The sequence below is a fragment of the Intrasporangium sp. Soil_C_50 genome (genome assembly GCF_057656595.1).
In genome coordinates, this window is the sequence record NZ_JBDGKB010000009.1 from 1 (window position 1) to 57,671 (window position 57,671).

Annotated in this window: 44 protein-coding genes and 1 riboswitch (1 of these 45 running past the window's edge); of the genes, 27 read left to right on the top strand and 17 right to left on the bottom strand. The window is 73.1% G+C overall.

Translation table 11 applies throughout. The features are described from left to right. Nucleotides 1-171: 171 nt before the first annotated feature. The 4 genes from AC3A5R_RS16585 to AC3A5R_RS16600 form a co-directional block, all read right to left on the bottom strand. Entirely contained in the window at nucleotides 172-1,497 is a 1,326-nt protein-coding gene (locus AC3A5R_RS16585) for a nuclease-related domain-containing protein (RefSeq protein WP_487621865.1), read from the bottom strand. 325 nt (nucleotides 1,498-1,822) lie between these two features. Beyond that, nucleotides 1,823-2,905 carry an IS110 family RNA-guided transposase gene (locus AC3A5R_RS16590; RefSeq protein WP_487621866.1) on the bottom strand — a complete coding sequence of 361 codons (1,083 nt, stop codon included), beginning with the start codon at nucleotides 2,903-2,905 and terminating at the stop codon, nucleotides 1,823-1,825. A 240-nt stretch (nucleotides 2,906-3,145) separates the two neighbouring features. Then, nucleotides 3,146-3,397 carry a DUF4242 domain-containing protein gene (locus tag AC3A5R_RS16595; RefSeq protein WP_487621867.1) on the bottom strand — a complete coding sequence of 84 codons (252 nt, stop codon included), beginning with the start codon at nucleotides 3,395-3,397 and terminating at the stop codon, nucleotides 3,146-3,148. A 99-nt stretch (nucleotides 3,398-3,496) separates the two neighbouring features. Next, nucleotides 3,497-6,151 carry an ATP-binding protein gene (locus AC3A5R_RS16600; protein WP_487621868.1) on the bottom strand — a complete coding sequence of 885 codons (2,655 nt, stop codon included), beginning with the start codon at nucleotides 6,149-6,151 and terminating at the stop codon, nucleotides 3,497-3,499. A gap of 138 nt (nucleotides 6,152-6,289) precedes the next feature. On the opposite strand from AC3A5R_RS16600, the gene AC3A5R_RS16605 reads away from it, so the two are divergent. Further along, on the top strand, nucleotides 6,290-7,282 hold the full coding sequence (locus AC3A5R_RS16605) for a universal stress protein (protein WP_487621869.1): 993 nt from the start codon (nucleotides 6,290-6,292) through the stop codon (nucleotides 7,280-7,282). Between the two features lie 76 nt (nucleotides 7,283-7,358). On the opposite strand, the gene AC3A5R_RS16610 is transcribed toward AC3A5R_RS16605, so the two are convergent. Beyond that, nucleotides 7,359-7,934: a universal stress protein gene (locus AC3A5R_RS16610; protein WP_487621870.1), complete on the bottom strand. Its 576-nt coding sequence runs from the start codon at nucleotides 7,932-7,934 to the stop codon at nucleotides 7,359-7,361. Further along, nucleotides 7,931-9,400, bottom strand: a complete 1,470-nt coding sequence (locus AC3A5R_RS16615; protein ID WP_487621871.1) for an MFS transporter — start codon at nucleotides 9,398-9,400, stop codon at nucleotides 7,931-7,933. Before AC3A5R_RS16615 ends, AC3A5R_RS16610 begins: the two co-directional genes overlap by 4 nt. Nucleotides 9,401-9,657: 257 nt before the next feature. Between AC3A5R_RS16615 and AC3A5R_RS16620 the strand changes: the two genes are divergently transcribed. Then, the gene (locus AC3A5R_RS16620; RefSeq protein WP_487621872.1) at nucleotides 9,658-11,187 is read left to right on the top strand and encodes a S8 family serine peptidase; all 1,530 of its coding nucleotides are present in this window, start codon (nucleotides 9,658-9,660) and stop codon (nucleotides 11,185-11,187) included. Between the two features lie 61 nt (nucleotides 11,188-11,248). On the opposite strand, the gene AC3A5R_RS16625 is transcribed toward AC3A5R_RS16620, so the two are convergent. After that, a complete protein-coding gene (locus tag AC3A5R_RS16625) occupies nucleotides 11,249-11,539 on the bottom strand; it encodes a hypothetical protein (RefSeq protein WP_487621873.1) in 291 nt (96 codons plus the stop codon). A gap of 4 nt (nucleotides 11,540-11,543) precedes the next feature. Between AC3A5R_RS16625 and AC3A5R_RS16630 the strand changes: the two genes are divergently transcribed. Further along, nucleotides 11,544-11,966: a ChaB family protein gene (locus AC3A5R_RS16630; protein WP_487621970.1), complete on the top strand. Its 423-nt coding sequence runs from the start codon at nucleotides 11,544-11,546 to the stop codon at nucleotides 11,964-11,966. Between the two features lie 132 nt (nucleotides 11,967-12,098). Continuing rightward, nucleotides 12,099-13,025: a universal stress protein gene (locus AC3A5R_RS16635; protein WP_487621874.1), complete on the top strand. Its 927-nt coding sequence runs from the start codon at nucleotides 12,099-12,101 to the stop codon at nucleotides 13,023-13,025. An 8-nt stretch (nucleotides 13,026-13,033) separates the two neighbouring features. On the opposite strand, the gene AC3A5R_RS16640 is transcribed toward AC3A5R_RS16635, so the two are convergent. The 3 genes from AC3A5R_RS16640 to AC3A5R_RS16650 form a co-directional block, all read right to left on the bottom strand. Continuing rightward, a complete protein-coding gene (locus AC3A5R_RS16640; RefSeq protein WP_487621875.1) occupies nucleotides 13,034-13,468 on the bottom strand; it encodes an SRPBCC family protein in 435 nt (144 codons plus the stop codon). A gap of 155 nt (nucleotides 13,469-13,623) precedes the next feature. Next, entirely contained in the window at nucleotides 13,624-16,008 is a 2,385-nt protein-coding gene (locus AC3A5R_RS16645) for a Tex family protein (protein ID WP_487621876.1), read from the bottom strand. Nucleotides 16,009-16,185: 177 nt separating this feature from the next. Beyond that, on the bottom strand, nucleotides 16,186-17,646 hold the full coding sequence (locus tag AC3A5R_RS16650) for an amidase (RefSeq protein ID WP_487621877.1): 1,461 nt from the start codon (nucleotides 17,644-17,646) through the stop codon (nucleotides 16,186-16,188). A gap of 243 nt (nucleotides 17,647-17,889) precedes the next feature. Between AC3A5R_RS16650 and AC3A5R_RS16655 the strand changes: the two genes are divergently transcribed. The 6 genes from AC3A5R_RS16655 to AC3A5R_RS16680 all read left to right on the top strand — a co-directional run bounded on the left by AC3A5R_RS16655 (nucleotide 17,890) and on the right by AC3A5R_RS16680 (nucleotide 24,045). Further along, nucleotides 17,890-18,306, top strand: a complete 417-nt coding sequence (locus tag AC3A5R_RS16655) for a hypothetical protein (RefSeq protein WP_487621878.1) — start codon at nucleotides 17,890-17,892, stop codon at nucleotides 18,304-18,306. A gap of 79 nt (nucleotides 18,307-18,385) precedes the next feature. Further along, nucleotides 18,386-18,682, top strand: coding sequence for a channel accessory protein ArfB (arfB, locus tag AC3A5R_RS16660; RefSeq protein WP_487621879.1), 297 nt, complete (start codon nucleotides 18,386-18,388; stop codon nucleotides 18,680-18,682). Beyond that, nucleotides 18,679-18,987, top strand: a complete 309-nt coding sequence (locus AC3A5R_RS16665; protein ID WP_487621880.1) for a hypothetical protein — start codon at nucleotides 18,679-18,681, stop codon at nucleotides 18,985-18,987. Before arfB ends, AC3A5R_RS16665 begins: the two co-directional genes overlap by 4 nt. Nucleotides 18,988-19,172: 185 nt before the next feature. Then, nucleotides 19,173-21,986 carry an AAA family ATPase gene (locus AC3A5R_RS16670; RefSeq protein WP_487621881.1) on the top strand — a complete coding sequence of 938 codons (2,814 nt, stop codon included), beginning with the start codon at nucleotides 19,173-19,175 and terminating at the stop codon, nucleotides 21,984-21,986. Between the two features lie 25 nt (nucleotides 21,987-22,011). Next, the gene (locus tag AC3A5R_RS16675; protein WP_487621882.1) at nucleotides 22,012-23,244 is read left to right on the top strand and encodes an McrC family protein; all 1,233 of its coding nucleotides are present in this window, start codon (nucleotides 22,012-22,014) and stop codon (nucleotides 23,242-23,244) included. A 207-nt stretch (nucleotides 23,245-23,451) separates the two neighbouring features. Continuing rightward, nucleotides 23,452-24,045, top strand: coding sequence for a DoxX family protein (locus AC3A5R_RS16680; protein ID WP_076258907.1), 594 nt, complete (start codon nucleotides 23,452-23,454; stop codon nucleotides 24,043-24,045). A gap of 140 nt (nucleotides 24,046-24,185) precedes the next feature. On the opposite strand, the gene AC3A5R_RS16685 is transcribed toward AC3A5R_RS16680, so the two are convergent. Next, nucleotides 24,186-28,157 carry a S8 family serine peptidase gene (locus tag AC3A5R_RS16685; RefSeq protein WP_487621883.1) on the bottom strand — a complete coding sequence of 1,324 codons (3,972 nt, stop codon included), beginning with the start codon at nucleotides 28,155-28,157 and terminating at the stop codon, nucleotides 24,186-24,188. A gap of 268 nt (nucleotides 28,158-28,425) precedes the next feature. On the opposite strand from AC3A5R_RS16685, the gene AC3A5R_RS16690 reads away from it, so the two are divergent. Beyond that, nucleotides 28,426-31,785, top strand: a complete 3,360-nt coding sequence (locus AC3A5R_RS16690; protein ID WP_487621884.1) for a TM0106 family RecB-like putative nuclease — start codon at nucleotides 28,426-28,428, stop codon at nucleotides 31,783-31,785. A gap of 25 nt (nucleotides 31,786-31,810) precedes the next feature. Here AC3A5R_RS16690 and AC3A5R_RS16695 read toward each other — a convergent pair whose 3' ends face one another. Both AC3A5R_RS16695 and AC3A5R_RS16700 read right to left on the bottom strand, forming a co-directional pair. Beyond that, on the bottom strand, nucleotides 31,811-32,266 hold the full coding sequence (locus AC3A5R_RS16695; protein ID WP_487621885.1) for a hypothetical protein: 456 nt from the start codon (nucleotides 32,264-32,266) through the stop codon (nucleotides 31,811-31,813). 9 nt (nucleotides 32,267-32,275) lie between these two features. Then, entirely contained in the window at nucleotides 32,276-33,721 is a 1,446-nt protein-coding gene (locus AC3A5R_RS16700; protein ID WP_487621886.1) for an ADP-ribosylglycohydrolase family protein, read from the bottom strand. A 126-nt stretch (nucleotides 33,722-33,847) separates the two neighbouring features. Here AC3A5R_RS16700 and AC3A5R_RS16705 point away from each other — a divergent pair, with 126 nt between their 5' ends. Genes AC3A5R_RS16705 through AC3A5R_RS16715 form a run of 3 tightly spaced genes read left to right on the top strand, consistent with a single transcriptional unit; the run spans nucleotide 33,848 to nucleotide 35,916 of the window. Beyond that, nucleotides 33,848-34,213: a hypothetical protein gene (locus AC3A5R_RS16705; protein WP_487621887.1), complete on the top strand. Its 366-nt coding sequence runs from the start codon at nucleotides 33,848-33,850 to the stop codon at nucleotides 34,211-34,213. Then, nucleotides 34,203-34,676 (top strand): hypothetical protein, encoded by a 474-nt coding sequence (locus tag AC3A5R_RS16710; protein WP_487621888.1) that lies wholly within the window; start codon nucleotides 34,203-34,205, stop codon nucleotides 34,674-34,676. The genes AC3A5R_RS16705 and AC3A5R_RS16710 overlap by 11 nt, the downstream gene beginning before the upstream one ends. 10 nt (nucleotides 34,677-34,686) lie before the next feature. Next, nucleotides 34,687-35,916, top strand: coding sequence for a lipid II:glycine glycyltransferase FemX (locus AC3A5R_RS16715; RefSeq protein ID WP_487621889.1), 1,230 nt, complete (start codon nucleotides 34,687-34,689; stop codon nucleotides 35,914-35,916). Between the two features lie 27 nt (nucleotides 35,917-35,943). On the opposite strand, the gene AC3A5R_RS16720 is transcribed toward AC3A5R_RS16715, so the two are convergent. Both AC3A5R_RS16720 and AC3A5R_RS16725 read right to left on the bottom strand, forming a co-directional pair. Next, the gene (locus AC3A5R_RS16720) at nucleotides 35,944-36,750 is read right to left on the bottom strand and encodes a hypothetical protein (RefSeq protein WP_487621890.1); all 807 of its coding nucleotides are present in this window, start codon (nucleotides 36,748-36,750) and stop codon (nucleotides 35,944-35,946) included. After that, a complete protein-coding gene (locus AC3A5R_RS16725; RefSeq protein WP_487621891.1) occupies nucleotides 36,747-37,085 on the bottom strand; it encodes a hypothetical protein in 339 nt (112 codons plus the stop codon). Before AC3A5R_RS16725 ends, AC3A5R_RS16720 begins: the two co-directional genes overlap by 4 nt. Nucleotides 37,086-37,361: 276 nt before the next feature. On the opposite strand from AC3A5R_RS16725, the gene hrpA reads away from it, so the two are divergent. From hrpA to AC3A5R_RS16745, 4 genes are all read left to right on the top strand, one after another. Then, nucleotides 37,362-41,321 (top strand): ATP-dependent RNA helicase HrpA, encoded by a 3,960-nt coding sequence (gene hrpA, locus AC3A5R_RS16730; RefSeq protein ID WP_487621892.1) that lies wholly within the window; start codon nucleotides 37,362-37,364, stop codon nucleotides 41,319-41,321. A 26-nt stretch (nucleotides 41,322-41,347) separates the two neighbouring features. Next, the gene (locus AC3A5R_RS16735) at nucleotides 41,348-41,947 is read left to right on the top strand and encodes an alpha/beta fold hydrolase (RefSeq protein ID WP_487621893.1); all 600 of its coding nucleotides are present in this window, start codon (nucleotides 41,348-41,350) and stop codon (nucleotides 41,945-41,947) included. After that, a complete protein-coding gene (locus AC3A5R_RS16740) occupies nucleotides 41,944-43,422 on the top strand; it encodes an FAD-binding oxidoreductase (RefSeq protein ID WP_487621894.1) in 1,479 nt (492 codons plus the stop codon). Before AC3A5R_RS16735 ends, AC3A5R_RS16740 begins: the two co-directional genes overlap by 4 nt. A gap of 615 nt (nucleotides 43,423-44,037) precedes the next feature. Beyond that, nucleotides 44,038-44,967 (top strand): PAC2 family protein, encoded by a 930-nt coding sequence (locus tag AC3A5R_RS16745; protein ID WP_487621895.1) that lies wholly within the window; start codon nucleotides 44,038-44,040, stop codon nucleotides 44,965-44,967. A gap of 35 nt (nucleotides 44,968-45,002) precedes the next feature. Here AC3A5R_RS16745 and AC3A5R_RS16750 read toward each other — a convergent pair whose 3' ends face one another. Further along, complete coding sequence (locus AC3A5R_RS16750) at nucleotides 45,003-46,748, bottom strand: DNA polymerase (RefSeq protein WP_487621896.1); 1,746 nt, start codon at nucleotides 46,746-46,748, stop codon at nucleotides 45,003-45,005. Continuing rightward, nucleotides 46,741-47,889 carry a MalY/PatB family protein gene (locus AC3A5R_RS16755; protein WP_487621897.1) on the bottom strand — a complete coding sequence of 383 codons (1,149 nt, stop codon included), beginning with the start codon at nucleotides 47,887-47,889 and terminating at the stop codon, nucleotides 46,741-46,743. The genes AC3A5R_RS16750 and AC3A5R_RS16755 overlap by 8 nt, the downstream gene beginning before the upstream one ends. A gap of 182 nt (nucleotides 47,890-48,071) precedes the next feature. Here AC3A5R_RS16755 and AC3A5R_RS16760 point away from each other — a divergent pair, with 182 nt between their 5' ends. The 9 genes from AC3A5R_RS16760 to AC3A5R_RS16800 form a co-directional block, all read left to right on the top strand. Beyond that, entirely contained in the window at nucleotides 48,072-48,794 is a 723-nt protein-coding gene (locus AC3A5R_RS16760) for an EcsC family protein (RefSeq protein WP_487621898.1), read from the top strand. 85 nt (nucleotides 48,795-48,879) lie between these two features. Beyond that, the gene (locus tag AC3A5R_RS16765; protein WP_487621899.1) at nucleotides 48,880-49,587 is read left to right on the top strand and encodes a YkvA family protein; all 708 of its coding nucleotides are present in this window, start codon (nucleotides 48,880-48,882) and stop codon (nucleotides 49,585-49,587) included. Between the two features lie 98 nt (nucleotides 49,588-49,685). Further along, nucleotides 49,686-50,762 (top strand): DUF4192 domain-containing protein, encoded by a 1,077-nt coding sequence (locus AC3A5R_RS16770; RefSeq protein ID WP_487621900.1) that lies wholly within the window; start codon nucleotides 49,686-49,688, stop codon nucleotides 50,760-50,762. A 76-nt stretch (nucleotides 50,763-50,838) separates the two neighbouring features. After that, a riboswitch (SAM riboswitch) is annotated at nucleotides 50,839-50,952 on the top strand. A gap of 17 nt (nucleotides 50,953-50,969) precedes the next feature. Next, nucleotides 50,970-52,199: a homoserine O-acetyltransferase MetX gene (gene metX / locus AC3A5R_RS16775; RefSeq protein WP_487621901.1), complete on the top strand. Its 1,230-nt coding sequence runs from the start codon at nucleotides 50,970-50,972 to the stop codon at nucleotides 52,197-52,199. Between the two features lie 119 nt (nucleotides 52,200-52,318). Beyond that, complete coding sequence (locus AC3A5R_RS16780; protein ID WP_487621902.1) at nucleotides 52,319-52,717, top strand: universal stress protein; 399 nt, start codon at nucleotides 52,319-52,321, stop codon at nucleotides 52,715-52,717. A gap of 316 nt (nucleotides 52,718-53,033) precedes the next feature. Beyond that, a complete protein-coding gene (locus tag AC3A5R_RS16785) occupies nucleotides 53,034-54,707 on the top strand; it encodes an RNA polymerase sigma factor (protein WP_487621971.1) in 1,674 nt (557 codons plus the stop codon). Between the two features lie 117 nt (nucleotides 54,708-54,824). After that, nucleotides 54,825-55,763: a tyrosine-type recombinase/integrase gene (locus AC3A5R_RS16790; protein WP_487621903.1), complete on the top strand. Its 939-nt coding sequence runs from the start codon at nucleotides 54,825-54,827 to the stop codon at nucleotides 55,761-55,763. Nucleotides 55,764-56,052: 289 nt separating this feature from the next. Further along, complete coding sequence (locus AC3A5R_RS16795; RefSeq protein WP_487621904.1) at nucleotides 56,053-56,442, top strand: hypothetical protein; 390 nt, start codon at nucleotides 56,053-56,055, stop codon at nucleotides 56,440-56,442. Further along, nucleotides 56,442-57,671, top strand: partial view of a DUF3631 domain-containing protein gene (locus AC3A5R_RS16800; RefSeq protein ID WP_487621905.1) — the 5' portion only. 816 nt of this gene lie beyond the right edge of the window; the window shows 1,230 of its 2,046 coding nt (coding positions 1-1,230); its start codon is at nucleotides 56,442-56,444; its stop codon lies off the right edge, out of view. The genes AC3A5R_RS16795 and AC3A5R_RS16800 overlap by 1 nt, the downstream gene beginning before the upstream one ends.

Here is a 57,671-nt window from a genome sequence, read left to right on the forward strand (position 1 = left end):
GGACTCGTGGTGCCGGGGCGGGTACAGCACGGCCAGCGACGACACGTCGCCGGCCGCGTCGTGCTCCTCACCTACCCGTGTCCCCATCTCCCGATCGAACACCAGTTCGAATTGTTTGTCAATGGGTCTACTGCTCAATCCCTCTGCCGTGCACCGATTGTCGGCAACTGTTCATCCGCCGTTGTGCATCCATCGCGCGAAGTCCTCGGACAGTCGTGCCACGCTGGCAAGCGCCGCCGCGTCAGCCCTGCGGCGTTGCGACTGGGTGGCGTGTTCCGGGTACCGATAGTCGAGGCGAACGACCAGGGCATCATCGGCGACAAGCGTCTTGTCGGCCCACTGCCGCAAGTGCTGGCCCGCCCCCACCCGCGCAATGGCCGAGCCGCTCTGTGCGGTCGCCAGTGCTCTTCCTGAGTTGTAGACACTCGCCTCGACGCGTATGTCGCGGCCGAACGCGATGCCCAGCTCCGGGGTCGCTGAATCGCTGCTGCCCAGGAACCAGGAGCAGCGATCGTCGGTGTTCGACGTGCTCGCGCTCACGGCAACCGTGACCACGGTCCTGAGGCGCTTCGCGGGGTAGTCCTGGCAGGACAGCTGACGCGGAGCAGGCTGCGCACCGGTCTGGAACCCCGGGACCACCGAGCCTGACTGGACTGCAACTCGACTCACTACGTGGGAGAGGAATGCCAGCACCGGGCTGCACAGCAAGGCGAGCAGCCCCAGACCTACGAGGCCCCGAAGCACCCGGGCGCCGCGCGCGGACCCCCTACGTGGTCGGTTCGTCGAGGATCCGCGAGTGCGTCTCGAGCGGGTCGCAACCGCGCGCGCGGGTATGACTTGCCTGGCGCCGGTGGTGAGGACGTCATCGACCTCGAATCCGTTCGGGTCCTGACCCGGCGGGTCGACCGAAGCAGACGCCGGGGGAAAGGTGTGGTCGATGTGTCGCCGCGTCAGCTCGATCCGGTCGGAGGACTGGTCGCCCGGCTGAGCGACCAACCAGGCCCGCACACGGTGCTGGGGTACGACGTCGATGCCTCCGACGCGGCGCGGTTCGAACGACGCCGTGGACGGGCCCGCGAGCGCGATGACCGGGACGACTGGCGTCCCCAGGATCCGCTCCATCTCCCCGGCAGCCCGCCCGACCTGCTCGAGCGATGCGCGCTGCGAGCGGCTGGAGGCCGCGTGCTGCCAGAGAGTTCCATCGTGCTCCGACACCCGGCCGGACCAGTTCTTGGTGTCGATAAGGAAGACGCCGGCGGGTCCTATCGCCACGTGGTCGAGATTGACTCGCGAGCTGCCGGGTCGCAGCAGCCGGTCGTGCAGGCAGCTCCAGGGGTCCGGAAGTCGGCCGAGCTCCGCCGCGACGAGCCGCTCCCCGCTGGCGCCGACATCCCATCGCCGCGCCCGCTCTTCGAGGGACTCCGCCTTCTGTCGTGCCGCTGCTGCTCGTGCGCGTAGCTGCGCAGCCTGTTCCTGCGCCGATCCACCCTCGGCCATGCCGCTCCCGTCCCCTGTTCTGGGACAACCTGATATGTAGGAGCTTCCTGTCAAGGGGCAGGGTGAGGCGCCGTCTGGACCATGAGTCCTGACGGCGCCTCTGCTTCGTCGCGGCAGTAGGGCGGGTGAGCGTGTCGTTGGCGACGCGCGGTCAGACTGATATGCGCGGGTTGGTTACCGCAGGACGGTGGTTCGGCAGGAACGGGACCGCGTGTCTAGGGTCGAGCGTCGCGGTATCCCCAGGGGATCGGCTGCTCATAGTTGCGTCGCGGGTCGTTCCTCGCGCTGCCACCAGCCACCTGCATCGACGAAGCGATCAGTGGGGTCAGTCGACCATGACGGCCAACGACCAGCACCAGCCGGCCAGCTCGCGGGCGATCGCCACGTTGGCCACGGTGTGCCGCTTGCCCCGCTCGTTGAAGACAACCCACCGGTGGTGCAGCCGCCGGTTGCCCTCGTCGCCACGGGCCCGGGCCGCGGGTGAGGCGAGCTCCCACCGGTCGCGCATCGTCTTGCCCGCGACGTACCGGGCCCGGTGGTGCCAGGCCGCCTCGACCAGCAGCCGGCGGGCGTGGCCGTTGCCGGTCTTGGTCACTGCCCCCTGCACCCGGGAGCTGCCGGAGGAGTGTTCGCTGGGCACCAGCCCGACGAACGAGCCGATGGTGTTGCCGGTGAACCGGTGCCAGTCGCCGATCTCGACGGCAAGGGCGAACGCCGTCAAGGTGCTGACCCCGCGCAGGCATCCGAGCCGGTGCACCACCGGGGTGAGCTCGCTGTCCCTGGCCAGCGCCGTGATCGCGGCGTCGAGGCGGTCCCGGCGCGCCTGGACCATGAGGACCGCCTCGTAGTCGGACTCGAACGCGGCTCGAGTCGCCGGCGCCTGGAACGACTGCTGGCCCAGCCACGCGTCGTGCGCACCCGTCCACGCCTGACCTCCCGAGTACACGATGCCCTGACGCAGCAGCAGCTTCGACAGCCGGTTCCGCGCCCGCATCAAGTCCCCGCGACAGTCCTCGCGCGCCCGGACCAGGTCCCGGGCAGCCTCGACCGCAGGTGTCGGGACGGTTACCGACACCACCTCGTCCAGGCGCAGCAGCCGCGCCAGGTGGACCGCGTCCCTGGCGTCAGTCTTGACCCGGTCACCGGCCGGGCGTTGCAGCTTCGACGGGGCCGCGACCACGCACCGGATCCCAGCCGCGGTCAACGCCCGCGCCAGTCCGAATCCCGTCGGGCCGGCCTCGTAGGTCACCGCCACCGGACCCGGCAAGGCCTCCAGCCACCCTCGAATCTGATCGTGCGACGGGCTCAAACGGGCCTGCACCAGCTCGCCAGTAGCGCCATCGATCGCTGCTGCCGCAATCGATCGCGCGTGCACATCGAGTCCCACGCTCGTACGCTCGGAAAACACCGGGGCCTCCCACAACTGTTGGATAGGCCGAGCAGGCAGCCCCTACTCGGTAACCCACGAACATGTGTGAGTGAGGCCCCGGCCCGCAACCCCTCAGCCACTCCCGAGCGGTCACTTCATACCGCCTAGGTCGATCGTGCGCCGTTCGTGGCCCGAACGGGGGATCTTCGGGCACGTCGACGCCGGGTGCCGTCGACCTGTGGTCGACGGCACCCGGCGTCCGATCCATGACCCGACGGTTCAGACGCCTTCCTGCACCCGGTAGATCGAGTCGGCGACGAGGCCGTGCGCCTCGCGGTGCACGGTGTTCGCGGCCTCGGCGTCGGGAGCCTCGACGAGGCAGAAGATCTGCCCACGGTCCTCGTCGACCCAGTAGCGCAGGTAGCTGACGCCGTGCGGGGCCTGGGTGGCGAGGTCGGCCTCGTGGGCCTTGGCGACGTCCGACATCGTGACGCCGTCGCCGAGGGTGTGGATGTCCATGAAGAGCGGCATCGCTCGTCCTTTCGGGGAGTGGCCGCCGTGGTGGGGAGGCCGTGGAGTTCCTGATGACTCCAGCGTCGCCGTGCGCTGTCCCACGGTCATGGGTGGCGGCTACCCATTCGCGGCGACGGCACCACCCACGTTGGCTAGCTCGCGCCTGCTGCCGACCCCGAGCTTGGCGAGGATCGAGGCCACGTGGTGCTCCGCGGTGCGCCGGGAGATGACGAGTCGCTCGGCGATCGCGGCGTCGGTGAGCCCCTCGGCGAGCAGGGCGAGCACCTCGCTCTCGCGCGCGGTCAGGCCGGCGGGGTGGCGACGCGTGCTCTGGCGGGCCGCGCGTGGGGCGGGCCATCCGCGGGCGCGCAGGTCGGTGCGGACGCGGGACGCCGCGGCGTCGGCGCCGATGCCCTCGAAGACGCCGACGGCCGCCGTCATGAGGTCGCGGTCGCCGCTGCGGGCCAGGGCCAGGCCCTGGTCGAAGGGGGAGTGCAGCCTCGCCCAGAGGTCGGCCGCCTCGCGCCAGCGCCCTGCGTGCTCCGCCGCGTAGGGCGGCGCCGCGACCGGCTCGGGGCCGGCCCCCTCGCTGCCGCCACCTGCGCCGGCGACGTCGGCGGGTGTCAGCCACCGTGCGACCGCACCGCGGTTCCACGCACAGTCCGCGTCGCGCGCCAACGGCCAAGCCGCGAGAGCCACCTGACGGGCGCGCTCGGGTTCGCCTGCAAGCCAAGCGAACTCGGTCTGGGCCGCGACGACCGGAGCCACGCGCTGGATCTCGCGCATCCCGTCAGCGAGGCCGGCCGCGCGGGCGAGGAGCGGCTCCCACCCGGGCTCGCCGCGACGCGCCCGCAGCTGCGCCAGCGTCAGGAGCGGCTCCAGGGCACCCACCGCGGCCACCTCGCCGCGACCGACCGCGTCGGCGTCGCGACGCGCAGCCACGTGCTCGCCGCGGTCGAGCCCGAGCCGCGCCCGCCAGCCGAGCAGGTAGAGCGTCCACGAGTCGAGGTCGCGGTCGGCGCAGTAGTCGATGCCCTCGTCGAGCCACCGCCGCGCGTCGTCGTGCCGACGCTGCAGGACCGCCGATGACGCCAGGTTGCAGTACGCGCGCGCCGCGTGCTCGTGCAGGTCGGCAGCGCGGGCGCCGTCGAGGCTCGCCGTCAGCAGCTGGGTGCCGGCCTCGATCGCGCCGACGGTGACCTCGATGGTGCCGAGGTTGTTGAGCGCGTGCACCCGCACCTCCGTGCGCTTCGGGCCGTCGGGCAGCCGCTCGACGAGGTCGAGGGTGCGGGCACCCCACTCCCGCGTGCCCGCGACGTCGCTCGAGAGCATCCGCAGCTGCGTCGTGTTGCTGTAGGCCAGTGCGAGCTCGACGCCGGGGTGACCGGCGAGCACGTCGACGGCGGTGCGTGCCTGCGACTCCGCGTCGTCGTTGCGGCCGGCGAACCACGACAGCCGCGACAGGCAGCGCCACGCGTCGCCGACACGGACGTCGTCGCCGCGCGCGTCCCAGATGGCCCGGGCCGCGTCGACAGCGGCGATCGCGGCCTCGATGTGGTCGGTGAGGTAGAGCTCGTAACCGAGCGCCCACAGCAGGTCCGCGCGCATGGCGTCGCTGACGCGTCCGGCCGGGAGGGCGTCGGCGTGGGCGAGGGCGCGCCGGTACTGCTCGACCGCCTCGCGGTGGGCCCCGAGAGCACCGGCCCGCTCGGCCGCAACCGGCGCGAACTCGAGGACGCGCTCGCTGTCGCCGCACGCATCGGCGTGGTGCGCGAGCACCTCCGGCTCGGCGCCACGACGCACGAGCACGTCGAGGAGCCGGCGGTGCACGTGGATCCGCCGCCCGGCGGGCACGCCGCCGGCGACGGCGAGCCGCCCGAGCTCGTGACGAAAGGTCAGCTCGCTGCCCGACAGCACGAGCAGCCCGCGCGACAGGGGCTCGTCGAGGGTGGTGAGCCCGTCGCGGACGAGCTCCTCGACGAGGTCGGTGCCGACGCGCGCACCGGCCAGGGCGACGAGCTCGAGGGCTCGTCGGGCGTCCTCGTCGAGCCGCGCCACCCGGGCGAGCACCGCGTCACGGACGGTCGGCGGCAGGGAGTCCGCGCCGCCGGAGAGCACCTCGGTGACGAAGAAGGCGTTGCCGCCCGTGACGTCATGGAGCCGACGCGCGTCGGGGTGGGCCCCGGGCGGGTGCTCGCTCGCGTACGCCCGCGCGAGCGCCTCGACGCCCTCGACGGTGAGCGGGGGAAGGTCGACGCGACGCGTGCCGTCGGCCGACGCGGTGTCACCGAGGACGACCCGCAACCCCGAGGTGGTGCCGACGTCCTCCGGCCGGTACGTCACGAGCACCAGAGCCCGGCAGGAGTGCACCCGACGCGCCAGGTGACGCAGCAGGTCGAGCGTGGCCTCGTCCGCCCAGTGGGCGTCCTCGACGACGAGCAGGTACGGCTCGGCGTGCGGGGGAGTGCGGAGCACGTCGACGAGGCGGGTGAACACCTCGTGGCGGGAGGCGTCCGCCGGCCACGTGTCCGGCGGCAGCCCCGGAACCATCTCCGCCAGCGGGCCGAGCGGCGCCGGCGTCGCGGCGCCGTCGCACTGGCCGACGAGCGCGCGGGCGCGGTCGCCCGACTGCGCCACGACGTGCCCGACGAAGGTCGACTTTCCGATGCCCGCCTCGCCCGCGACGTAGACGAGCCGGCCGTGCCCGCCGGATGCGTCGTCGAGCCAGCCCGCGACCGCGCGCAGCTGCTCGTCACGCTCGAGGAGCGCCATGCCCCGATGCTACGAGCCACGTGACCCACACCGCACTGTTCCGGGGCTCACAGGTGGCCGCCGCCCATCCGCGGCCGCAGGACGATGGAGGTGGCCGGGAGCGAACGGCCCCGGCCACGTCCGTGGGAGGGGACCGCGATGAGCAGCACCAGTGACCGCACCGACCGTGACCGAACCGACCGTGAGCGCACCGACCCCGGGCGCACCGACCGTGACGCGTCGACCCCGACCGGCGTCGTCGTCGGCTACGACGGCTCACCCGGCGCCCGCCTCGCCCTCGACTGGGCCGTCGAGACGGCCCGGCGGGACGACCGTGACCTGACGATCGTTCACGCCATCGGGCTCAGCGCCGGCGCCACCGCCGGTGCCTACGACGCCGGGCCGACGGCGCAGCTCTACGAGGAGATGACCGAGGGACTCGTCCACGAGGCCGTCGAACGCGCCGCCAAGGAGCTGGATCGCTCCCGGGTGCACGCCGTCTCGCTCGTCGGCAGCCCCTCCGCCGAGCTCGTCGAGGCCTCGCGCCACGTCGACCTCGTCGTCACCGGCTCCCGGGGTCGGGGCGATGCCCGCTCCGGCCTGCTCGGTTCGACGGCGTACGCGGTCACCGCGCACGCGCACTGCCCGGTCGTCGTCGTGCGCGGCGACGAGACGGTCCACGCCGGACCCGCGCACCCGGTCGTCGTGGGGGTCGACGAGTCAGACGCCGCCGCCCGGGCGCTCGACGCCGCAGCCACCCTCGCGGCCGCCGCCGAGGCGTCCCTGCACGTCGTCGTCGCCGACGACCTGCCGTCCGCTGCGATCTGGGCCGCCGACCCGGCGCCCGGGGCAGCCTTCCCGGTGCCGGCGACGTGGGTCCGCGACGTCACCGAGGAGACGCACGCGGCCGGCGCCGGCGTCGCCCGGGCGCTCGCGGACCGCGTCCGGACCGCCCACCCGGGCCTGACCGTCGTCGAGTCCGTCCTCGACGGGCCTCCCGGGGCGACGATCGCCGAGCACGCCCGACGCGTCGCGGCCGGCCTCGTCGTCGTCGGCTCGCGCGGGCGGGGCGGCTTCAGGGGGATGCTGCTCGGCTCGGTCAGCCACCGCGTCGTCCACGACGCGCCCTGCCCCGTCATGGTCATCCGCTGAACGGCGGTGGCCCGGACGTGAAGGTGCCCGGATGCGACGCTCCTCGCATCCGGGCACCCCACTGTTGCAGTGGAGCTCAGCCCCCGTCGCGACCACCCGGGGGACGCTGGAACCCGGGGCGCCCGGCGGTGCCGGCCGCCCGCTCGACCGAACGGGCGAACGAGCCCGCTGCCGTGCCGAAGGCGCTCGGTCCGCGACCGCTCAACGACGGCGGCACCACGACGACCGGACACAACGCCGAGCGCACCAGCCGGCTGCCGAGCCAGCGCGCACCGACCTCCGCCGACCTGCCGGCGTCGATGACGACGAGGTCGGCCTCACGGCTCTCCTCGACGAGCACCGAACGGCGCTTGCCGGCCACGACCCGCGTCTCGACGACGTGGTCGCGCCCGAGCACCGAGTCGACGTCGTGGGCCAGCCGTGCGGCCTCGTCGTCACGGGCGCTGTCGTCGGCGATCACCGACGGGAGTCGGCCGCCCGTCGCGGTCTCGGGGGCGTGCGGGCGCCAGGCCCGGATCGCGACGACGCGTCCGCGTCGGGCCGCGGCCTCCTCCACGGCCCACCGGAGCGCGCCCGGCGAGCCGCTCGTCGGGCTCACCCCGACGACGATCGTGAACGGACGCCCGAGGCGGGCGAGGTCGGAGACGTTCACGCCGTCGCCTCCGTCGCCTCCGACGCGTCGACCTTGGTGAGCGGGTCGGCGACGTCCTCGAGGGACTTGCGCTCGGCGTCGATGCCGATGACCTTGGCGACGATGCCACCGATGATCATGATGACGGCTCCGGCGACGTAGCCCCACGTCAGCGGGCCGCGGTCCTTGCCCTCACCGATGAGGGCGCCGTAGAGCACCGGGGCGATCGCGCCCGCGCACTGGGCCACGACGAAGAAGTATGAGATCGCCTGGCCGCGCACCTCGAGCGGGAAGATCTCGCTCACCGTGAGGTAGGCCGCCGACGCACCCGCCGAGGCGAAGAAGAACGACACGCACCAGAAGATCGTGTGCGTCGTCGCCGTCAGCGCGTTCGCGTGGAAGAGCCACGCCGACACGAGGAGCACGACGCCGGCGATCGAGTACGTCGTGAAGATCATCGTGCGACGCCCGATGGTGTCGAAGAGGTGCCCGAGCAGCAGCGGCCCGAGGAGGTTGCCGAGCGCGAAGGGCAGGAAGTAGATCGAGGTCCCGGCCTTGTCGATGTGGTAGAAGTTCGTCAGGACGAGCGCGTAGGTGAAGAAGATCGCGTTGTAGAGGAAGCTCTGCGTCACCATCATCGTCAGGCCCAGGACGGTGCGGCGTCCGTAGCGGTGGACGAAGACGTCCCAGAGCACCTTGGCTCCCATGCGCTCCTCCGCCTTGACGACGATGGCCTTGCTCTCGTCGACCTCGGAGATCTGACCGCCCTCGCGGCGCACCCGCTCCTCGATCTCGTCGACGGTCTTCTCGGCCTGCTCGGCGTAGCCGTGCGTGAGCAGCCAACGCGGGCTCTCCGGGATGTGGCGCCGCAGGTAGATGATCGAGAGGCCCAGGATCGGGCCGATGAAGAACGCGAGACGCCAGCCGATGTTCTCGGCGACGTTGTCGGGGTTGAGCAGGTAGAGGTTGGCGAGGGCGCCGAAGAAGGCGCCGAACCAGTACGTGCCGTTGATGGCGATGTCGACGCGGCCGCGGAAGCGCGACGGGATGAGCTCGTCGATGGCCGAGTTGATCGCCGTGTACTCGCCGCCGATGCCCATGCCGGCGACGAACCGGCACACCCAGAGGAACCACATGTTCGGCGAGAGACCGGCCAGGCCCGAGCCGACGAGGTAGATGACGAGCGTCAGGATGAACAGCTTGCGCCGCCCGAGCCGGTCGGTGAGGCGCCCGAACGTCAGCGCGCCGACGACCTGCCCCACGAGGTAGACCGTGCCGGTGAGGCCGACCTGCGCCGAGGACATCGCCAGCGACTTCTGGAACCCCGACTCGGACACGATCTGGATCTCGAGGCCGTCGAGGATCCAGGAGACCCCGAGACCGACGACCACCGACCAGTGGAACTTCGTCCAGGGCAACCGGTCCAACCGGGCCGGCACCAGGCTGCGCACCGCCTCTGTGCTGCGTGCCGCTACGGCCTCACTCATCACGTCTCCTTTGCTCGTGGCTGAAACCCGTGAGTGCTGGCGTGCGGCGCCACGTCTGCACCGCTTCCCGACGTACCCACGCAATAGCGACGAGCAACGTGACCGGGCAAATGGGGACGATGGCCGCGAGCCGGCCCGTGTTGCGGTGAACCCACGAACGGTGGAGGACCGCAGGTCTAGCGTCGGCAGAGGGCCGTCGACGGGGACGGCTCCGTGACGGAGCGCGCCGTGCGTGACCGTCGTGGAAGTGAGGACCCATGTCCGGAACCACTTCTCGGGGACGTTCTCGACTGCTCACCGCCGCCGTCGCGGCCGGAGCACTCGCCCTCACGGGCCTCTCCTCGCTCATCGCGTCCGGCGCCTCCGCCGCCGGCACGTCGACGACCGGGGCCACCACCTACCTCGTCGTCCTGTCGCAGGGATCCTCGGTGTCGGCGGCCACGAAGGCCGTCAGCGCCGCCGGCGGCCGGGTCGTGTCGTCGTGGTCGCCGATCTCGGTCGTCGTCGCATCGTCGACGTCGTCGTCGTTCGCGCAGACCATGCGTTCGACCAAGGGAGTCGACGGAGTCTCTGCGACAGCGAAGTTCGCAACACGCCTCGACGACGGCTCAGATGCCGGCGCCGCGCAGACGCCCACCGGCGCCGCACCGACGGCGCCCACCGGAGACACCCTGTCGGGCCTCCAGTGGGACATGAACCAGATCAACGCACCAGCCGCGCACGCGGTCTCGACCGGATCTCGCTCCGTCCTCGTCGGCGACATCGACACCGGGCTCGACTACACCCACCCGGACCTCGCGCCGAACGTCGACGACGCCGCCAGCGCCAGCTGCATCGGTGGCGTCCCGGTCCAGGGAAAGGTGGCCGCGATGGACGACAACGGCCATGGCACGCACACGGCGGGCACCATCGCCGCTGCGGCCAACGGCATCGGCATCGTCGGGGTCGCCCCGAGCGTGCGGATCGCCGGGATCAAGGCCGGCGACGCCGCGGGGTTCTTCTTCCCTGAGGCGGTCGTGTGCGCCTTCATGTGGGCCGGTGACCACGGCGTCGCCGTGACGAACAACAGCTACTTCGCCGACCCGTGGCTCTTCAACTGCAAGAACGACCCCGACCAGCGCGCGATCTGGACGGCCGAGCGGCGCGCCTTGAAGTACGCCCAGGACAAGGGCGTCCTCGTCGTGGCGGCCGAGGGCAACCAGTTCGAGGACCTCTCGCACCCGACGCTCGACCAGACCAGCCCTGACGACACGACCCCGGTGATCCGGACCGTGACGAACGCGTGCGCGGTCTTCCCGACCGAGGCGCCCGGCGTGATCGGGGTCAGCGCGACGGGCAACCTGCACGCGAAGTCGTTCTACTCCTCGTTCGGAATCTCGACGGTCGACGTCGCGGCTCCCGGCGGAGACGGGACCCTGCAGAAGACGGCCGCCGCACCCAACGGACGCGTCCTGTCGACGTACCCCGCATCGCTGATAGGCGCCTGCCTCCGCCCGGTCGTCGACGCGAGCGGCGCGACCTACTGCTACCTGCAGGGCACGTCGATGGCCGCGCCGCACGTGGCCGGCGTCGCAGCCCTCGCGGCGTCGGTGACCGGCAAGCGCACCGGCGCGCTGTCAGCCGCCGTGCAGAACGCCGTCAACCCGATCGCGTGCCCGGCCGACGTGTCGGCGTACGCGCCCTTCCCGGGGCTCGACTCCGGCGCGCCGCAGACGTGCCAGGGCGGGTTGGGCCACAACAGCTGGTACGGCGCGGGGGAGGTGGACGCCGCCAAGGCCGTCGGCTGACCGCCGGCCCCTGACAGGCCCCGACGGCTTTGGCCGGTGGGGGTGGGAGTCGGGTCCGGCGTCAGGCGCGGTCCTCCTCGGACGTGTCCGGGGTGTCGTCGTCGTCGAACCCGACCTCCTGCTCCTGCTCGAGCAGGTCGGCCTCCGCCGCGCGCGCCGTGGCGTCGTCGCCGTGGCCGCCGACGGGCGCGTACTCCTCCTCGGGCTCGGGGTCCTGGGGCTCGAACTCGTCCTCGCGCGGCTCCGGTTCGCTGCTCATCCCTCCGTGATACCCGATGTGGGCGCCGTCGCGCAGGTGGTTGCGCAGGTCGTTGTGAATGCCGTTGCGCCGGTCCTTCGGCGGGTACGTCATGACCGTGCCGACCGACGACGACCTCCCCTCGACGCTGCAGCGCTCCCCGAAGAAGGCCCGGGACACGTGGCGGGCCACTCACGACTCCGCCGTCGAGCAGTACGGCGAGGGCGAGCGCGCCCACCGGACCGCGTTCGCGGCGCTCAAGCACACCTTCGAGAAGGTCGGGGACCACTGGGAGGAGAAGCCCGAGAAGGGCCCCTCCGACCCCCAGGCGGCCCGTCGCGGCGCGCAGGCGCGGGCCCATCGCGACGACGGGGACAGCGCCGGCGGCGTCGACCTCAACGCGAGCAAGGCCCACCTCTACGCCCTCGCCCGACGCCTGGGCGTCGAGGGTCGCTCGACGATGACCAAGGCGCAGCTGGCCGAGGCACTGCAGCGGGCCAACGACCGTGCGACCGCGGCCGCCCGCGACGACGACTCCTGACGCGTCCCGCCGCTGTTCCGCACCTCACACTGTCCGTCGCGCCACAAGGGGCTGCCGCGATCCACCCGGCGGAGAGACGATGAAGGTGGCCGGAGCGGCCCGCCCGGCCCAGGCCCAGGGAGGGGTGCTCTCATGAACGACCAGGTCAACGAGGTCCAGGGCGTCGTCGTCGGCTACGACGGTTCGCCCAGCGCGCGGCTCGCCCTGGAGTGGGCGGCCGAGACGGCGCGCCAGCTCGGCACGCGGCTGACCATCGTGCACAGCGTCAACCTGTCGATGGTGCCGGCGTTCCCGGCGGTCGACCTCTCGCACGTCGAACCGATGCTCGAGCAGGCCGCCAAGTCGCTCGTCGACGAGGGGGCCGAGCACGCGTCGAAGAGCATCGGGGCCTCCCTCATCAGCACCCAGTACTGGCTCGGCAGCCCGGCCGGCCAGCTCGTCGACGCCTCCGAGGACGCCGACCTGCTCGTCGTCGGCAGCCGGGGTCGCGGGCGGCTGCGTTCGGGCATCCTCGGCTCGACGTCGTACGCGGTCACGGCCCACGCGCACTGCCCTGTCGTCGTGGTCCGTGGACACGGAGAGGCCGAGGAGGGCGCCGAGGCCCCGCCCGTGGCGCGTCCGGGCCCCGGGCGCCCGGTCGTCGTCGGGATCGACGACTCCGAGGCCGCGCAGCGTGCCCTCGACGCCGCGGCCGCGTGGGCCGAGCGCGAGGACGCCATGCTGCACGTCGTGCGGGTGGCCCACTCCGCGTCCATGGAGGCGTGGACCTACGCCGAGACGGCCCGGGCCGGGACCGAGGACACGCACGAGCTGCGCGACCACGCCGAGCAGAGCGTCGCGCGCATGGCCGAGCGGGCCCGCGCCGACCACCCGTCGCTCGAGGTGACGACCGCGGTGCTCTACGGCGACCCGGGACGGACGCTCGCCGAGCTGGCCCGGACCGCCGGGCTCGTCGTCGTCGGCTCGCGCGGGCACGGCGGCTTCACCGGCATGCTCCTGGGCTCGGTGAGCCATCGGCTGCTGCACGACGCCGAGTGCCCCGTGCTCGTCGTGCGCTGAACGGCGGCTCAGCCCTGGAGCGAGGAGCCGAACCGGCCGAGCGCGTCGTCCCAGCGCTGCTTGTCGCCGGCGCCGTCCTCGGCGATGCCCTCACCCTCGTGGAACAGGTCGAGACGGGTGCCTGATCCCTCGGGATGCAACTGGAAGTCGACGACGCTGAGGGGGCCGTCGGCGTGCGGGTGCCACGACACGCGGATCTGCTCCATCGGGTGCCAGCTGCGGACGACCCCGTGCGGGCCGTCGTCGCTGTGCCACGACTCGCCCTTGCTGCCGAGCGTCACGCCGGGTCCGAGGAGGGCCTCGGTACCGCGTCCGCTGACGAGGTGGCGCCACACCTGCTCGACCGGGTGGTCGAACGTCGCACTGGTGTGGACGCCCGCCAGGGACTGGTCGGGCTCTTCGTCCTCGGTGGGCGCGGGGACTGACTGGGCTGCACTGCTCATGGGCACCTCCGTTGTGCCGCGGCTGCCGTCGACGGCTCGCGGCGCTGCAGGACCCGGCCCCTGATGGGCCGGACCCATCGTTGGTCCAGTCGACCAGAGGTCGGCGCCGACGACAAGGCCCCGCGGCGCGTCGAGTCGTGCCCGACGCGTCGTAACTAGCCGTTCCAGCCGGCGCGCCGGAGCGCATCGGCCATGGCGCCGTTCGCGGGGGCCTCGCGCCGGTCACCCTGGCGCTGGCCACCGCCCTGACGCTGGCCGGCGCCCTGACGCTGGCCACCGCCCTGGCCGCCTTGACGGGGCGCACCTTGGGGTCGGCCGCCCGTCGGCTTCTCACCGGGGCGTGGCACCTCGTCGTCGAGACGCAGCGTCAGCGAGATCCGCTTGCGCGGCACGTCGACGTCGAGCACCTTGACCATGACGACGTCGCCGGGCTTGACCACCTCGCGCGGGTCGCGGACGAACTGCTTCGACAGGGCCGACACGTGGGCCAGGCCGTCCTGGTGCACGCCGACGTCGATGAAGGCGCCGAAGGCCGCGACGTTGGTGACGACCCCCTCGAGGGTCATGCCTGGGCGCAGGTCCTTGACCTCCTCGACGCCCTCCTTGAAGGTGGCGGTCTTGAACGACGGACGCGGGTCGCGGCCGGGCTTGTCCAGCTCGCCGATGATGTCGGTGACGGTCGGCAGGCCGAAGGTGTCGTCGACGAAGTCCTGCGGCCGGATCGCCTTGAGCGCAGCGGAGTTGCCGATGAGCGCGGTCAGCTCGGTACCGGCGGCCTCGAGCATCCGGCGCACCACCGGGTAGGCCTCCGGGTGCACGGCTGACGCGTCGAGCGGGTCGTCACCGCCCGGGATCCGGAGGAACCCGGCGGCCTGCTCGAAGGCCTTGGGACCGAGGCGTGCGACGTCCTTGAGGGCCTTGCGCGTGCGGAACGGCCCGTGGGCGTCGCGGTGGGCGACGATGCCCTCGGCGAGCGTGCCGGTGATCCCGGACACGCGCGTCAGCAGGGGAGCGGAGGCCGTGTTGACGTCGACACCGACGGCGTTGACGCAGTCCTCGACGACGGCGTCGAGCGAGCGCGACAGGGCCACCTGCGACACGTCGTGCTGGTACTGGCCGACGCCGATCGACTTCGGGTCGATCTTGACGAGCTCGGCGAGCGGGTCCTGCAGGCGTCGGGCGATCGACACCGCACCGCGCAGGGAGACGTCCATGCCGGGCAGCTCGGCCGAGGCGAACGCCGACGCGGAGTACACCGACGCACCGGCCTCCGACACGACGGCGGTCGTGAGGCGCAGGTCGGGGTGGCGCTTGAGCAGGTCCGCGGCGAGGCGGTCGGTCTCCCGCGAGGCGGTGCCGTTGCCGATGGCGATGAGCTCGACGCCGTGCGCCTTGGCGAGCCGGGCGAGGGTCTCGACCGACTGGTCCCATCGGTTCTGCGGCACGTGCGGGTGGATGACGTCGGTGGCCACGACGCGCCCCGTGGCGTCGACGACGGCCACCTTGACACCGGTGCGGAAGCCCGGGTCGAGGCCCATCGTGGCGCGGGCGCCGGCCGGGGCCGCGAGCAGCAGGTCGCGCAGGTTGGCGGCGAAGACGCGCACCGCCTCCTCCTCGGCGGCCCGGCGCAGCTGCATCCGGGCATCGACGCCGAGGTGCACGACGATCTTGGTGCGCCAGGCCCATCGCACCGTGTCGGCGAGCCAGCGGTCGGCAGGCCGGCCCCGGTCGGCGATGTGGAAGCGGTGGGCGATGGCGCGCTCGAACTCCGTCGGCCCCGGCTCTGCCTCGGCAGCGGGGTCGGTGGGGCTGACCTCGATCGAGAGCACGTCCTCCTTCTCGCCGCGGAACATCGCGAGGATGCGGTGCGAGGGGAGCTTGTGCAGCGGCTCGTCGAACTCGAAGTAGTCGGCGAACTTCGCGCCGTCCTGCTCCTTGCCGGTCCGCACGCGGGCGACGAGGTGGCCCTTGGCCCAGACGCGCTGGCGCAGGTCACCGATGAGGTCGGCGTCCTCGGCGAAGCGCTCGACGAGGATGGCCCGGGCGCCGTCGAGGGCGGCCGCGGCATCGGCCACCTCCTTGTCGGCGTCGACGAACCCGGTTGCCGCAGAGGCAGGGTCGGTGTCGGGAGAGCCGAGCAGCAGGTCGGCGAGCGGCTCGAGGCCGGCCTCGCGGGCGACCTGCGCCTTGGTGCGTCGCTTCGGCTTGAACGGCAGGTAGATGTCCTCGAGCCGGGCCTTGGTCTCGGCGGCGAGGATGCGAGCGCGGAGGTCGTCGTCGAGCTTGCCCTGCTCCTCGACGGAGGCGAGCACGGCGGCGCGCCGGTCCTCGAGGTCGCGCAGGTAGGTGAGCCGCTCCTCGAGGTCGCGCAGCTGCGCGTCGTCGAGGCCGTCGGTGGCCTCCTTGCGGTAGCGGGCCACGAACGGCACCGTCGACCCACCGTCGAGCAGCCCCACGGCAGCGGTCACCTGGGCCTCGCGGACGCCGAGCTCCTCGGCGATCCGCCGCTCGATCGAGGCCACCTTCACCTGCACACTCACCGGTAACACACTCCTGGTCGACGACGCGTGGAGCCACGCATTCTGCCCGGTGCCGCCCCGCGACCCGACGCCGCCCCGCCGTCGCGCCGCGATCGGCGTCAGTCGTCGAGGAGGGCGCGCAGCGTCGCCCGCTCCGGGGCCCGGACGGAGCGACGCACGACGCGAGCCGGCGCCTACTCAGCCATCGGAGCGCCCCGCGGCGGAGGTGCTCGGGACCGCCTCGGGGATGGGCCAGACCGGTGTCGCGTCGGGCCCGCGGTGCTGCTCGAACCACGCCGCGGCGCGCAGTACCCCGGCGTCGTCCCAGCGTCGGCCGGACACCTGCAGGCCCACCGTTCGGCCGTCTGCGGTGAAGCCGCAGTTGACGGTGGCCGCCGGCTGACCGGACAGGTTGTACGGGGCCGTGAAGCCGATGTGGGCCATCCCCTCGTCGGCGTCGCCCCAGGGCATCGGCCACTCGGCCGGGAAGGCGGCCATCGGGGCGACGGGGGACAGGACGAGGTCGAAGCGCTCGGTGGCGGCGACGGTGGCCTGCTGCATCGCCATGATGCTCGTGTAGTCGCGGATGACGGCCTGCCCGTCGATGCCGGCGACGGCACCGACCCAGCGCCGGATGAAGGGCAGCACACGCTCGCGGGCCTCGGGGGACAGCGCCTCGTGGTCGACGAGGGAGCGCACCCTCCAGAACTGGTCGAGGTCGGCGAGCAGCCGAGGTGAGAGGAACGGCTCCACCGGCTCGAGGCGCGCCCCGGCGTCGGCGAAGAGGCCGGCTGCTCGCTGGACGCACGCCCGCACCTCGGGGTCGAGGGGGAGCCCGCAGCCGGCGTCGAGGTGCAGTCCGACGCGCAGGCCCGTGACGTCGAGCGCCGTGGCCGGCAGGTCGAGGTCGAGCTCGGCCGGCGGCAGGGCGGTCCAGTCGCGGGGGTCGTACCGCCCGATCACCGACAGGAGGAGGGCGACGTCGTCGACCGAGCGCGCCATCGGTCCGGCGACGCGGCCGAGGTAGGGGTTGTCGAGGGGCACGCGGCCGGCGCTCGGCTTGAGGGTCGCCAGCCCCAGCCACGTGCCGGGCAGCCGGATCGACCCGCCGATGTCGGTGCCGACGTGGAGCGGGCCGTAGCCACCGGCCGCGGCGGCACCCGCCCCCGAGCTGGACCCACCCGTCGTCAGCGACGGGTCCCACGGGGAGCGGGTGATGCCGTGCAGGCTCGAGACGCCCGAGCTGAGCATGCCCCAGTCGGGCATGACGGTGGAGCCGAGGACAACCCCGCCGGAATCCTCGACGCGCTCGACGACCGGGCAGCTGCGCTCGGGTTCCAACGGAGTGACGCCGGCATTGCCCAGCTGCATCGGCACGCCGGCTCGGGCGAGGTTCTCCTTGACGGTGAGGGGGACGCCGTCGATCGGGCCGGCCGGCTCGCCGGCACGCCAGCGGGCCTCGCTGGCCGACGCGGCACGCTCGGCGGCGTCGAGGTCGTGGACCCAGAACGCGTTGAGCTCCGGCTCGCGCGCCTCGACGACCTCTCGGACGTCACGCAGCACCTCGACCGGCGAGAGCTCGCCGCGTCGGTAGGACGCCACGAGCTCTGTCGCCGTGAGGGCTGCTGGACGGGTTTGCGCTGCACGCGGATTCGCCATCGGGATCCTCCCGTGGGGACGACTGGTCGAGCAGTCGAGGGCCCGTTCGACCTGACGGACGAACCTCCTGCGCCGTGCTCGATGAGGGCAACGGTATCTCGCAGCTCGTCGGGGCGGTGGTCGTCCGCGTCGCGCCGACGCGTGCTCCCTCGTCACCGGCAGCCGGCTGCCGTCGGCGGCTGTCGACCCGAGCCTGTGGACGGCGACCGACGACTGTCACCGGTCGCGGGGATGCTCGTCGTCATGCACTTCGAGGACCTGCCCAGGGACTGGGCGCAGCGACCCGTGACCCACCCCGACGTCTTCGAGGGCGTCGCCGACCTCATCGCCACCGACCGCTCGAGGTCCGACGGCGCCACCTACGTCCTGCTCTGCCACCCGAACGGGCGCCTGCTCCAGCCGGTGCGCCTGCCCGAGGGCACCGAGGCCCCGGACGTGCTGCGGCGCTTCCTCGCCGAGCTGACCCGCCACGAGGTGCACGACGTCGCGGTCGTCCTGGCCCGCCCCGGGCCGGCCGAGCCGACGCCTCACGACCGCGAGCGGCGCGATGCGTTCGAGGCCGCCTGCCGCGACACCGGCGTCCGGCTGCACGCCGTCGCAGTCGCCGGCCGCGACGACGTGCGCACCATCCCGCCGGAGAGCGGGCGCGCCGCCGCCTGAGCCACACCCCGGTCCCGGGGGTGCCGGATGTGTCCGCCCGTGCGGAGCCGGGTACGGGACCGGTGTGAGCGGAGGACGGATGGCCCAGCCGGACGGCACCACCACCCGGGAGGCCGGGCCCCGGGTGGTGACACGGACGTACCGGAGCGAGGTCGGCGGCTCGTGGTGGGCGGCCCTCGTCGTCGTCACGGTTCTCCTCGGCCTCGTCGGTCGGTCGGCGGGTGGCTTCTGGAGCGTGTTCCTGTGGAGCGTCGTCGCCTTCGTGCTCGGCTCCCTCGTGGCCATAGCCGTGTCCGCGGCCCGCGTCCCGGCCCGGTCGCCGGACGAGGCGTTCGCCGACGAGCCGGGCGCCACCCGTCGCGAGGGTCGGTCGTGAAGGGGGTCCTGCTGCTCGTCGCCTTCGTCGCCGGCGGCGTCCTCACCTGGCTGCTCACCGTGCACCGCGTCACGGGGGAGGTCGCCAGAAACGCCACCGACGCCACGGACGCCACGGACGCCACGGACGCCACCGACGCGGCCGATGGGACCGACGCGTCGGGCTTCGGCGGTCCGCATTCGGGAGAGAGCTCCGGCGCGGCCGGGGCGCGCTGGATGGGCGACGCCGAGGACGAGGACGCCCTGCTCCCGCACGCCACCGTGCCGAGAATCGACACCCGGCGGGGTACGCCTCCACCCGACTGAGCAGCGGACCGTCCCGATCCGTGGGATCCACGCCCGCAGAGCACCGGATCCGAAGGCCTCCCGCTCGGGGAGGCGGCGAGTTCGGAGCAGCGGGGACCGGCAGGTAACCTTTGGCGCGGTCCTGTGCGCACCTCCACACGCGCAGTCACTACGACGCCCGAGAAGTGGGCGTGCAAGGGAGCCTGATGACACGCACCGACACCGTCGACGTCAAGCGATGGCGCGCCAAGTACACGCTCATCGAGCGTGCCGCCGAGGCCGACAAGGACGCCCAGGCCCTCTTCGCCGAGCTCGACTCCGAGCGCGCGGCACGCAACGGCGAGCTGCGCGAGATCCTCGCCGACCTCGTCGCGAGCAGCGACCTCGTCGCCTTCAAGGAGGCGATGAACCAGTGGGCCCGCAAGGACGGCCCGTACGTCGGCTTCGGCCCGGTCGGTGGCCCCTGGCTCGCGACCCTCGCGCGGCGCGCGGACGAGGAGTACGCCGAGGTCGTGGGGCTGCTCAAGCTGACCCTGCAGACCCCGGCCTCGCCGCAGGACGCCGCCGACAAGCTGCAGGCCATCGAGGCGTTTCTGGCCCGCGGCGGCTCGCGGGGGCACCGGGCCCCGAGCCCGGCGCAGACCGCGTACGTGCTCTCGCTCTTCTGGTCCACCGACGACGGCGGCGCCTGGCCACTCATGTGGGAGAACGCCCCCCACATGCTCCAACGGCTCGGCTGGCTCGAGCGCGGCCTGAGCCACGCCGAGCGCTACGTCGCCTACGCCGACCTCTGCGCGGCGCTGCGGCCCGAGGACCCGCGCTACGCCGCGCGCATCCTCTGGTACTTCAAGGAGACCGAGGCCTTCGTCGGCATCGCCCCGAAGATCCTCGACGTGTGCGTCGAGGCCGCCGAGCTCGCCGCCGAGTTCCGCCCCGCCACCGGCTACGCCAGCGGCCGGCACGAGGAGCGCGCCGCCGACCTCGCGCGCCAGCTGCGCGGCGAGGCCGACCACGTGTCCGACAGCCTCATCGAGCGGCTGTCCGCCGAGACCGGCCTCTACCTCGAGGCGCCGACGCTCGCGCTGCAGCAGCACGCGGGCGAGGACTCGGCCTACCGCTCCGACCTCTACGCGTCGTGGATCCTCGTCGGCGGCGCCGGCGCGCCCGGCTTCCGCCTCTGGGTCACGCCCTCCGGCGTCGCCTTCGGCCTGCACGGCGGCTGGGAGGGCGAGAGCGACGAGCAGCTGCGCGGGGTCGCGACGCTCGTCCAGGAGCACCTGCCGCGCGGCCTGACGTTCGTGCGCGTCCACGAGGACGGCCGGCCCGACCGCCTCGAGCCGGTGGGGCGCGAGTACGTCTCCGGTGAGGTCTTCGCGGGCCGCTGGTGGAAGGGGGAGGAGGCTCTCGGGCGCGCCGACTTCGCCGACGACGTCGTCACGACGGCCCGGGCCCTGACGCCGCTGCTGCGCTTCCTCAACTCGAGCCAGCGCGGCACCGTCGACGACCCCGCGCTCGAGCTGGCCGCCATGGTCGACCTCGACAGCGAGGCCGAGATCTTCCGCGCCGAGCGCCCTTACCCGACCGAGCGCGACGCCTGGCACCAGGAGCAGCGCCGGGTCTTCGCCGCGTGCCTGTCCAAGGAGGGGCTCGAGGACTTCGACCTGCCGACGTTCAAGCGCATCGTCTCGACGCGCGGCTACGGCGACATCGGCGCCCAGTCGGTCCTCATCAGCTCGATCAACGCCTTGGACGCCCCCGGCATCGACCAGCTGCGTCTCATGGTCCGTGAGCTGCTCTGGGGCGAGGGCCGCGACGAGGAGCGGATCAACCGCGTCCTCGGCTCGGAGGACCTCCCGGTCCAGGGCTTCGGCGAGAGTGTCGTGCTCAAGCTGTTCGCCATCGCCCACCCCGAGCACTGGCTGCCGCTGTTCGCCCTCGGCGGCGACTCCGGCAAGGTCGCGATGCTCAAGCGGCTCGGCGGCCCGGCCCGCTGGACCGAGGGAAAGTCGCGAGGGCGAACCCACGTCGAGACCAACGCCCTGCTGCGCCAGACCCTCGACCCCCTCCTGCCCGACGACCCGTGGGGCCAGGCCCAGCTGGCGCACTGGCTCATGCGCCGCACCGACAAGGCCCTCGCGCCCGACCACGACGCCATCGGCGAGGCGGCCAAGGAGCTGCTCATCCAGGAGTCGTTCCTCCGCGAGATCCGCGCGCTGCTCGAGGAGAAGAAACAGGTCATCTTCTACGGGCCGCCCGGCACCGGCAAGACCTACCTCGCGCAGCGGTTCGCGGCGGCGCTGCAGCCCGACCCGGCCAAGCGCGACATCGTCCAGTTCCACCCGAGCAGCAGCTACGAGGACTTCTTCGAGGGCTTCCGGCCGCAGATCGACCACCAGGGCCAGATGGTCTACGAGCTGCGCAAGGGCCCGCTCGCCCTCCTCGCCGAGGCGGCCGAGGCCGACCCGCTGACGCCGCACATCATGATCATCGACGAGATCAACCGCGCGAACCTGCCGCGGGTCTTCGGTGAGCTGCTCTTCCTGCTCGAGTACCGCTCGCACTCGGTCAAGACGAGCTACCGGCCCGACGAGGGCTTCGAGCTGCCGCCGAACCTCTACTTCATCGGCACCATGAACACCGCGGACCGCTCGATCGCGCTCGTCGACGCCGCCCTGCGCCGGCGCTTCGACTTCGTGCCGTTCATGCCGCACGACGGCCCGATGGAGGGCCTGCTGCGCCGCTGGCTCGAGGCCAACGACGGCCCCGTGTGGGTGGCCGACCTCGTCGACCGCGTCAACGAGGACCTGCGGCGTGCCCTCCGCGGTCCGCACCTGCAGATCGGGCACAGCTACTTCATGCGCCCGGGCCTCGACGACGTGTCGGCGCTGCGCCGCATCTGGGACTACAACGTCTACCCGTTCATCGAGGACCAGCTCTACGGCCGCGAGCACGAGCTCGCGCAGTTCCGCTGGGAGAACGTCCTCGCCCGCTACGGCCAGCTCGACCTGACCCGCCCGTGACAGCCGCGACAGCAATGACCCGTCGATGACCATCGAGCTGCCCCCGATCCCCGAGCACGGACGCTCGGGGCCGGTCCGGCTCGACCGCGAGACCCGCGCCGCCCTCGTGAACGCGGCGGGGGAGCGGCTCGTCATCCACGCGACGGCCGACCCCGACGTCGTGACGATCGGGGCCACGAGCTGGGTGGGTGCCCTCGCCGTGCCCGGGCTCGTCATCCGCGTCACACCCCGGGTGTCGGTGACGAACTTCTTCGCGATGCTCGGTGCGGGCGTCTCGCCCGACGCCTTCGACCACGAGCACGTGACGTGGAGCGACACGGACGAGCTCATCGACGGCGTCGCCTACTTCGCGATCCGTCTCATCGACAGCTCCACGATGCGCGGCCTCGTCCACGGTTACGTCGGGCGCGAGGAGCGGATGCGGACCATCCGCGGCCGCCTCCTCGTCGAGGAGTTCGCGCGCCGGCCGTGGAACGCCGCCGAGCCGCAGTGCCGCTACGACGACTTCACCAACGACATCCGCGAGAACCAGCTGTTCCGCTGCACGCTCCAGGCGATGCTGAGCTGGCCCCAGCTGGCCCCGCAGGTGCGCCGCGAGGCCCTCCGGGTGCTCGGGCGGTTCGAGGGGGTCAGCGACACGCCCGCGACGCTGCACGCGGTGCCGGTCCCGGTGACCCGGCTCAACGAGCACTACGACGACGCGATGCGCCTCTCGCGCCTCGTGCTGCAGGCGATGTCGCTGTCGCACCAGTCGGGCGACCAGCAGGCCAACAGCCTCATGGTCGACATGGACGACCTCTTCCGTCGCTGGATGGTCCAGGAGCTCGACCAGCGCCTTGCCCCGGACCTGCGGATCGAGACCGAGTCCGACGTCTGGCTCGACGAGGGCCGGGCCGTGACGATGGTGCCCGACCTCGTCGTGCGCCGCGGCAGCGAGGTCGTGCTCGTCGGCGACGCGAAGTACTCGATGGGCGCCGACGGCTACCTGGCCTCACGCGACTACGTCGACCTCGTCGCGTACACGACGGCCATGGGCCTGCCGACCGGCCTGCTCGTGCACTGCAACGCGGCGCGCTCGCCCGACTCCGAGATGGTCATCCGCAACGCGGGAACCCGCATCCTGTGCCGGCCCATCCGCCTCGACGGCTCCTACGCCGGCGTGTGCAGCTCGCTCGACTCCGTGGCCGGGCTCGTCCGCGAGCTGGCCGACGCACCGGGCGAGCTCGAGGTGCCGACGCTGATCCGCGCGCGACGCTGAGGCCGACCCACGACGCCGACGCCGACCCACGACGCCGACGCCGACCCACGACGCCGACGCCGACCCACGACGCTGACGCACAGCCTCCACACGGCTGTTCCACGGATCACACACCGTTTCCCTGTCGCGCGCCTTGGTCTACTACTACCGTTTGTAGTACCGACAGAGTAGCTGCCGGAACACCTCGAAGTTCTGGAGTTGAGCACCATGGCCACCATCCACCGTGACACCCCCGTCAGCGGAGACTCGGGCACCGCTGGCACCCCGACGCACGACCCGACCAAGGGCGTCGTCACGTTCCAGGAGGAGGTCGTCCGCTCGGACATCGCTCGCAAGCTGCTCGCCGGCCTGCGTCTCGTCCTCGGGTTCACCTTCCTCTGGCCCTTCCTCGACAAGCTCTTCGGCCTCGGCTACGCCACCCCGTCCGCAAAGGCGTGGATCCACGGCGGCACCCCGGCCCAGGGCTTCATGACGCACGCCGAGGGCCCGTTCGCGACCTTCTTCAAGAACATCTCCGGCCCGTGGGCCGACTGGGTGTTCATGACCGGCCTCCTCGGGATCGGCATCGCCCTCATCGCCGGCGCAGGCCTGAAGATCGCGGCCTGGACCGGTGCACTCCTCCTCGCCCTCATGTACCTGGCCGAGTTCCCGCTCGGGCAGTCGGGCATGACCAACCCGCTCGTCGACAGCCACTGGATCGAGGCTCTGGGCATCGCGGTTCTCGCGGCGACCTACGCCGGGGACACGTGGGGCCTGGGCAAGTGGTGGGGCCGTAAGGTCGGTAACGGCTTCCTGCGGTGAGCGAGGCGGTGGGTGGGCCGCTCGGCCCCCCACCACGCGGGACCGGTCCTGCCAGCACGGCGGACCGAAACCCGCCAGCGAGGCGGTCCTCCCCTTAGGGAGGGCCGCCTCCCGCGCGTGCCCGAAGCGTCCGCCGCGGCTCAGCGGACCGTGAGCGTCACCGCCCCCGACGCCGAGGGGTTGTAGGCCCTCGACCCGGAGTAGGTCGCGGTGACGCGATGCGTGCCCCTCGACAGGACCGGCGCCCAGAGCATCGCCTTGCCGGAGCGAACCGTCCTCGTGCCGATCACCCGCGAGCCGTCGCGGAAGGTCACCGTGCCGGTGGCGCCGGACGGCGTCAGCCTCGCGGTGAGCACCGGGCGGCCGCCGTGGCGGTAGCTCGTCACGTTGGCCGAGAGGGCCGTGCGGCTCGCCAGGCCCTTGACGGCGACCGTGACGGTGCCCGAGCGGCTCGCGAGGGTCGAGGCGTCGCCCGAGTAGGACGCCGTGAACGACGCCGTGCCGCGGGGCAGCCCGGTGACGGGGAGGACCGCCCTGCCGCCGGACACCTTCACCGTGCGCAGCGTCTTGCCGTTGTAGCCGAACGTCACCGACCCGGTGGCGTTCGGGGGCGACACCGTCGCCGTCAGCGTCGTGCGTCCGCCGTAGCTGATCGACGACGGGCTCGCGGCGAGCCTCGTGCTCGACGCGCGTCTGACGGTGACCACCTGGGCGCGTGAGCCGTCGGTGTTCAGGTGGTGCAGCAGGAGCAGTCCCTGCGGCTTGTCGACCGCCGCGGTCGAGGCGTCGCTGTAGACGTCGAGCGTCGCCCCCGCCAGGTCGGTGTCGAGCAGCGTGCCGTAGTCGCCGAAGGCGGACAGCCCGGGCGAGGCCAGGCTGATCGTCATCGGCGCCGTGGCGCTGCCGACCGCGTCGACCTGCCCGCTCTGGCTGTACGACTGGACCCAGTACCGGACCCGGGGCGCCGAGCCGGACACGAGGCCGGCGTCCATGAGGGCGCTGACCGCCACCGGCATCGCCAGCGAGTCGCTGTTGAAGAGGTCGGTGTCGAACGAGCCGTCGACGCCGTTGGTCAGCTGGTCGTCGAGGACGTCGCCGACATGACCGGGGCGCAGGTCGACCAGCTCGGTGAGGAAGTAGTCGTAGTCGTCGGTCGGGCTGACGTACCGGGTCGTGTACGCGACGGCGTCGGCGGTGCCGTCACCGTCGGTGTCGAGGAAGACGTCGAACTCGATCTCGCTGGCCGGGGTGCGCCACGGGCCGTTCGTGCTGATCCCGAAGGTGAGCAGGGCGTCCGAGGGGTTGTCCCAGGCGGCCCAGTCAGAGGCCGAGCCGACGTAGCGCAGGTCGGCCCCGCGGTCGTCGGCCGTCTCGAGGCAGTCGAGCACCCGGGACGACGAGCAGTCCGGGATGCGCGGGCTCGAGGCCTGCAGCTGGAACGTCGAGACCGTCGACTCGTAGTCCTCCGGGCCCGGGTTCTCCGGGTCGTCCGCATTGTCCACGCCGGGACCGGTGAGCGGCAGCGAGGAGTGCTGGACCGCGCCCGAGCCCGTGACCGTCGTGCTCGCGGCCCCTCTCATGCTCGACGCGGGCCGCGGCGCCGACCACACCGGCACGCGCAGGACACCGCCTGACGTGCCGTCGACGGGCGACAGGACCATCCGGCCGCCGGCGTCGGTGCGCTGGCTGCGCATGATGCCGATCTCCGCCGGGTCGGCGGACGCCGTCGGGTCGGAGACCGCGCGCAGCTCTGACCGCGTGAACGTCGCGGTGACCGTGACGTCGACCGAGCCACCCGCGGGCACGCGGACCTGGGAGGGGCTGAACGAGTAGGAGACTCCCGGCGTCGCGTGCGAGGCGACGTAGTCGAGCGTGTAGGACGCCGACGTGACGGGCCGCTTGTTGACGACGCGGACCGTCTTGGTCAGCGTCTTCGTCGCCGTGGTGACGGCGACCGGGCCGAACGAGACGCTGACAGCCCCCGGGTCGTCGGTGACGAAGGCGAGCGTCGCCGTGTCGACGGCGGCGTCGGCGACGACGCGTCCGGACCCGACGCGCTCGGGACCGTAGACCTCGCCGGTGTGGTCCGGGCCGACGAAGACGTCCTGGGTGGCCGTGTTCATGATGGCCGCCTTGACCTCCTCGACGGTCCACGACGGGTGCGCGGCACGCACGAGGGCGGCCTCGCCGGCCACGTGCGGGGACGCCATCGAGGTGCCGGACTCGGCGATGCCCTCGTCGCCGGTGCCAACCGCGACGGAGAACGTCGTGACGCCGGGCGCCGCGACGTCGGGCTTGACGCCGCCGGCGACGCCGACCCCGCGCGAGGAGAAGCCCGCGAGCTGGTCGATCGCACCGCGGTTCGTGACGGTGACGGCGTTGCGCAGCGCGTCGGTCATCGTGACGCGGACCTCGGTGGACGCGTCGAGCTTCGCCTTGATGGCGTCGCGGCCCTGCTTGACGAGCAGCATCGCCGGGATGTCGGGGTCGCCGGTGACCCCTGCGGAGAAGGAGTTGACGTCGCTGCCGTAGATGACGCCGATGGCGCCGGCGGCCTTGGCGTTGGCGGCCCGGTCGACCGAGCCGCACCGGCGTCCGTTGCCGTCGAGCCACATCTGCAGGACGACCTTGCCCGCGACCGCGGTGGCGTCCGCGCCGGTGTACGCGTCGCAGCCGTCGGTGTTGTTCTCCGGCGTGGAGCCCCCGGCCGTCGTCGGGGCGCTGGACCAGTCGCCGACCGTGACGACGGGGGCGTCGGTGACGCCCGGCAGCGTCGCCCAGTCGTAGCTGTCCGACCGCATGGCCGCGAAGATGTTGTCCTGCTTGCCGTCGATCGGCTCGTCCGGTTCGATGCCGGTGGGGGAGTCGACCTTGAGCCCGTCGACGACGTCGTAGCCGTCGTCGGAGGCCGCGACGCCCAGGACCCGGCGGGCGTTGCCCGGCGAGCCGCCGACCTCGTAGACGTCACCGGAGTTGCCGATGGACGCGACGACCACGGTGCCGAGGGCCGCGAGGTTGTTCGAGGCGACCGAGTCGGGGTCCTGCGGCGAGCCGTAGGAGCTGCCGAGCGACATGTTGACGACGTCGAGGTGGTCGGACACGTCGCCGTCGCCGTTCGGGTCGGCGGCCCAGTCGAGGGCCTGCCCGACGAGGTTCGTCGACCCCTCGCAGCCGAACACCTTGAGCGCGTAGAGGCTCGCGCCGGGCGCGACGCCCGGGCCGATGCGCACCTGCGTCGGGTCGATCGGGTCGGCGTAGCCGCCGGTCCACGTGGAGCCGTCGGCCGCGACGCCCAGACCGGCCGTGGTGCCGGCGACGTGGGAGCCGTGGCCCTCGCAGTCGAGCGGGTTGGCATCGGGCTCGGGGACCGACGCGGGGTCGGCGCCGTCGTAGGCGTCGCCGGCGAAGTCGTAGCCGCCGACGACCTTGGCGGTGGGGACGAACGTGCTGGAGGCCTTGGCGGCCTCGAACGCGGCGGTCGTGCCCTCGCCGCCGAAGTCGGCGTGCGTGTAGTCGATGCCGGTGTCGATGATTCCGACGCGGATGCCCTCACCGGTGTCGTCCCTGCCGGCCCAGGCCTTGGGCGCCCCGATGAGCGGGACGGACGAGCTGTTCGACGTGGACTTCGGGGTCAGCCGGTGGATCGCCTTGACGCCGGGGATCGCCGCGAGCGCGGCGAGGCGGCGCGCGTCGGTCTGCACGGCGATGCCGGCGTACGCGGCGTGGGCGCGGTAGAGGGTGCGGGCGCGCGTCGAGCCGGCACCGAACCGGCTCTCGACCGACCGCTGGGCCTGCTTGACCGCGGAGGTCTGGCTCCGGGCGGCGCTCCTGGCCGCGGCGAGCCCGCGACCGCGGGCCTGGCCGAAGGCCCGGACCGCAGGCACGGCGTCGAGCTCGAGCATGACGTCGACCGGGCCGGTGGCCCGGCGCAGGTCCTGGTCCACCGTGCCGCCGGTGGTGCGCTGCATCCCGAGGGCGAGGGAGCCGGCTCCCTTGACCTGGCTGGGCAGCTGCGTGTGGTTGCGGTGCTTGACCGTGGTGTGCGTGGTCGCGCTCGCGGGCGCCACCCCGAGGGTCGCGGCGACGAGGGCCGTTGCGGCTCCTGCGCTCACCGTGCCAACCAGACCGCGACGACGACGCCGCAGCCCCCGAGAGTTGATCGACACCCATCCTCCTCATGTGGCTCCGGCCGCACCGAGCCCGCCCGGGCGCTCCGTGCGCAGGGACGCTCGCCCCCGAACTGTGCTGCCACGCCGGGGGCAACATATCGGACGCCGGGGGCGCCCACTCGTGGAAGCGCAGACCTCGTCATCTGCCCGATATGTCGGGGACCGGACGGGGCTCGCCGGGCCTGTCGGAGGGGATCGGCATACTCGGGGCATGCAGCGCATCGACGGCCACCTCGTCCTCTCCCCGACGGACCTCACCAAGCACGTGGCCTGCGCGCACATCACGACGCTCGACCTCGAGGCGCTGCGCGCACCGCGGTCGCCCGAGGGGGTCCGGGCGCTGCGTGTCGCCCCCGACGACTCACTCAACCTCGTCTTCACCAAGGGCCTCGAGCACGAGCACGCCTACCTCGACCGGCTGCGCTCCGAGGGACGGGAAGTGCTCGACGTCGCCGCCCTCGGTCTGGCCGGCGCCGCGGCCGAGGAGGCCACGGTGGAGGCGATGCGCCGCGGTGTCGACGTCGTCTACCAGGCCACCTTCTTCGACGGTCACTGGGTCGGCCTGGCCGACTTCCTCCTACGCGTCGACCTGCCCGAGGGGGAGCGCAGCTCGCTCGGGCCGTGGCGCTACGACATCGCCGACACCAAGCTCGCCCGCCGGCTCAAGGTGCCGGCGCTGCTGCAGATGGCCACGTACGCCGCCCGCCTCGAGACGCTCCAGGGGGTGGCGCCGCAGTGGCTCACCGTCGTCACCGGGGACCAGGAGCAGCACCCGTGGCGGCTCGTCGACGTCGCCCCCTACGCCAGGCGTCGCCGCGAGGAGCTGCTCGACGCCATCGAGCGCCCGCAGCCCACCGAGTCGGCTCGGGTGCAGCACTGCGGTCAGTGCCGGTGGAAGGACCGGTGCGCCCAGGAGTGGCTCGACCGGGACGACCTCATCCAGGTGGCCGGCATGCGCGCCGACCACCGAGCCGCCCTCGTCCAGCTCGGCATCCCGACACTGCGCTCCCTGGCCGGGGCCACCGAGGAGCAGCTGGCGCCGGCGCTGTCGGTGTCCACGCGTCGGCGCCTGCTCCGGCAGGCCCGGCTCCAGCTCGCCGAGCGCGACACCGGTCGGGCCCAGTTCGAGCTGCTCGATCCCGAGCCGGGCCGCGGGCTGCAGATGCTTCCCGAGCCCGACGAGGGCGACGTCTACCTCGACTTCGAGGGCGACCCGTGGGCCGAGGGCGGTGCCGGGCGCGAGTACCTTGCCGGCATCTGGACCCGACAGGGCGAGTTCGTCGACTTCTGGGCCCACGACTTCGATGAGGAGGGTCGCCTCACCACCGATCTCGTCGACTGGCTCACCGAGCGCTGGCAGCAGTACCCCGACATGCACGTCTACCACTACGCACCGTACGAGACGACCGCGCTCAAGCGACTCGTCGGCCAGCACGCCACGCGTGAGGCGCAGCTCGACCAGCTGCTGCGCCACGAGGTGTTCGTCGACCTCTACGCCGTCGTGCGCCAGGGCGTGCGCATCAGCAAGGGCTCCTACTCGATCAAGAAGCTCGAGGAGTTCTACTGGGGCCACACGCGCCCGTCCGGGGGCGACGGCGTCGCCGACGGGCTCTCCTCCGTCGTCGAGTACGAGCGGTGGCTCGTCGGGCGGGAGACGGGCGAGGCCGACCAGTCGATCCTCGACGACATCCGCCGCTACAACCGCGACGACGTCCGCTCCACGCTCGACCTGCACGTGTGGCTCGAGCAGCGTCGCGACGAGCTCGCCGCGCGCGGCCACCAGCTCGCCCGACCCGTTCCCGAGGCGCTGCGCGAGATCTCCGACGACGAGCGCGCCGAGGCCGAGCTCGCCGAGCGCCTCGTCGTGGGTGACGAGCCGCTGCTCGCGGGCCTCGTCGGGTGGCACCGGCGCGAGAAGCGGCCCGAGTGGTGGGACTTCTTCCGCTACAAGGAGCTCGACACCGCCGAGCTCGTCGAGGACGGGACCGCCATCGGCGACCTCGGCGAGCCCGAGGAGATGCGGCTCGTCAAGCTCTCCAAGGTGTGGCGCTACTCGTTCCCGCCCCAGGACTGCAAGGTGTCGGTCGGCAAGTACGTGCCCGACGTCGACACACACGCACCCGTGGGCAAGGTGGTCGCGCTCGACCCCGTGGCGGGCTGGGTCGAGCTGTCGATGAAGAAGAGCCTCGACCCGCCGCACCCGCGCGGCCTCGGCGGTCCCGGCCCGGTCATGGACCAGGTGCTCCGGGCGAGCATCGCCCGCACCGGCGAGCTCGCGCTGGCCGGGGGAGACAACCTCGCCACCCGCCTGGTCCGGCGCGTGGTGCCGGCCGAAGAGGCCCTCGAGGCACGCGCCGGCGAGACGCCCAAGGACGTCGTCGTCCGCGTCGGACGCGCGTTGGACGGGGAGGTCCTCGCGGTGCAGGGCCCCCCGGGCACGGGCAAGACGTACGCCGGCTCGGCGCTCGTGCGCGAGCTGCTCGACGCCGGGCTGCGGGTCGGCCTCACCGCTCAGTCGCACGCCGTCGTGCTCAACCTCCTCGACGAGGTCGGTCGCCCCGCCTGGCACAAGGACGGCAGCAATGCCGAGGAGGGCGACGAGCCCGAGGACCCCAACGCGCTCATCACCCACACCACCGACAACGCCGCGGTCGCCGCGGCCCTCGCCTCGGGGGAGGCACGGCTCGTCGGAGGTACGGCGTGGTTGTGGTCCCGCGAGGAGATGGCCGGGTCGGTCGACGTGCTCGTCATCGACGAGGCCGGGCAGTTCTCCCTCGCCAACGCCGTCGCCGTCGCGCCCGCGGCCCGCTCGCTCGTGCTGCTCGGCGACCCCCAGCAGCTGACGCAGCCCACCAAGGCCGTGCACCCGTACGGCTCCGGCGTCTCCGCGCTCGACCACTTGCGGACCGGCGACGACGGCACCGTGCACGACGTCATCCCGCCGCACCGGGGCGTGTTCCTCGACCGCACCCACCGCATGCACCCGGCACTCACCGAGTTCGTCTCCGAGCTGGCCTACGAGGGCAGGCTCGAGTCGGCGCCGGGCCGCGAGAGGCTCGCGGTCGACGCGCCCGGCTCGCTGTCCGGCAACGGCCTGCGCTGGGTGCCCGTCGAGCATGAGCAGCTGTGCGAGCAGTCGAGCGTGCAGGAGGCGCAGGTCGTGGCTGCCCTGCTCGATGACCTGCGGCGCGGCACCTGGACCGATGCCGAGGGCGCCACCGCCCGGTTCGGCCTCGACGACGTCCTCGTCGTCGCGCCGTACAACGCGCACGTCGCCACGCTCGCAGCGACCCTGCCCCCTGGGGCCCGGGTGGGCACGGTCGACAAGTTCCAGGGGCAGCAGGCTGCGGTCGTCGTCTACTCGATGGCGAGCACGACGGCGGCGCTGGCCCCGCGCGGCGTGTCGTTCCTCTACGACCTGCACCGCCTCAACGTCGCGATCTCCCGCGCCAAGGCCATGGCCGTCGTCGTCGGGTCGCCGATGCTCCTCGACGCAGCCGTGCACACGCCCGAGGAGCTGCGCGCCGTCAACGCCCTGTGCCGGTTCGTCGACGAGGCCAAGACCGTCTGACGTGGCTGGCCGGCAGGGGTCGGCGTCAGGGCCGGCGGGGGAGCGTGCCGAGGTCGGCCTCGACCACCTCACGGTCCGCGGCGTCGCTCACCGCAGTGAGGGCGTCACGCGCCTGGGCCTCGAAACTGTCGGCGGCCTCGTGGTCGCCCGCGACGGCCGCGGCCCGCGCCGAGGCCTCGAACGCCGCCGCGAGGTCCCAGTCGTCGACATCGCCCTCGCGCGCGATCGCGACGTAGCGCGCCGCGTGGTGCGCGGCCGCGTCGGGCAGGCCGAGCACGGCGTGCACCCGCGAGACGAGCCAGTGGCCGCGACCGAGGTTCGCCGCCCGCACCTGCGGCACCTGGCTCCAGTGGTGCAGCGACGCGTAAGCCCGCCCGAGCATCGCGTCGTCGTCGCCGGGCGAGCGGTCGTCCCGCTCGAGCAGCTCCCACGTCGCGTTGTAGAGGTCGACGCCGAGACGCCGGTGGTCGAGGTCCGTCACGGACCCAACCTAGGCGCCGTGGGCCGCCACGTGCCAGAGCCGACCCTCGCCGCGGATGCCCGGCAGTGCCGCCCGGATCGAGCGCTCGGCCAGCTCCGGGGCGACCCCGAGGTCGACGGCGTAGCGCAGCGCGACGGCCGGGGCACGGTCGCCGCCGTGGTGGCAGTGCACGAGGACGCGCTTGCCCTCGGCGCGGAACTGGCGCAGCGCGGACGACGCGTCGTCGAGGACGAAGTCGAGGTGCGGGTTGAGCTCCTGGTCGTCGTGCTCGTTGATCCAGAACTCGATGTGGTCGCGTGCCGACATGCCCTCCGCGGGGATGTCGCGCAGCCCGAGCGGGCACAGCGACACGACCGCCTGGACGCCGAGCTCCCGCACCCTGCCGAGGTCGGTGATGCTGCCGAGCAGGATGTCGGGGTCGATCGGGTGCGGCTGGGCCAGCGGTGGCACGGCGGGGTCGGCCACCGTCTCCACCGAGGGCCACTCGCCGTGGCGCCGACCGCCGATGGACGTCGAGACGGCGAGCTCGACGAGGTCGTGGGCGCGCAGGCCCGGCCAGCCGTGGACCATCCGGCGCCACTGGGTCGGCACGGCGGAGGCGCCGTAGCGGGCACCGAGCAGCGACCCGGCGATGGCCGCGACGGTGTCGGTGTCGTGACCGGCCCGGACGGCGGCCTGCAGCCCACGCTGCAGGTGCATCGCCGAGCCGTCGCCGCGGTCGGTCGAGGTGATGGCGGCCCACGCGTCCTGCAGGGCGGTGACGGTGAAGCCGTTGTCGCCGAAGGCGCCCGGGTCGGCGCCGGTGGCCGCCTCGATCCAGTCGCCCCAGTGGCCGGCGTGCGTCGCGCTGACGAGGTCGAGCCCGGCGGTGAGGTCGAGTCGGCCCTCGGTGACGGCGACGCGGATGGCCTCGGACCACAGCACCGCCGAGTCCCCGGCCAGCGGGTCGGTGTGGGTCAGCTCGGCGACGGCGCGTGCGGCCCTGGCCGTGGCGTCGCGGTCGGTGAGGGCCGAGAGCCCGACGATGGAGGTGCGCATGAGGGCGCCGTTGCCGGCGGTGAGCCCGGTGCGCGCGTGAAGGTTCTCGCTGGCGCGCGCCAGGCGCTCGTGCGGGGGGCCCTCGAGGGTCCGGGCCTCGGTGAGGACCGCGCGGGTCTGGGTGCCCACGTCCGTCGCGCCGCCGTCGAGCCACGCCGTGAACGCGTCGGCGACCGCGTCGAGCCCGCGGGGTGAGGTGAGGTCGAGCCCGACGGCGGCGACCCGTGCCACGCAGAGCGTCATCTGGGTGTCGTCGCTCCACTCGCCGGGTCCGTAGGGGCCGAGGCCACCGCCCTTCATGACGGCCTCGCCGACGGGCGGTGCCGCCATCTCGTATGGCACTCCGAGCGCGTCGCCGCACGCCTGCCCGAGGAGCACGCCGGCGGCGCGGTCGACCGCGATGGGGCGGATCGGCACGGGGACTCCTCGGTGTTCTCGGCAGGACACGGCAGGTGACGACAGGTCCGCTGGACGCCCGAGCGCCACCTCAGGGGAAACCTACCGGTCGCGGATCGCGCCCCACCCACGCAGTAGGCTCGCCGCGTGCTCCAACCGCTCACCGTCGTGCTGCTCGTCGGCAGCGGCGTGCTGGCCCTCCTCGCGGCCCACCACCTGCTGCGCCGCCGGCTCGTCGACGATCCCGTCGTCATCACCGCGCTCGTGCTCGAGGTCGCGCTGCTCGTCCAGCTCGTCGTCGGGCTGACGAAGGCCTCGGCCATCGCCGACGGCGCCGAGCGCGCCACGTTCATCGCCTACCTGTTCACCGTGCTGCTCGTGCCGCCGGCCACCGTCGTCATCGCCATCAAGGAGAAGACGCAGTGGGCCATGGGCGTCGTCCTCGGCGGGGCGTTCGTCGTCGCGATCCTCGTCGCGCGCCTCCAACAGGTCTGGAGCCTCCATGCCGTCTGACCAGCCCGACCAGCCCGAGCGGCCTGAGCAGCCCGAGACCCCGCACACCGGGCACGGCTTCGGCCGGGTGCTCGTCGCCGTCTACGGCCTGCTCGCCCTCGCGGCCACGGGCCGCTCGATCCTGCAGATCAGCGAGTACTACGACCGGGCCCCGGTGTCCTACGTCCTGTCGGCCCTCGCCGCCGTCATCTACCTCGTCGCCACGATCGGCCTCGCCCGCGGCGACCGCGCCTCGGTCCGGCTCGCCACGGTCGCGCTGAGCGTCGAGCTGATCGGCGTCCTCGTCGTGGGCACGCTGTCCTACGTCGTGCCCTCGGCCTTCCCCGACAAGACCGTCTGGTCGCACTTCGGGTCCGGCTACGGCTACGTGCCCCTGGTGCTGCCGATCGTGGGCCTGTGGTGGATCCACCACACCGCGCGCGCCGGAGACGCCACGGACGGAGCAGCGACCGCCCGCCGATAGGGTTGCGGCCATGACTTCGCAGCCCGCAGCCGCCGCCGCGACCGCGGCCACCGGCCCCCTCACCGTCCGCGAGATCAGCCCCGACGAGGAGCTCGACACGCTCCACGCCGTCGGCGGCAGCTTCCTGCAGACGCCCGCGTGGGGGCGGGCCAAGGCCGGGTGGCGCCGCACGCCGCTCGGCTGGTTCGACGCCGCCGGCACCCGCGTCGGAGCGGGGATGGTCCTGTCGCGCACGATCCCGCGGCTGCGACGCACGTACGCCTACCTGCCCGAGGGGCCGGGACTGCCGTGGGAGGCCGTCGCCGCCGACCCGTCGGCATGGATCGACCCGCTCGTCACGTGGGCGAAGGGGAGCGGCGCGTTCGCGCTGCGCCTCGGGTTCCCGGTCGTGTCCCGGGTGTGGGACCGCGAGCCGGTGAAGAAGCAGGTGGCCGAGGGGGGTCTGCTCAGTTTCACGACCCTCGAGCCCGCTGTCGACAACCCGGTGGCCCGCTCGCTCGAGTCCTGGCTCGGCCGCAACCGCTGGCTGCCCATCGGTGGTGACGGCGTCGCCGTCGGGCAGCCGCGCCTGCTCTGCGTCGTCGACCTGCGCGGTCGCACCGTCGACGAGCTGAACAAGGGCATGAACCAGCAGTGGCGGCGCAACGTCAAGAAGGCCGCGAAGTCGGGGGTGCAGGTGCGCGCCGTCGGCCTCGAGGGCCTCGACACCTTCCACGACCTCTACGTCGAGTCGGCCGAGCGCGACAACTTCCTGCCGCGGCCCAAGCTCTACTTCGAGACCATGGCCCGCTCGTTCATGCAGGACGGCGCGGACCGCGAGTCGAGGCCGCAGGCGTGGTTCTACGAGGCGCACGTCGACGGCGACGTGCTCGCCTCGGCCCTGATGATCCGCTTCGGCCCGACCTTCTCCTACCTCTACGGCGGCTCCACCGAGCGCAACCGCGACGCGCGCGCCTCCAACGCCCTGCAGTGGCAGGCGATGCAGGACGCCCTCGAGCAGGGCTGCGAGGCCTACGACTTCCGCGGCTTCAACACCTCTCTCGGCGCGACGAGCCCGCTGACCGGCCTGCTGCTGTTCAAGCTCGGGGCCGGCGCCGACGTGCGCGAGATGGTGGGCGAGCGCGAGCTGGTCATCAGCCGGTTCTGGCACACCGCCTTCCAGCGCGCGATGGCCCTGCGCATCGCGATCAACAAGCGTCGCAAGGCTGCTCGCGCGTCCGCCGACGACGCCGACATCTGAGGGCGGCGCCGACGCGTCACCCGACAGTCAGCCAGAGCGGGCCGGGAGCGCGACGGAGCACGTGACCGCCGTGTCGCCGGTGTCGACAGACACGAGCGTTCCTCCGGCGTAGATGCGGCACTCGAGGATCCCGGTGCCCGCGGGCGACTGGACGTCGACCTGAACCGTGGCCGTCGTCGACGATCCGGACGCCCTGTCGACGGCGGCCTCGGCGACCCAGGGAACGGGGCGCTCGAGGGGGTCGACGGCGCTCTGGTCGTCGATCGTGACGGCGGTCGTGGCCTGGGCGGGCCCGGCCGCAACGACCTCGACGCGCAGCTGCTGAACGTCTGCGGGCACCGGGTGCACCTGTCGGTGCCGTCCTGTGAGGGGAGCGGTGCCTCCGAGCGGTGGCGCGTCGGCGAGCTCGACCCAGGACATCAGCGACGCCGGTCCGGGGTCGGCGGGCGGGGCGTCCGCGTCGTTGCCCGACTCGTTCCCGAAGTGGGGGTCCACCCCGGGGTCGTAGCCGGACCCGGGCCCGGCCTCGATCGACACCGAGCCCGATCCGCCAACGACCCCCACGTGCACCCCTCCGCTGACCCCGAGAAACACCGCCAGCGCCATGGCACCGGCCACCCACCAGCCCCAGCCGCGGCCGGTGCCCGGGGCGCGGACCTGGGTGGTGGGTCGGTGGGTCGGGCGCCCGTCGGGGAAGGCGGTGCCGTGCGACAGCCGGGGGCGGCCCGGGACCGTGGGGGTCGCGGGACGGGTCGTGGCGTCGTCGAGGTCGGGGAAGGCGACGTGGCTGTCGCGGTCCGGGTCCGGCTGCGACGGGCGGGAGGTGCCGTTCACGGGCGGGACGTGAGCCACGAGGCGTCGGTGACCTTGCAGTCGACCGCCTGCAGGCCCACCGACCTGGACAGCTCCACGCCGCCCGTGGTCACGCTGCAGCTCATCGCCTGGGTGCCGCGGTAGCCGTAGTCGTCGGCGCTGAAGGAGAAGTACGCGTCGTCGGGGTCGACCGTGAGGTCGGCGGCGTAGGGCAGCGTGATGCCCGTGAGGTTCCTGGTGCGACCACCGCTGCTGTAGAGGCGCAGGTCCACGGCGCGTCCGGCGCCGTGGAACTCGACACGCACCTGGGTCGGGCGGTGGGGCACCGACGGGACGTCGGAGGGGGCGACCGACACGGGCGTCACCGGGAGGGGACGGGCGCCGGCAGGACGGGCGGCGTGGGGTCGGACGACGCGCTGCCGGGGTCGTACTGCGGCGAGAGCGCGTCGGGTCGTGGCGTGTCGGTCACGTCGCTCGTTCCCCCTGAGTCGGTGACGGCTCATCCAACCAGAGGTGGGCGCGTCGCGGTGGTCGCCGGTGAGAAGCCCCGCGACCGTCTCCGGTTCCGTCGTCGCCGGCGCTCGCGGAAACCCGTGCGACCGGCACCGGGTGGCCCGCCTAGGCTGTCGGTCATGTCCGACCAGCCCGCGAACGCCCCTGCGCGCTCGCGGCCACCGCGACGCCGGGGCAGGGGTGGCCCCGACCGCCCGAGCCGGCAGGCCGGTCGCGGACCGACGCCGGAGCAGCGCGAGGCGCGTCGGGCGGCGCGGGCGGCCACGGTCCCGCCGATCACCTATCCCGAGCACCTGCCGGTCGTCGACCGCCGCGACGACATCGCGGCGGCGATCCGCGACCACCAGGTCGTCGTCATCGCCGGCGAGACCGGCTCGGGCAAGACGACCCAGATCCCGAAGATCTGCCTCGAGCTCGGGCGCGGGCTCGACGGGCAGATCGGCCACACCCAGCCGCGCCGGATCGCCGCGCGCGCCGTGGCCGAGCGGCTCGCCGAGGAGCTCGGCGTCGAGGTGGGGCAGGCGGTCGGCTACCAGGTGCGGTTCACCGACCACGCCACCCGCGACACGCTCGTCAAGGTGATGACCGACGGCATCCTGCTCGCCGAGATGCAGCGCGACCGCGAGCTGCGCCGCTACGACACGATCATCATCGACGAGGCCCACGAGCGCAGCCTCAACATCGACTTCATCCTCGGCTACCTCAAGCAGCTGCTCCCGCGCCGCCCCGACCTCAAGGTCGTCATCACGTCCGCGACGATCGACCCCCAGCGCTTCGCCGAGCACTTCGCCGACCCGGCCACGGGGGAGCCCGCCCCGATCATCGAGGTGTCCGGCCGCACCTTTCCCGTCGAGATCCGCTACCGCCCGCTCGTCGACCCCGACCGTCCCGAGGCGGAGGAGCGCGACATGGTGACGGGCGTCTGCGAGGCCGTCGAGGAGCTCTGGACCGAGCGGCACTCCGGGACGAGCAGCGACATCCTCGTCTTCTTCTCGGGCGAGCGGGAGATCCGCGACGCGGCCGACGCCCTCAACGGCATGAAGCTGCCCGTCACCGAGGTGGTCCCGCTCTACGGACGCCTCTCGGCCGCCGAGCAGCACCGCGTATTCGCCTCCCACACCGGCCGCCGGATCGTCTTGGCCACCAACGTCGCCGAGACCTCGCTCACCGTCCCGGGCATCCGCTACGTCATCGACACCGGCACGGCGCGCATCAGCCGCTACAGCCAGCGCACCAAGGTCCAGCGACTGCCGATCGAGCCGGTCAGCCAGGCCTCTGCCAACCAGCGCTCGGGCCGTTGCGGCCGTGTCTCCGACGGCATCGCCATCCGGCTCTACTCCGAGGACGACTACGAGAGCCGACCCGAGTTCACCGACCCCGAGATCCTGCGCACCAACCTCGCGTCCGTCATCCTGCAGATGACGAGCCTCGGACTCGGCGACATCGCCCGCTTCCCGTTCGTCGACCCGCCGGACAGCCGCCAGATCACCGACGGCGTCCGCCTGCTCGAGGAGCTGCAGGCGTTCTCGCCCGACGACGAGCCCGCCACCGGGCAAGGGCGCCGGCGTCCGGGACGCCGCCTGACGGCCTACGGCCGCACCATCGCCACCCTGCCGATCGACCCTCGACACGCGCGCATGGTCATCGAGGCCGACAAGCGCGGGGTCCTGCGCGAGGTGCTCGTCATCGTCGCCGCCCTGTCGATCCAGGACCCGCGCGAGCGACCCCAGGACAAGCAGGAGCTCGCGAACGCCGCGCACAAGCGTTTCGCCGACGAGACGAGCGACTTCGTCACGTGGCTCAACCTCTGGGCCTACCTCAAGGAGCAGCAGACGGAGCTGAGCAGCTCCGCCTTCCGCCGGATGTGCAAGGCCGAGTTCCTGCACTACCTGCGCATCCGGGAGTGGCAGGACCTCCACAGCCAGGTCCGGCAGGCCGCCAAGCAGGCCGGCCTCGACGTGAGCCGCGGGACCGTCCACGTCGGCGAGGGCGAGATCGACGCCGACGCGATCCACCAGTCGCTGCTCGCCGGCCTGCTCTCGCACGTCGGCGTCCGCGACGAGCAGAAGAGGGAGTATGCCGGCGCCCGCGGCACGCGGTTCGGCATCAGTCCCGGGTCGGCCCTCTTCCGCAAGCAGCCGCAGTTCGTCATGGCCGAGGAGCTCGTCGAGACGAGCCGGCTCTGGGCGCGGGTCAATGCCCGCATCGACCCGGTGTGGGCCGAACAGCTCGGCGCGCACCTCGTGAAGCGGCAGTACTCCGAGCCGCGGTGGTCGGGCAAGCGCGGCTCGGCCGTGGCGACGGAACGCGTCACGCTCTACGGGGTGCCGCTCGTCGTCGGACGCGTCGTCGGGCTGGGCCGCGTCGACCCCGAGCTGGCGCGCGACCTGTTCGTCCGGCACGCCCTCGTCGAGGGCGACTGGAACACCGAGCACGCCTTCCTGCGCGCGAACGCGGCCCTCGTCGAACGGCTCGGCGAGCTCGAGGCACGCACCCGGCGCCGCGACATCGTGGTCGACGACAGCACCCTGATCGCCTTCTACGACAAGCGGGTCCCTGCCGAGGTGGTCTCGGGGCGGCACTTCGACTCGTGGTGGAAGAAGGCGCGGCGCACCGAGCCCGACCTGTTGACCTTCACCGAGGAGCTCCTGCTGCGCGAGAGCGCCGGCAGCATCGCCGACGCCGACCACCCCACCACGTGGACCCAGGGCGAGAACGTCCTTCCCGTCACGTACCGCTTCGAGCCCGGTGCGCCCGACGACGGCGTCACGGTGCACGTCCCCGTCGACCGCCTCAACCAGGTGAGTGCCGACGGGTTCGACTGGCAGGTGCCGGGGTTCCGCGAGGAGCTCGTCACCGCACTGATCCGCTCGCTGCCCAAGCAGATCCGCCGGCTCATCGTGCCGGCGCCCGACCACGCCCGTGCCGTGCTGCCCGAGCTCGACCCGACGTCGGGCCCGTTCCTGCCGGCGCTGGCGACGGCGCTGCGCCGTCGCGCGGGCGCAGCCGTCTCACCGGCAGACTTCGACTGGGCGCGCGTGCCCGACCACCTGCGGGTCACCTTCTCGGTCGACGGCCCCGACGGGCGTCCGGTGGCCACGGGCAAGGACCTCGAGGCCGTCCGCGAGGCCGCGACGCCACAGCTGCGCCGGCAGGTCCGTCGCGCCGGCTCGAGCCTCGAGCGCACCGGGCTGACCGCCTTTCCCGACGAGGGTGTGCCCGAGACCTTCGAGAGCGCCGACGGGGTGCAGGGCTTCCCGGCGCTCGTCGACACCGGCGGCGCGGTCGACCTGCGGGTCCTGCCGACGCGCGGCGAGGCCGAGGCCGAGCACCGCCTCGGGCTGCGACGCCTGCTCCTGCTCGGCATCACGCCGCCGTGGAAGCAGGTCCTGGCCCGGCTCACCAACACCCAGAAGCTCGCCCTCGGGCACAACCCGCACGGCAGCGTTCCGGCGCTGCTCGACGACTGCCTCGCCTGCGCGGTCGACGCCATCAGCGCCGACGCCGCCGGCGCGTCGGGCCCCGGCTCCGGACGCGTCGACCACACGGTTCGCACCCGCGAGGACTTCGAGTGGGCGCTGTCGGCGGTGCGCACCCACACGACGGCCCGCGTCGTGCAGGTGGTCGGACTCGTCGAGCCGGTCCTGGCCCGGCACCTGGCCCTGACGAACCGGCTCGCCGAGCTCGACCGCTCCGCGAGCCCGGCCCTGCGGCCGGTGCTCGCCGACGTCCGCGCCCAGCTGCGCGAGCTCGTGCGCCCGGGGTTCGTCGCCGACACCGGCCTCGCGCGCCTGCCCGACCTCGAGCGCTACCTGCGCGCCGCGGAGCACCGGCTCGAGAAGGCCCCGGCCAACCTCGCGCGCGACGCCCAGTCGCTCGACCAGGTCGACCTCGTCGAGGGTCGGTACGCCGACCTGCTCGAGTCGCTGCGCCCGGCCCAGCGCGGGGCCCGCGAGGTCGCCGACATCGGCTGGATGATCGAGGAACTGCGGGTATCCCTCTTCGCCCAGTCCCTCGGCACGGCCTACTCCGTCTCGCCGCAGCGCGTCCTCAAGGCGATCGCCAAGGTCTCCGCCTGACCGAGCGCGCGTACTAGCGTTGGCCCATGAGCGCGCGCCCCGCCATCGTCGGCGTCCGCACCGTGGAGGTACCTGGAGGCGCGCTCGCCTACGAGGTCCTCGACTCCCTCCCCGGCGCGGACGCGTCGAGGGCCGGGCCCGCGCTGCTCGCGGTGCACGGCGTCTCGAGCCAGCGCCGGCTGTGGCTCTGGCTCGCCGACGCACTGGGCGACGCGGGAGCCGGCGTGCGCCTGGTCGCGCCCGACCTGTGGGGCCGCGGCGACAGCGTCGCGGTCGACGGTCCGTTCTCGATGGCGGTGCACGCCGACGACCTCGTGCACGTGTCCCACGACCTCGCCGCCGACGGCACGGTCCGGCTCGACGGTCGGGCGCTCGTCGAGGACGCCGCCGACGTCTTCTTCGGCGAGCACCCCTGGGACGCGGTTCGCGCGCCGGTACGCTTCCTGCACGCCGAGTGGAGCGTCGGCGCCGGCAGCCCGCCGGCCTACCCGCTCCCGGTCGTCGAGCAACGGGCGGCCCGCTGCATCCGCGTCCTCGCGGCGCGGCAGACCGACCCTGCCGGCACGATCATGGGCCTCGAGGGGGCCCGGCTCGTCGCCGACCTCGTGAGGGAGGCCGCGGCGTGACCAGCCACACCACCGACGACGCCCAGCCGCCCGACCCGCACCGCTCCCCGGGAGCCCACACCGACCCCGACGCCCACGCCATCGCGACGCGTCGGCTCGTCAGGGCGCTGGGGCAGGTGATCCCGGTCGAGCGCGTCGTCTCCGACCGGGACGTCGTCGCGAGCCTGTCGTCCGACGACGCCGAGTGGGCGCCGGTGGGGCGGGCCCTCGCGGCGCTGCGACCCCGCTCCGAGGCCGAGGTGGCCGAGGCCGTCCGCGTCTGCGCCGACCTGCGCGTGCCGGTCGTCCCGCGCGGCGCGGGCACCGGCCTGTCGGGCGGGGCCAATGCGGTCGACGGGTGCCTCGTGCTCGACCTCTCGCGGATGAACCGCGTCCTCGAGATCGACGCCGAGGACCTGCTGTGCCGCGTCGAGCCCGGCGTCGTCAACGACGACCTCAAGGCGGCCGTGGCCGAGCACGGCCTCTGGTACCCGCCCGACCCGGCCAGCGCACCGTGGTCGACGATCGGCGGCAACGTCGCGACGAACGCCGGCGGGCTGTGCTGTCTCAAGTACGGCGTCACCCGCGACTACGTGCTCGGGATGCGGGCTGTCGTCGGCGGCCCTGCCGGGTACGGCAGCGTCGTGCGCCTCGGCCGGCACACGGCCAAGGGCGTGGCCGGCTACGACCTGACGGGCCTCATGGTCGGCTCGGAGGGCACCCTCGGCATCGTCACCGAGGTGACGCTCCGGCTGCGGCCGGCCCTGCGCGGCACGGCCCGTACCGTCGTCGGCGCCTTCCCCGACCTCGTGACCGCCGGACGTGCCGTCGCGTCGGTCACCCGGAGGGGCCTGACGCCCGCGGCTCTCGAGCTGCTCGACCGCGAGTGCCTGACCGCCGTCGAGGAGTGGAAGCACCTCGGCATCGAGGCCGACGCCGAGGCGCTCCTGCTGGCCCGCGTCGACACCCCGGGGGAGGGCGGCGCCGCGGAGGCGCAGGCGGTCGTCGAGGCCTTCGCCGACGGCGAGCCCCTCTGGGCCGTCGTGTCGAGCGACGACGACGAGGCCGAGGCGCTCTTCGCCGCCCGACGCCTCGCCTACCCGGCGCTCGAGCGCCTCGGCCCGGTGCTGACCGAGGACGTCTGCGTGCCGCGCTCGCAGGTGCCGGCCATGCTGTCGGCGCTCGTCGACATCGCCCGACGCCACGGCGTCCGGATGGCCACGATCGCCCACGCGGGCGACGGCAACCTCCACCCGCTGCTGCTGACCCCGCCGGGCGACGACACGGCACGCGCGGCGGCCCAACACGCCTTCGAGGAGATCCTCGACGCGGCGATAGCCCTCGGCGGCACCGTCACCGGTGAGCACGGCGTCGGGCTGCTCAAGCGCGACGGCATGCTCCGCGAGCTCGACCCGCTCGCCGTCGCCATGCAGCGCGCCGTCAAGGACGCGCTCGACCCGCTCTACCTCTTCAACCCGGGCAAGGTGCTCGAGTGAGCGTCGGGGCCGGCTCCGAGGAGACTGCGGCCGACCGGGCCGTTCTCGTTCGCGAACTGCCCCGGTTGCGCGGTCGGGCGGGCGGCGCAGCCTCGCCCTAGGCGAGGTCGGCGACCGGGGTGTCCGGATGCTCTGCTGGGACCGGGTCGGCTCGGGTCGCCGCGTCGGCGCCCGACCTGGTGAGGCACGCGGTGCTCGTCAACGCGGGGCCGCCGGCCGAGCCCGGTGTGCTCGCCCTCCTGCCGTCGTCGGTGTCGTTCCCGATGGGCCTGGCCCGCCGCAGGCCGCGACTGCTCCGGCGCTTCGCGGGACTGACCCAGCGTCGTGGCACCGGCGTGCTCAGCCGGGTGGCCGAGGCGGTCCGGCGGCGCAGCCGGTCGACGTCTTCGTCGGGTCCGAGGACCCGTTCCGCCGGTACGGGGAGTCGCTGACCCGGGTCGGCGCACGGCTGCACATCTTCCCCGGCGGGCACGCGCCCGGGTGCGTGCCGTCGGTCCTCGACGGCGTCGTGTCGGCGGCCGCCGGGGACTGACCGACCGTCCTGTGGGCGCACGGGAATCCGTGGCGAGGGTGGGGCGTTGGACCCTTCGACCCGCCACACGAAAGGCCAGACCCGTGCAGGACCCGACCGAGCTCTTCCAGTTCGAGAGCGACACCTCGCCGAGCATGCTCGAGGAGCTGCAGGCCTCGGTTCTCGTCGTCGCCCTCGACGGGTTCATCGACGCCGGCAGCACGCAGAGGCTGCTCGCCGACCACCTCCTCGCGGCTCACGAGTCGCGTGTCGTCGCCTCCTTCGACATCGACCAGCTGCTCGACTACCGCGGCCGCCGTCCGGTCATGGTCTTCGACCGCGACCACTGGGGCAGCTACGACGACCCCAGCCTGCTGCTGCACCGGGTCGTCGACAAGGAGGGCGTCCCCTTCCTCCTGCTCGTCGGCCCCGAGCCGGACTACCAGTGGGCCCGCATGGTCGAGGCCACGACGACGCTCATGGACGCGTTCGGGGTCCATCTGACCGTCAGCGTGCACGGCATCCCCATGGCCGTTCCGCACACGCGCCCGCTCGGCGTCACGGCGCACGGCACCAACCCGAGCCTCGTGCCCGCGAACGAGCCGGCCTTCGGCACCGTGCAGGTGCCGGCGAGCTTCTCCTCGCTGCTCGAGCTGCGGCTCGGCGAGGCGGGGCGGGACGCCATCGGCTTCGCGGTCCACGTGCCGCACTACCTCGGCCAGTCCGAGTACGCCGACGCCGCCCTCCTCGGTCTCGACCGCGTGCGCAACGCCACCGGCCTCGACCTCGACACCCGCGAGCTGGCCGCCACGGCCGGGCTCAACCGGGCCGAGATCGCCCGCCAGATGGAGGAGTCGGACGAGATCACGGCCGTCGTCAAGGCCCTCGAGCAGCAGTACGACACGTTCGTCGAGGGGCGCCGCCAGCGCAGCCTGCTCGCCACCGACCTGTCCGACCTGCCGACCGCCGACGAGATCGGCGCAGAGTTCGAGGCGTTCCTCAAGGACGTCGCCGAGGACGACCCCGACGCCTGAGTCGCCGGGCCAGCGGCCATCGGTGGAGGGGCGGCTCAGCCCTTGGCCTCGCTCCAGCGCCGCACCACCGAGGTGTCGGAGACGAACCGCACGGCGTCCGTGCCGGCCCACGTGCGCGCGGCGCTCGTGAGCGCCGTGCCCACGGCGGCAGCGGCCTGCTCGGCGTGCTCCTCGGGCACGTGGACGAGCAGCTCGTCGTGCAGGCACAGCACGATCTGGCCGCCGAGCGGCGCGACCGCGTGGCGCACGGTGGCCGCCCAGGCCTTGAACAGCTCGGCCGCCGAGCCCTGGATGATCGCGTTGCGGGCGTAGCGCCCCCGACCCGCGTCGGCGGCGGCCGACGAGGCGCCGCCGGCGAGGGCGTCCTCACCGGGCTCGAGCCCCTGGGGCGTCACCCCCGGGGCGCCGAAGCGGATGAGCCGGCCGCCGTACGTGCGCACCGGACGTCGGGCGATGCCGTCGGCGTAGGCGCGGTCGAGCAGGCCCATGGCCACGGGGTAGGCCCGTTCGAGGTCCTTGAGGGCCTCGCCGGCCGGGCCCGAACGCTGGCCGTACATCGCCGCGAGGACCGCGACCTTGGCCGTCGGGCGATCGGCGCCGAGCTTGGCGGCCACCGGGGCGTAGAGGTCGTCCGCCCGCGTCGCCTCGGCGAAGGCGCGGTCCGCGCTGACGACCGCCAGGACGCGGGGCTCGACCTGCCCGAGGTCGGCGCGGACGAAGACGTGGCCCGGCGCCGCGGCCACGGCCGGGCGCAGGGGAGCGGGGAGGTTGTGCAGGCCGTTCTGGGCGGTCATCCGCCCCGCGGCACCGTCGCAGGCGGTCCAGCCACCGCGGAGCCGGTCGTCGGCCCCGACGTGGTCGTCGAGCCACCGGTATCCGTAGGTCGTCGCGATGCGCTCGTCCTTGCGCCACCGCAGCAGCGCATCGACCAACGGGTGCGTACGCCGGTAGGGCTCCAGGACGAAGGCGCGGGTGTTAGGCACGTCGACCCCGACCGACTGCAGCAGCTCGCGCACCTGCCCCGGGTTGCGCAGGTCGGCGACCGGCCGGCCCGGCGCGTGACGCAGGACGTCCTGGTCACGGTGCGCGCGGATGCGTGCGGCGTCGGCGTCGTCGGCGGGTCGAGGGCCGGCCGCAGCGGCGATGAGGGTCTCGGCGGCGGGCCGGTCGACGGGGAGGCCGTCCCGCTCGAGCTCGAGGCACAGCACTGCTGCGGCGGACTCGGACCACACCGTGCGTTCGAGACGGGCAGACGTCTGGCCGCCGATGCGAGCCAGCGAGTCCCGCTGTGCGGCTTGGCATTCGAGCGCCAGCTCGGCCAGCTCGCGCAGGCGCGCCGGCGTGCTCGCCCAGGCGAGGGCGTCGGGGCGCAGGTGTGCGTCGGTGGTCCAGAGCGACGGGTCGTCGCCGGCCACGACGTCGAACAGGTCGCCGTCGAACCCGCTGAGGCGGGGCGCGCGTCGGCGGGGCACGTCGGACTCGGGCAGACCCCGGCAGGCCGCCACGACGTGTCCGGGTGTGGCCCGCCAGCCGCCGTTGACGAGGCGGTGGGCCTCGGCGAGGTCCCAGGTGCGCGGGACGTCGACCCGGGCGTCGACGACCGGCCGGAGGGTCGAGCCGGCCGACCACACGACCCACCGCGGACGCGTCGACGCCGTGACGCTCGCCACCCGCTCGACGACGTCCTCGAGGGGCACGTGCTCGTCGACCCCCTCTCCGAGCAGAAGGCCGGCGGTCGGTCCGACGACGAGTGCGACGAGGGGAACTGCGTTGTCAGGCAACGGATCCCGCGATCCGGTCGATCGCCTCGGAGAGGATGTCGGGGGAGGTGGCGAAGTTGACCCGCGCGTGCCCCGCCCCGACCGCGCCGAACGTCGGGCCGTCCGAGAGTGCGACGCGTGCCGTGTCGACGAGCCGCGTCGCGGGCCGGTCGCCGAGGCCGAGCCCGCGCAGGTCGAGCCACGCCAGGTACGTGGCCTCGGGCACGACGAGGCGCGCGCCCGGGAGGCGCTCGGTGACGAGGCGCGACAGCAGCGCACGGTTGGCGTCCAGCTCGCCCAGCAGGTGGGCCAGCCACTCACGTCCGTGGCGCCAGGCGGAGACGTGCGCGACCACGCCGAGATGGCTCGCGCCGAAGGTCACGAACGGGTGCAGCCGTCGCACGTCGGCCACGGCGTCGGGCCCCGGTGCGATGACGGCGGCCTTGAGCCCTGCGAGGTTCCACGCCTTGGAGGCCGACGACACGACGATGCCGCGCTCCGCCCCCGGGACCGTCAGGTACGGGGTGAAGGTGCTCGAGGAGTACACGAGGGCGCCGTGGATCTCGTCGGACACGACCCGCACGCCGTAGTCCTCGGCGAGTCGAGCCACCGCGGCCAGCTCGCCGGCCGTGTGGACCGTGCCGGTCGGGTTGTGCGGGTTGGACAGGAGCAGCACGGCTCGGGTGCCCCCGGCGGTAGCGGTTGTGAAAGCCGTTGCGAGAGAGTCGAGGTCGAGGCGGTGGTCGGCACCGAGGGGTGCCTCGACGACCCGGCGCCCGGCGGCCTCGACGACCTCGAAGAAGGCGTTGTAGACCGGAGTCGTCAGCACGACCGGACCGCCCGGGTCGGTGAGCAGCCCGAGCAGGTGGGTGACGCCGGTGAGCACGTCGGTGACGCGCACCGTGGCGCCGGGGTCAGGTCGCCAGCCCCACGTGTGCTCGGCATGCTCGGCGAACGCCTCCGCGTAGACGGCCGTCCAGGCGTAGCCGGTGTCGCCACGCTGCACGGCCGCGCCGACGGCCTCGACGACGGCCGGGCAGGGCCGGGCGTCCATCTCGGCGATCCACAGCGGCAGGACGTCGGGGTCGTAGCGCCGCCACTTGACGCTCGTGCGGTCGCGGCGCAGCTCGTCGAGCGACGCGCCGAGGATCGGTCCGGGCATGGCACGACCCTACGAGACACCCCCGACCGCGCGTGAGCCGCAGATCGGCGACACCTCGGGGCGCACCCGCACCCCGACTCGTCATACGGTGACGGTGGAGGGCCGCCAGGCGCGGCGGAAGACACGACTCGTTCAAGGGGTGAGAGCCGGTGGGCTTCTTCGGTTGGGACAGGACCGAGGCCGTGAAGGCCTCGGACGGCGCGGCGGAGCAGGCTGGGGCGGTGGTCCGCAACGGAGCGTCGGCCCGCGTCGACCAGCCCGCGGAGGGCGGACTGACGAGGGCGGCGACACGCCTCGTCGAGCGCCTCCTCGACATCGGCATCGACGGCAAGGGCCCGTTCGACTCCGCGGAGGCGGTCGCCGCCAAGGCCCTCCGAGAGGCGGCCGGCGATGCCGACCAGGCGCTGCGCATCATCGCGCGCGACCATCGGCAGCTCGGTGCCGCAGGCGGATTCATCACGGGGCTCGGTGGCTTCTTCACGATGCCGGTGTCCCTCCCGGCGAACATCCTCGAGTTCTACCTGCTCGCCACGCGGCTGACCGCGGCCACCGCGAAGGTCCGCGGCTACGACATCGACCAGCCCGAGATCCGCTCGGCGATCCTGCTGACGCTCGTCGGCGCCGACAGCGACGACATGCTGCGGAAGGCGGGCCTGCACGCGGCCGGGGGCAAGCTGTCGGCCCTCGCCCTCGACCGCCTGCCCGCGCCCGCGGTCATGGTCCTCAACAAGGCCGTCGGCTTCCGCCTCCTCGCCCGCATCGGCCAGGGCACCTTCGCCCGCCTCGGCCGCGCCGTGCCCATCGTCGGTGGCCTGCTCGGGGCTGCCGTCGACGTCTACATGCTCGGGCGCATCGGCAAGCAGGCGGCCAAGGAGTTCCCGCCCCTGGCGACGTTCGGTCGCTGAGGACCCGGGGGGAGCCAGAGGAGGTGCGCGTCGTGACGACCATGCCGTCGGGAATCCAGGTCGCCCGCCGTACGTTGGGTCGGGCATGAAGGCTGCCTCCCGGATCAAGCTCGCCGCGACCGTGGCGTCCGTCGTGCGTGCCTCGACCCGACCCGGTGCACCCGGGGTGGGCGCGCGCGTCCAGGCGGTGCCCCGCCTGGTCCGCGCCACGCTCGACCACACGTACGCCGGGACGTCCCTGCGGCGTCTCGGGCTCGTGGCCGCTGCCGTCGCCTACGTCGCCTCGCCGATCGACCTCGTGCCCGAGGCGATCCTGCCGGTCATCGGTGCGGTCGACGACGCCGTCGTGCTGACCTGGGTCGTGCGGGCGTTCTTCGAGGAGACCGACCGCTTCATCGCATGGGAGATCGGCCAGGGCCTGCACCCCGGCGGCCGACGGGGAGGTGCCGCCGGGCAGACCGTGCCCGGGCAGGCCGCGCCGACGTCCACGCCGCCTCCTTCGGGGCCGACGCCGGGTCAGGCGTCGGGCACCACGCTCGGCACTGCTGCCGACGCGCGGGCCCGACTGTGGGCCGGCGAGGTCACCGACGGCCGACGCCGCGACCGCGACGCCACGGGTGCCGCCCGTGGGCGCCTCGGCGGCCTGCCGGGCGCTCCCACGAGCCCGCGGCCGTCCGCCGAGGCGCCGTCGTCGGGCGCCGGACGCACCGAGCGGGTTCGCCTGCCCGAGGGCGCGCGGCAGGCAGCGACCGACTACGTGCTCGAGTCGGTCCGCAAGCGGCTCGAGCGCTGAGTCGCGGTCGTCCACACCCCCTCGCGCCGAGGGGCACGCGTCCACAGCCGGATCGCACCGGGCTGCCGCTCCGGCCCGGCCCGGGGGAGCCTTCGGGCATGCCGAAGATCTCCCTGTCCGGACCGGCCGAGCTGCTGACGGTCCTGCCCTTCCACCTCGGCTTCCGGCCCGAACGCAGCGTCGTCGTCGTCTGCTTCCACGAGGTGCGCCTCGGGCTGGTGGCCCGGCTCGACCTCGTCGGTCCGGCCGGCGCCGCACGCGCGGCCGAGCAGAGCGTGCCGACCCTCGTGCAGGAGCGTCCGAGCCGTGTCGTCCTCGTCGGCTTCGCCGGCGGCCCGGACGAGAGGGGCGATCCGGTGCCGCTGCTCGACGCGCTGCGCGATGGTTTCGACGAGGAAGGGGTGACGGTCGGCGAGCGGCTGGTCGTGCGCGACGGGCGCTGGTTCGGCCTCGACTGCGACTGCTGCCCGTCGCCGGGGCGGCCGATGCCCGAGCCGGCCGACGTCCCTGCCGTCGCCGAGTACGTCGCGATGGGGACCGCCGTCCTCGGCAGCCGCGAGGAGCTGGCCCGGCTCGTCGAGCCCCTCCCGCCTGAGGACCCTCACCACGACGCGCGGCTGCTCGCGGTCGAGGAGTGGGTGCGCGAGCTCGACCGAACCGGCGAGGGCGGCACGACCGCCGACGGTCGGGCGCGCGGTGAGCTCGTCGACGAGGCCCTCGGGGCCTGGGTGCGGCTCGTGCGTGACGGGCTGGACGTCGACCCGTCACCCCGGACCGTCGCAGCGCTCGTCGGGTCACTCGTCGACACGCCCGTGCGCGACCTCGTCGTCTCGTGGCTCTGCCCGGGCTTCCCTGGTGACCACGTGGCCGAGGAGCTGGCCACCCGCCTCGCTCGAGCGATCGACACCCACGGCGACCCCGGAACGGACGCCGACACCGAGGCCCAGACCGAGCGGCTCGTCCTGGCACGCGTCGAACAGCTGTGCCGGGCCACGCCCGGGCCTTGCGCGGCGCCGGTCCTCGCGGCGACCGCCGCGTACGGCTGGTGGCTCGGCGTCGGCGCCCATGCGTCGTTCGCGGCCGACCGTGCCCTGCTCGCCGATCCGGGACACGGTCTGGCGACGCTCGTCCGGGCGGTGCTCGAGCGCGGCATCCGCCCGCCGCGGTGCGCCTGACCCGGTCGTCCGGTCCGGTCCACGGGCTGGACCGGCTCGCGGTGGCCGAACCCCCCGTCGCGTATGGTTGGGAGCAGGTCATGAGCGCCAGCGACAAGCCCCGGCTCGCTGGCCGGCAACCCTCCTTCGCGGTGGGGTGCCCCGGGTGAGGACCAGGCCGCACCGGTACGGACTGCGGCAAGCGCGAACATCCGAGGAGCACTCCGCATGACTGTGACCCACCGTCCCGGCCAGGTCACGCGCCGCCCGGTCCATCGCCCCCAGGCTCCCGACGGAACGGACGAGCGTACGGACGCCCGCCGCGGGGACGGCGTGTGGCGTGACGGCGACCCGGTCGGCGGGCGCCGGTTCGCCGACCTCGGTGACCTCGAGCTCGAGCGCGGGGGAGTGCTGCCCGGCGTCCGCGTGGCCTACGAGACGTGGGGCCGGCTCAACGAGGCCCGCGACAACGTCGTCCTGGTCGAGCACGCCCTGACCGGCGACAGCCACGTCGTCGGCGAGGCCGGTGAGGGTCATCCGTCGCCGGGCTGGTGGAACAGCCTCATCGGGCCCGGCCAGGCGGTCGACCCCGACGAGTGGTTCGTCGTCGCCGCCAACGTCCTCGGTGGCTGCCAGGGCACGACCGGGCCGGCGAGCCCGGCCCCCGACGGGCGCCCGTGGGGCAGCCGCTTCCCGTACGTCACGGTGCGCGACCAGGTCGCCGCCGAGCGGGTCCTGCTCTCGCGGCTCGGCATCACCGGCGTCGCCGCCGTCATCGGCGGCTCGATGGGTGGCATGCGCGCCCTCGAGTGGGCGGTCAGCCACCCCGACGCCGTCGAGCGCTGCATCGTGCTCGCCTCGACGCCCTACGCCACCGCCGACCAGATCGCGTGGTGCCAGCCGCAGCTGCTCGCGATCCGCACCGACCCGCACTTCGCCGGCGGCGACTACTACGAGTCGGCGCACCGCCCCGACACCGGCCTGGGCCTGGCGCGTCGCATCGCGCACGTCACCTACCGCACCGAGGCCGAGCTCGGCGACCGGTTCGGTCGCGAGGCCCAGCTCGGCGAGGACCCTTTCAGCGTCGGTGAGCGTGCTGCCGGCAGAGGGCGCTTCGCCGTCGAGTCCTACCTCGACCACCACGCGGGCAAGCTCGCCCGCCGCTTCGACGCCAACTCCTACGTCGTCCTCACCGAGGCGATGAACTCCCACGACGTCGGCCGCGACCGCGGCGGGCTCGAGGCGGCGCTGGCCCGTGTCACGGCCGACTGCACCGTCGTCTCCGTCGACACCGACCGTCTCTACCCGCCGAGGCTGTCCGACGAGCTCCACGCCGCGCTGCCCGGCGCGACACGCGTGTCGATCAGCTCGGCCTTCGGCCACGACGGCTTCCTCATCGAGGAGGCGCAGGTGGGCTCGGTCGTCCGCGAGGCGCTCGCCCGGCGCCGCCCTCGCTGACAGATCGCGGACACGGTCACGACCGGCGGCGGGGCAGTCCGCTCGTGCCGGTGCCGCGCCGACCCATATCGGGTACGGTGCGACCACCGGTTTGTTGCCGTACCAAGGAGGTCCGGGAAGTGGCCATCGTCGTCGGATACGTCGCCACCAAGGAGGGACGCGCGGCGCTCAAGCGAGCCGCCGAGGAATGCGTCCTCCGGGGCACCAAGCTCGTCGTCATCAGCTCCCACCGAGGTGGGAAGGACTTCGACGCCGACGAGGCCGCTGCGTTCGAGGCCGAGCTCGCCCGCGTCACGGCCCTCCTGACCGACAAGGGCCTCGAGCACGAGGTGCGCCAGCTCGTCCGCGGCAACGACCCGGCCGAGGACCTCATCAGCGTCGCCGAGGAGGAGCACGCCGACTTCATCGTCATCGGCCTGCGTCGCCGCAGCCCCGTCGGCAAGCTGATCCTCGGCTCGAACGCCCAGCGGATCCTGCTCGACGCCTCCTGCCCGGTGCTGGCGGTCAAGGCCGGCTGAGCCGGTCGCCGCGACGCGTTCCACCCCGTTGCGGGACGCGCATCACACCGACGACACGGCCGTCGGGCGGATCCGTTCGCTCGCACGCCACCGGGCGTTTTATAATGTCCGAGTACCGGATCGCATGAGGCACACCGAGAGATCGTCCGAGGGACCCGACTCCGACAGGCCACGCACTTCCGGCACGAACCCCCATTCTCGTTCGTTGTGATGTGGCATGTCCGCGTGCCCGACGTCGGCCCGCGTCACACGAGACCCGCGATGAAAGGCGACTGCATCCGTGCCGAAGGCAACACCCGCTGGAACCCCCAAGACCCTGCCGAAGGTTTTCCAGCACGAGGCGATCATGCAGCTCCTGGTCAGAGGCAGCACCAACGGAAGCATCACCGGCACCGAGATCGCACGAGCTCAGGCTGAGGCCGCCCTCGACCTGAAGCAGATGAAGCCGGTCCTCGTCACCCTCGAGGCCCACGACATCGAGATCGTCGTCGACGCGCCGCACACCGAGACGAAGAAGCGAACCCGATCCGGGACCAAGGGAGGCACTGTGGCCACCGCACGTTCCACCACCGCTGCTGCGACGACGACTGCCAAGAGGACCACGACCGCCAAGACGACGGCCAAGAAGGCCGCCGTCACGACGACGAAGGCTGCTGACGCGGCTGTGTCCGGCGACGCCGAGGACACCACGGCCAAGAAGGCGGCGGCCAAGAAGGCCGCGACGAACGCCGGAGTCGCCAAGGCTGCCGCCAAGCCGGCCGCCAAGAAGGCCGCGGCCAAGAAGACCGCGACGACGAAGGCCGCGGCGAAGAAGACCGCCGGCGCTGCCGACACCGACGCCGACGACGACGCCGAACCCGAGGACGCCGACGAGAGCGAGCTCGAGGACGTCGAGGTCACCGACGAGGACGACAGCGACGACGCCGAGGCGACCGCCGAGGGTGCGGACTCCGAGGACGGCGACGAGGCGGCTCCGGCCGCCCAGGGCGCCGCCCCGGCCGAGGAGGCCGAGGAGTCCGGCTTCGTCATCCGCGACGACGACGAGGACGACGCCCCGGCCCAGCAGGTCGTCACGGCCGGTGCCACGGCCGACCCCGTCAAGGACTACCTCAAGCAGATCGGCAAGGTCGCCCTCCTCAACGCCGAGCAGGAGGTCGAGCTCGCCAAGCGCATCGAGGCCGGCCTGTTCGCCGAGGAGAAGCTCAACTCCGGCGACAAGATCGACATGAAGCTCAAGCGTGAGCTCTGGTGGATCGCCCAGGACGGCAAGAAGGCCAAGAACCACCTGCTCGAGGCCAACCTGCGCCTCGTCGTCTCGCTCGCCAAGCGCTACACCGGTCGCGGCATGCTCTTCCTCGACCTCATCCAGGAGGGCAACCTCGGCCTCATCCGTGCGGTCGAGAAGTTCGACTACACCAAGGGCTACAAGTTCTCGACGTACGCCACGTGGTGGATCCGCCAGGCCATCACCCGCGCCATGGCCGACCAGGCCCGCACCATCCGCATCCCGGTGCACATGGTCGAGGTCATCAACAAGCTGGCCCGCGTCCAGCGCCAGATGCTCCAGGACCTCGGGCGCGAGCCCACCCCGGAGGAGCTGGCCAAGGAGCTGGACATGACGCCCGAGAAGGTCGTCGAGGTCCAGAAGTACGGCCGCGAGCCCATCTCGCTGCACACGCCGCTCGGCGAGGACGGCGACAGCGAGTTCGGTGACCTCATCGAGGACTCGGAGGCGATCGTCCCGGCCGACGCCGTCAGTTTCACGCTGCTGCAGGAGCAGCTGCACTCGGTCCTCGACACGCTCTCCGAGCGCGAGGCAGGCGTGGTGTCGATGCGTTTCGGCCTGACCGACGGCCAGCCGAAGACGCTCGACGAGATCGGCAAGGTCTACGGCGTGACGCGTGAGCGGATCCGCCAGATCGAGTCCAAGACGATGAGCAAGCTGCGTCACCCGAGCCGTTCGCAGGTCCTGCGCGACTACCTCGACTGACCGACAACAGCCCCTGACCACGTTTCCGCTGGTCAGGGGCTGTTTCGTGCCCGTTTAGGCAGCGGAGGTCCCCCGCACAGCGGTGCTAGTCCAGATATCGGGCCTACGCTAGAAAGCATGGGCACCACCCCCTCCACCGTCGTCACCGTCGCCGACCTGCGGCTGCTCGCCGACTCGTGGGCGCTCTCGCTGCGCGCCGACCGCAAGTCCGAGCAAACCCTCAAGGCGTACACCGACGGCGTCAGGTACTACCTGCGCTGGTGCGAGGCCCGAGGGGTCGACCCGCTCGCGCGCGCGAGCCTTCGCGGCTGGGTGGCCGCGCTCCTCGACGGCGGCGCGGCCGCGTCGACCGCCCGCTCCCGGCAGCTCGCCGTCCGCCGCCTCACCGCGTGGCTCGCCGAGGAGGGCGAGATCGGCGCTGACCCGTTCCTCGGGCTCAAGGCCCCGAAGCTCGACCAGACCGTCGTCGAGCCGCTGACCGAGGACCAGATCCGCGCCCTGGTCAAGGCGTGCGCCCCGCCCAAGGGCGCGAGCCCTCTCGAGGCGCTGCGGCACCGCCGCGACGAGGCGATCGTCCGGCTCATGGTGGAGACGGGAGCCCGGGCCGGCGAGGTCGCCGCGATGGCCCTCGCCGACGTCGATCTCGCCGCCGGCACGGCCGTCATCCGCCGCGGCAAGGGCGGCAAGGGCAGACTCGTCCCGTTCGGGCCGAACACCGCCCAGGCGATCGACCGCTACCTGCGCCTGCGGCGCCACCACCGGCTCGGCGCGAGCAGCCCCGCCCTCTGGCTCGGCGACCGCGGCAAGACGTTCACCTACGACGCCCTCCACAAGTCGCTGGGGGAGCGGGCCCGGGCTGCCGGCATCGTCGGGTTCCACCCGCACCTGCTGCGGCACACCGCCGCGCACCGCTGGCTCGCAGCCGGCGGCTCCGAGGGCGGCCTCATGGCGGTCGCCGGGTGGACACGGCCGGACATGCTCCTGCGGTACACCAAGGCGCAGGCGTCCGCCCGCGCTGCCGAGGAGGCCCGAGCGCTCAACCTCGGCGAGCTCTGACCGGTGCGCCGGTGTCCGGCGCTGTCCGCAGATCGGCCTATCATTGTCGTGTCACCACGAGTGAATGGTGATACGCGACCAGGAGCCCTTGACTCTTCATCACCCAATCCCGGCTACATGGTGCCGGGCGCTGGCGGCCAAAGCGGATGAAGAGCGACATCGGCCAGCCGGGCGGCCTCGCGGGGCAGACGCTGAGCGTCTGACGACGAGGATGTAGAGCCACTCGCGGCAAGTCAGCGCCGGACCCCTCTTTGGGGTCGGGTGCGCGTGCCGAGAGGTGTGGCCCCCGATGGCCCGACGGCCGAACCCGAACGTCAACCCCGAGCTGTCCATGTGGGGGCGGCTCGCAGCCCACGAGTCATGGGCGCAGACCGAGGACTGGGCCGCGCGTACGGCACCTGCCCGGGCTGCCCTGGAACAGAAGTTCCTCGACGAGGCGCACGGTGACCCGAAGCGCGCCGAGTCAGTGAGGAAGGCGTACTACACACGCCTGTCCCTCAGGTCCGCGCAGGCCCGGCGTCGCCGGGCCCAGGCCGAGGCCGAGGCCGGGCGAAGCGCGATGCCCAGACATGACAAGGGCCCCGACCAGGCAGCCGGGGCACCTCGCAACCGCATCACCGCGATCAGTGTAAGCCGCGCCAGCGACACGGCACCGCGCGACGACGGTGGTGAGCGGTGATGGGCGCGTTCGACAGGCTCGTCGCCGCGCTACGGGACCACGGCTGCCGGGTCACCCGCACCGGGGCGCAGTGCCCGGCCCACGACGACCGGAACGCGTCCCTGTCGGTCGCCCGAGCCGACGGCAAGGTGCTCGTCATGTGCCACGCGGGCTGCGCGGTCGAGGACGTCGTCGAGGCGCTCGGGCTCACCCTGGCGGACCTGTTCGACGAGCCTGCTCACCCGCAAGGCGGATCCAGCCCGGACGTCGTCGCGACTTACCGCTACGTGGACGAGGAGGGAACCCTCCTGTACGAGAAGCTGCGACGGGTCCCGAAGTCGTTCCGGCAGCGCCGCCCTGACGGGCGCGGCGGATGGGACTGGAACCTCAACGGGACTCGTCGTGTCCTCTACAACCTGCCCGCCGTCGTGGACGCCATCAGGGCCCAGGACTTCATCTACCTCGTCGAGGGCGAGAAGGACGCCAACACCCTGGGCCATCTCGGCTTCACCGCGACCACGTGGACGGAGGGCGCGTGGCAGCCCGGGCAGTCGGCCAAGTGGCGCGACGAGTACACGCAGGCCCTCAAAGATGCCAAGGTCGTCATCGTCCCCGACCGCGACGAGGCCGGCCGACACGCCGCGGCCGACATCGCTGACGTCCTGCGTCCCGTCGCCGAGCTCGTGATCGTGATGGAGCCGGCCGAGGGGAAGGACGTCACCGACCACATCGAAGCTGGGCACACGCTCGCAGACCTCGTCCCCGTGCCGGGAGCGCCCACGCCGCCCGCCGTCCTCGGTGCGGGCGTGCTCGACCGCGTCCATGCCTTCCTCGGTCGCTTCATCGCCTACCCAAGCGAGCACGCGCACGTCGCCCACACGCTCTGGATCGCGCACACGCACCTGATGGAGCGGTGGGAGTCCACGCCCCGCATCGCGTTCCTCTCGCCCGAGGCGGGCTCGGGCAAGTCCCGATGTCTCGAGGTCACCGAGCCGCTCGTGCCGCGACCGGTCCACGCCGTCAACACGACCCCCGCCTACCTCTTCCGCAAGGTGTCCGACCCGGACGGCCTGCCGACGATCCTCTACGACGAGATCGACACCGTGTTCGGGCCGAAGGCCAAGGACAACGAAGACGTCCGCGGGATGCTCAATGCCGGGCACCGGCGCGGCGCCATGGCCGGCCGCTGCGTCGTCAAGGGCAAGCAGGTCGAGACCGAGGAGCTCCCCGCGTACTGCGCGGTCGCGCTC

What these genes read in the sequence shown, in the direction of transcription:
- AC3A5R_RS16585 (WP_487621865.1), bottom strand. Translation starts at nt 1,497, where the DNA reads ATGGCCGAGGGTGGATCGGCGCAGGAACAGGCTGCGCAGCTACGCGCA.
- AC3A5R_RS16595 (WP_487621867.1), bottom strand. Translation starts at nt 3,397, where the DNA reads ATGCCGCTCTTCATGGACATCCACACCCTCGGCGACGGCGTCACGATG.
- AC3A5R_RS16600 (WP_487621868.1), bottom strand. Translation starts at nt 6,151, where the DNA reads ATGGCGCTCCTCGAGCGTGACGAGCAGCTGCGCGCGGTCGCGGGCTGG.
- AC3A5R_RS16605 (WP_487621869.1), top strand. Translation starts at nt 6,290, where the DNA reads ATGAGCAGCACCAGTGACCGCACCGACCGTGACCGAACCGACCGTGAG.
- AC3A5R_RS16615 (WP_487621871.1), bottom strand. Translation starts at nt 9,400, where the DNA reads ATGAGTGAGGCCGTAGCGGCACGCAGCACAGAGGCGGTGCGCAGCCTG.
- AC3A5R_RS16620 (WP_487621872.1), top strand. Translation starts at nt 9,658, where the DNA reads ATGTCCGGAACCACTTCTCGGGGACGTTCTCGACTGCTCACCGCCGCC.
- AC3A5R_RS16625 (WP_487621873.1), bottom strand. Translation starts at nt 11,539, where the DNA reads ATGACGTACCCGCCGAAGGACCGGCGCAACGGCATTCACAACGACCTG.
- AC3A5R_RS16635 (WP_487621874.1), top strand. Translation starts at nt 12,099, where the DNA reads ATGAACGACCAGGTCAACGAGGTCCAGGGCGTCGTCGTCGGCTACGAC.
- AC3A5R_RS16640 (WP_487621875.1), bottom strand. Translation starts at nt 13,468, where the DNA reads ATGAGCAGTGCAGCCCAGTCAGTCCCCGCGCCCACCGAGGACGAAGAG.
- AC3A5R_RS16650 (WP_487621877.1), bottom strand. Translation starts at nt 17,646, where the DNA reads ATGGCGAATCCGCGTGCAGCGCAAACCCGTCCAGCAGCCCTCACGGCG.
- AC3A5R_RS16655 (WP_487621878.1), top strand. Translation starts at nt 17,890, where the DNA reads ATGCACTTCGAGGACCTGCCCAGGGACTGGGCGCAGCGACCCGTGACC.
- arfB (WP_487621879.1), top strand. Translation starts at nt 18,386, where the DNA reads ATGGCCCAGCCGGACGGCACCACCACCCGGGAGGCCGGGCCCCGGGTG.
- AC3A5R_RS16670 (WP_487621881.1), top strand. Translation starts at nt 19,173, where the DNA reads ATGACACGCACCGACACCGTCGACGTCAAGCGATGGCGCGCCAAGTAC.
- AC3A5R_RS16675 (WP_487621882.1), top strand. Translation starts at nt 22,012, where the DNA reads ATGACCATCGAGCTGCCCCCGATCCCCGAGCACGGACGCTCGGGGCCG.
- AC3A5R_RS16680 (WP_076258907.1), top strand. Translation starts at nt 23,452, where the DNA reads ATGGCCACCATCCACCGTGACACCCCCGTCAGCGGAGACTCGGGCACC.
- AC3A5R_RS16690 (WP_487621884.1), top strand. Translation starts at nt 28,426, where the DNA reads ATGCAGCGCATCGACGGCCACCTCGTCCTCTCCCCGACGGACCTCACC.
- AC3A5R_RS16710 (WP_487621888.1), top strand. Translation starts at nt 34,203, where the DNA reads ATGCCGTCTGACCAGCCCGACCAGCCCGAGCGGCCTGAGCAGCCCGAG.
- AC3A5R_RS16715 (WP_487621889.1), top strand. Translation starts at nt 34,687, where the DNA reads ATGACTTCGCAGCCCGCAGCCGCCGCCGCGACCGCGGCCACCGGCCCC.
- hrpA (WP_487621892.1), top strand. Translation starts at nt 37,362, where the DNA reads ATGTCCGACCAGCCCGCGAACGCCCCTGCGCGCTCGCGGCCACCGCGA.
- AC3A5R_RS16735 (WP_487621893.1), top strand. Translation starts at nt 41,348, where the DNA reads ATGAGCGCGCGCCCCGCCATCGTCGGCGTCCGCACCGTGGAGGTACCT.
- AC3A5R_RS16755 (WP_487621897.1), bottom strand. Translation starts at nt 47,889, where the DNA reads ATGCCCGGACCGATCCTCGGCGCGTCGCTCGACGAGCTGCGCCGCGAC.
- AC3A5R_RS16765 (WP_487621899.1), top strand. Translation starts at nt 48,880, where the DNA reads ATGAAGGCTGCCTCCCGGATCAAGCTCGCCGCGACCGTGGCGTCCGTC.
- AC3A5R_RS16770 (WP_487621900.1), top strand. Translation starts at nt 49,686, where the DNA reads ATGCCGAAGATCTCCCTGTCCGGACCGGCCGAGCTGCTGACGGTCCTG.
- metX (WP_487621901.1), top strand. Translation starts at nt 50,970, where the DNA reads ATGACTGTGACCCACCGTCCCGGCCAGGTCACGCGCCGCCCGGTCCAT.
- AC3A5R_RS16790 (WP_487621903.1), top strand. Translation starts at nt 54,825, where the DNA reads ATGGGCACCACCCCCTCCACCGTCGTCACCGTCGCCGACCTGCGGCTG.
- AC3A5R_RS16795 (WP_487621904.1), top strand. Translation starts at nt 56,053, where the DNA reads ATGGCCCGACGGCCGAACCCGAACGTCAACCCCGAGCTGTCCATGTGG.